This window comes from Bacillus cereus group sp. BfR-BA-01441, from assembly GCF_022663075.1.
Taxonomy (GTDB): Bacteria; Bacillota; Bacilli; order Bacillales; family Bacillaceae_G; genus Bacillus_A; species Bacillus_A cereus.
Window position 1 is genome coordinate 1 of record NZ_JAKUEU010000042.1, and the last position, 47,485, is coordinate 47,485.

A 47,485-nucleotide genomic window follows, 5' to 3' on the forward strand; every position below is an offset into this window, starting at 1 on the left:
ACTAACAAGAAATTCTTCTTCACCTTGTCTCTTTAATTTTCTTATTTTCCTCGCAAGTTGATTCGCTTGTTCATTCAATTCTTTATAAGTCATCGTTCGTCCAGCAAACTGAAGTGCTACCTTGTCTGGTATTCGCTCTACTTGTTTCTCAAATAATTCATGTAATAATGTATTATTATGATTGTCATATTGAGTTTGATTGAAATCATGAAGGAGTAACTTCTCTTCTTCACGATTTATCATCTTTATTTCCGCTAACTTTATATTAGATGATTCAGAAATTTTTTCTAAAATGGCTAAAAAATGTTCACTCAATCTCTCAATACTATCTTTCTTAAAGAGCTCTGTACTATATTCGAATTGTGCATGTAAGCCCTCTTCCACTTCGGTTATATATAAGGAAAGATCAAATTTAGAAGAATTCGTCTTTATTTCCCATGGCGAAAATTGCAATCCATCTATATTAAATTTGGAGTAACTGGAATCTTGAAATGTAAACATCGTGTCAAAAATAGGATTTCGACTAGTATCACGCTGTACTTTTAATTTTTCCACCAACAATTCAAACGGATAGTCTTGGTTTTCAAATGCATTCAATGTAGATTTTTTTACTTCATCCAAAAATTCCAAGAATGTTTTATCCTTTTTAGGGCGATTTCGAAGCGCAAGAGTGTTTACAAACATTCCAATTATATTTCCCACATCGGGGTGACATCTACCAGAAATCGGAACACCGACAATGATGTCCTCCTGATCACTATATTTTGAAAGGAGAATATTGTACGCAGCTAACAATAACATGAATAAAGTCATGCCTTTTTCCGCGGCTATTTGATGCATGCTATATGTTAATTCTTTTCCGATATGGACTGATATAGTGTCCCCTTCATAAACCTTTACAGAAGGTCTTGTATAATCCGTCGGTAACTGCAGCACAGGATATTCCTCTGAAAATTGGTTTAACCAATATTGTTCTTGTTTTTTTATTATTTCAGATTTCAGAAAGTTATTTTGCCACGCAGCGTAATCTTTATATTGAATATGAAGCTCCGGTAATTCTTTTCCTTTATATAATTGAACAAATTCATTTACCATTAAATCAACTGAATAACCATCTGAAATAATATGGTGAATATCAATTAAAAATAAATGTTTATTCTCATTAATTTCAATTAACATGACTTTAAAAAGTGGTGCACTTTCTAAATCAAATGCTCGGACAAATCTTGAAATAATAGTTGATAACTCATTTTCTGAAGCATAGATAAAATCAATTTGATAATCTACATTCTCATGTATTACCTGTTTTGCCTCAAAGTCTACATATCGGAAGGATGTTCTAAGTGATTCATGCCTTTGAACAAGTGAATAAAAAGCCTTCTCAAATCGTGCTTTATTTAATAAACCTTCTATTAAAAATGCGCCCGGGATATTATAATTCACACTACTTTCATCCAATTTTGCTATAGATAACAATCTGTTTTGTGAAGCTGAAACAGGGTAATATAACTGCTTATTCAAAGGCTTTATTGACTCATATTCTTTTTTTCGAACAGTCTGTATATAAAACGCTAGATTTTTAATAGTAGGCTCCTGGAAAAATTCCCTTATCGGAATCTCCACTTGCAACTCCCTAAATATATTAGCAATTAATACTGTAGCTTTTAAAGAGTGGCCTCCTAACTTAAAGAAATCATCCTCTATCCCAATCACTTCTTCTTTTATTCCTAATACCTCGGACCATATTTTCACAAGCAATTTTTCTGTTGCATTTTTTGGTTTCACTTGGTGTTCTTGGTTACTTCTAGCTACGGTTGGCTTTGGCAACATATTATAATCTAGCTTCCCATTAACTGTACTTGGAAACTTATCCATAGCAATAAATTCTGTTGGTATCATAAACTCTGGTAAATACTCTCTCAAATAATTCTTTAGCTCTACAGTTGATAAATCATTGTTCAAAATATAATAAGCACACAATACCTCATTGCCTATGGTATTTGTCTGAATCATAACGATAGCTTCTTGTATGGCTGGATGATTTAGTAAGTTTTTTTCTATTTCTTCTAGCTCTACTCGATACCCTCTTATATTTACTTGATTTCCAATTCTTCCGATATATTCTATTGTCCCATCATGCATCCACTTTCCAATATCACCAGTTTTATACATTTTTTCACCAGGTATAAATGGATTATCAACAAAATTTTCATTTGTAAGATGCGGCTGATTTAAATATCCCTTTGATAAACCTCTTCCAGATATATAGATTTCACCTGGAATTCCAATTGGTACTAGCTTTTCTTTCCTGTCAAAAATGTATATATGTTTATCAGGAATAGGCCTTCCTATCAGGATTTTCCCACTATCTTCCTTTTTAATTTTATAAAAGGTTGCACACACCGTTGCTTCAGTTGGCCCATAGGTATTATAAACAGTAGAATATGTTAAAAGATTTGAAATATGTTCTTTTCTTAATACATCCCCTCCGCTTATAAACGTTCTTACCTGCTTTAACTCTTCTTGTTTATTAAATTCATTTAGAATTAAAGGAGTACAACTTATAATTGAAACGCCTTGTGCCACAATTAATTTTTTTAAGCCTGCTATATCCATTAATTCTTCTTTGCGTGGAACAACCAATCTTCCACCGACCAATAATATTGGAAATAGTTGTTCAACAGATGCATCGAATGCAAAGGATGAATGCAATAGAACATTGTCGTCTTTATTCAACTGAAATTCATGTATAAAATGATTCACATATTGAACGACACTTTTATGATCAATGCATACTCCCTTCGGTGTTCCTGTTGAACCCGATGTATAGATAACATATGCAGGAGCATCTGGATTTGCTAGATTTAAGTCAGTTGATTCTCCCACATAAATATTTTGACTATCTAACAATACAACTTTATTGCTATAATCTAACTTATTCAATTGTTGTTTTAATAGTGATGAAGATAGTAATACACCTATATCACTATCATTCAGCATAAAATTGATTCTTCCGATTGGATATGAAGGGTCTATTGGCACATATGCAGCACCCGCCTTTAATATGGAAAGAATTCCAATGATCATTTCTATTGAATTGTCAATCATAATTCCTACGTAATCACGTTGCTTTACGCCTAAGTCTTGTAATTTTCGAGCAAGTTGATTAGCTTTTTTATTTATTTCTTGAAAACTTATTTTTTCATTATTAAAAACTATTGCTATCTGTTCAGAATGATTTGCTACAGATTTTTGAAAGAGTTGATGTAGTGTCTGAGCATAATCAGTGATCTCTGATTTTTTATTAAATTCGTATAATAATTGATTTTTTTCCTCTTCTGTAATTAAATCCAGATTAGATATTTTATCATTTGTGTTTTCACAAAAAGCCTCTAAAGCAATAATAAATTGCTGAAAAAATCTCTTGATAGTTTCGGTACTATACAAGTCCGAACGGTATTGAATAGTCGATAATAATTGAATATCAGTAAGTTGGAAGGAAAAAATCAAATCCTGTTCCATCATATTGTGAATAACATTATGATGTAAATTTTCAAACCTCAAAAGTAATTTATATAGGGAATTATCTATGAAGTTTGTATCAGTGATTACTTTAACTACTTCTTCATAAGGAAAATTTTGATGCTCATTTGCTTCTTTAACGGATTGTTGAATCTGTGTAAGGAGCTCCTTCCAAGTTATATCTTCATTCAGTTTACTTCGAATGACTAATCTATCATTTATATAATTGCCCACATCTTTTTGTTTAAAAACAGGAATGCCAATTACAATATCTTCGTCATTTGAGTATCGATATAAAATTGCATTCACTAATGTAGCTACAATTAAGAATACCCCAACCTCTGAACCGTTTGTTATTTGATAAATCTTTTTAAACATATGGTCCGGAATTTTAAATTGAATTTCTTCCGTTGTTGGTTTAACCTGTTTTGTATTCTTAAAATCTCTTGGCAACCTACTTGGATGAAAGCTCCCTGATAATTTTTTCTGCCAGTATGCCTTTTCTTTTTGGTATTTTCCGCTATTTAGTAACACTTGCTTAGAAAAACCCATTACCTTCCCTCCCTTATAAGGATGAAATAGAGAGAGGGAGAAAAACCTCTCTCTACTGTTTGCGAGTAAAACAAAATGAGGATTAATAAGATTTCACAAGAATTATTTTCCTAATTATTAAAAGAAAATTCTATGTCTTCCATACTCACTGGTTCTAATTCCTGAATTTCATTTTCTAATTGAACCTCAGCTAACAATATTTGTGGATTCTTAACCAAAATCTCTAAAATTTTCAAAAAGTCTTCTGCTACTTTCTGAATTGTGTCATTCTTAAATAAATACGTATTGTATTCAAACCTGAAAATAAATCTTTCATCTAATTCTTCCGTTTCTAAACTCAAATCAAATTTAGAAGTACCTCTATTAAATGGATACTTTTTGATTCTTAATCCATCCATACTAATCTCATGATTACTTACTTTCATATCAAACATAGTATTGAATAGTGGGTTTCCACTTTCAGATCTCTCAATATGAAGTTCATCTAGTAACTCTTCAAATGGATAATCTTGATTCTCATAAGCATCTAGAATGGAATCATTTAATTCTTCTAAATAATCTAAGAAAGTTTTTTCATTTTCAGGATAACTCCGAATGGCTAATGTATTCACAAACATCCCAACTAAGTTCTTCACGTCCGGGTGCCGCCTACCTGCAGTAGGAGTACCTACAACAAGATCCGTATTACCAGTATATTTTGATAAGAGAACATTATAAACACCGAATAATACTACATATAATGTTTTTTCCAATCTTGCAGCAATGGAGCGTAATGTTGAAGAGGTCTGTTTATCTAGTACTGTTGAAATTGTTTTCCCTTCAACTGTTAAACGGTTAGGCCTCGTAAAATCATATGGTAAATTTAATTGCAAAACTTTATTTTGAAAGACTTTTTTCCAATACATTTCTTGTCTATGCATTCTTTCTGTATTCAACAGATTTTCTTTCCAAAGAACATAATCTTTGTATTGCACCTCAAGCTTTGGTAATTCTGTATCATGATAAAATGCAATAAAATCACGAATCAGTATGTCTAATGAAATACCATCTGCAATGATATGATGCATATCAAATAACAATAGATACTCATTTTCTTCAAGGTTAATTAACTTAACTCGAAATAGCGGGGCTTTATTTAAATTAAAAGGCTTTATAAATTGTTCAATTAGTTTATCAATATCACAATAAGCCCCCTCTTCTTCTATAATTTCAAATTTTTTGTTTTTGTGTATCACTTGAATGAGTTCACCATTTTTATAAGAGAAACTTGTTCTTAACGATTCATGTCTATCCACAAGTCTCTGTAAACTCTCCCTGAACTTTTCTTTATTTAGCACTCCTTTAAGTAACAATACCTCTGATAGATTATAACTAGTGTCCATCTCATTTATCTGTTCTAAGATATACAAACTTTTTTGTGAAGAAGTAAGAGGATAATATTCTCTTTCTTTAGCAATTTCAATTTTGGCGTACTTCTCCCTATTACAATTTTGAAATAATATTTCTGCTTGTTCAATTATCGTTGGTGAATGGAATATATCTTTCAACGATAATTGAACACCAAATTCTTCATATATCTTAGAAATGATGGATACAGCTTTAAGAGAATGACCACCTAATTCAAAAAAGCTATCCGTAATTCCAATTTGTTGTGCATCTATATTAAGAAAATCAGCCCAGAGCTGTGTTAACCTTTGTTCAATATCATTCCTTGGTGCTACGTATTTTCTACTCTTCGTAATATCCTTCAACTGCACCAGGGCTTTGCGATCAACCTTCCCACTTGCATTAAATGGAATACTGTCTATACAAACGTACATAGAAGGCAACATATAATCTGGTAACATTTTAGATAGATAGTTTCGCAACTCCAAATTAGAGATGGGTTGATTTGCAATATAATACGCATATAATTCATGACTACCATTTTCATCCTGTACTGGAATTACAACTGCATCCACTATTTCTTCATGTGAAATTAAGTTTGTTTCAATTTCCCCTATTTCCACACGATTTCCTCGTATTTTTACCTGTTCATCAGTACGCCCTAAATATTCAATATTTCCATCAGGCAAATATCTCGCAATATCACCTGTTTGATACATTTTTGTTCCTGGAATAAATGGATTATCAATAAATTTTTCATCTGTTAATTCTTTTCGATTTAAATATCCTCTAGCAAGTCCAATTCCCGCTATATACAGCTCTCCTTCTACTCCAACAGGTTGTATTTGATAATGTTTATTCAAGATATAAAGAGACATATTTGATATAGGTTTTCCAATTGGAATAATAGATGTCGTAACATCATCACAATCATAATAAGAAACATCAATCGTTGCTTCAGTTGGTCCATATAAGTTCGTTAATCTCGTTCCAAACCGTTTGTTTAAATATTCATAAAACACAGAAACATGAGTGTTCAATAATGCTTCTCCACTAGTAAATATTCTCCTCAAGTGACTAAAGTCATAAGATCCTTTATAATTTTTTAGGTGTTCCAAAAACATAGTAAACATTGTTGGCACAAAATGCATAACAGTAATCTCATGCTTCTCAATTGCTTCACAAATCACTACTGGTTCTTTTTCACCATTTGGTGGAAGCATATATACTTTAGCGCCATATAAGGACCACCATAACAATTCCCATACAGATACATCAAAAGTAAACGGTGTTTTTTGCATAATAATATCAGCTTCTGTTAAAGGGTATTTACTCTGCATCCATTGAATCCTATTAATTAGAGATTGATGTTCAATCATTACTCCTTTAGGTTTACCAGTTGACCCCGAGGTGTAAATGACATATGCAAGACTATTAGGTTTTGTAACAAGATGAAGATTTTTGTTATCTAGTTGCTCAATTTTGCTATCATTCATATCTATAATTGATCCTGAAAATATAATATCTTGCTCCACAGAACCATTTGTTAATAAGATGTTTATTTTACTATCCTGAATGATGTAATTCATTCTTTCTAAAGGTAAATTCGGATTGATTGGTAAATAGGCTGCACCAGCTTTTAAAATCCCTAGTATTCCTACAATCATGTCGGATGATCGTTCTAGCATAATTCCAATAATACTCTCAGACGCTATACCATTTGACCGTAAATAGCGAGCAATTTGATTAGCTCTCTCATTTACTTCTTTATAAGTTAGGGAACGATGATTTTCAATTATCGCAACATTATTTGGCGTACGATTCACCTGTTCCTCAAATCGTTCATGATATCCTTTTGATATATCAATTAATTGTTGTGTGTTATTCCACTCATAAATTTGTTTATTTTGTTCCTCTTTGCTTAACAGTTGTATATCCGATAATAGTACAGTTGTTTCATTGGTAACTCGGTCAACAATTTCCATAAAATGCCTTTTCATTTTTTGTATTGTTTCACGATTAAACAGTTCTGTACTATATTCTATTTTCACTTCAAGCTCTTCCGTTTTTTCTTTCACCTCAAAACCCAAATCAAATTTTATATCTTTATTATTTACCTCAACAGGATGAATTGATAAATCTCCCACAGTTAGGGAATCAAATTTTGTATCTTGCATCGTAAACATAGTATTAAATAAAGGTGATTTACTTCTATCAAAAGGTAAATCAAGCATATTGATTAGATTTTCGAATGGATACTCCTGGTTTTCATATGCTTTTAGTAAATTATCTTTCACATGCCCTAAAAATTCTTTAAATTGCATCGTTGAATCTGGATAACTTCTTATAGCTAATGTATTTACAAACATTCCAATAACATCTTTAACTTCATTATTTTTCCTACCAATAACTGGAATGCCTATCGTGATATCCTCTTGATCACTGTACTTAGCTAACAGGATATTGTAAATTGAAAAAACAACCATAAATAATGTTGCTTCCTGCTTTCTTGCAATCTCTTTTAATTTAGAAAGATATCCACGTTCTATCACGAATGTTAGATGGTCTCCTTCATATGAAGAAATGGATGGTCTTGCTCTATCTATTGGAAGATTTAATTCGGGTATCTCTTTTGAAAAAACATTTAACCAATAATCTTCCTGTTTCTTCATGGCATCTGAAAGTAAATATGTTTCTTGCCAATTAGAGAAATCTTTATATTGTACTTTAAGTGGTGACAAACTCTTACCTTCATATAACTGAATAAAATCTTCAATCAGAATTTTTATGGATGTACCGTCTGAGATAATATGATGCATATCAACAAATAACAACCATTTATCTTTTTGTACATGAATCAAGTACACACGAAGTAATGGTGCTTTCGATAGGTCAAATGGTTGAATCAACGAATGAATCAATTCTGTAGAGTCAAGGTTTTGTAACATTATTGATGTGACATGGAAATTTACATTACGATGAATTTCTTGTACTGTGATACCATCAACAATTCTAAAAGATGTTCGAAAAGCTTCATGCCTTTCAATGATTTTTTGGAAAATCTCATTTATTTGCTCTTCATTCACTTTACCATGGATTTCAAAAACGCCCGGCATATTATAATTTGTTGTATTGTTAGTTTGATTAATAATAAATAAGCGTTTTTGAGAGCTTGAAGCAGGATAATTACTTCTATACGCAACAGGCATTATTTTTCCTCGCTCTACAAGGGCTGAGGATTCTATATATTCTGATAATCGTTTAATCGTTGTATATTGAAATATATCTTTAATGTATAAATCGACCTGAAATTCTTTTTGTACACTAGTTACCAGCTCAATCGCTTTTAATGAGTGACCACCCAAATCAAGAAAATGATCGTTAATACCAATTTCCAAGAAGTTTTTATTAAAAATCCTTGCCCAAATCTTAGTTAATCTTATTTCAATGTCACTCCTTGGGGCTGTATAAACATTCTTCAATTGATTATTTGTATATGGAAGCGGTAAGTTTTTTTTGTCAACTTTACCATTTGGTGTTAACGGCATTTGATTCAGTGGAAAGAAATATGTTGGAATCATCGCACTTGGTAAATTGAACGTTAAGTACCCCCTGATTTCTTCCAATGAAACAGGTTCTTTGGCTATATAATATGCACAAAGATGTTGCTCTTCATTATACTTTTTAACAACAACAACCGCCTCATCAATTTTTGGGTGACTCATAATCTGATTTCGAATCTCTCCTAATTCCATTCGTATGCCATGAATTTTTACTTGATCATCATTTCTACCAATAATTTCTAGTTCTCCGTTAGGTAGCCATCTTGCTAAATCTCCTGATTTATACATTTTTTGGTTTGGTTTAAATGGATTCTCCACAAATTCAGATGATGAGACACCTTGATTTGAAAGGTACCCATTTGCGATTCCCTCACCTGATATACATAATTCACCAATCACTCCTATTGGTTGTAACTGTTCATTTTTATCGAGAATATATATTTCTTTGTTTGCAATTGGCTTCCCAACCGTTATCAGCTTAGGAGAAGCATCCATTTCTTTGACGGTTAACCATACAGTTGTTTCCGTTGGACCATAAATGTTATAAAGCTTCGCATTTGTTCTTTGTTTCAGCTTTTGAACTAGACTTTTTGTCAGCACCTCTCCGCCAACTAGTACCATTTGTAAATGATGCAAAGAATTATTATTTTCATCCTCTAGCAAAAGTTGTAAGCGTGACGGTGTAAGTTGGATAACATCCACTTCATGCTGTCGAATTAAATTCTTTGTTTTCTCCGGGTTTTTCCTTTGTTCTTCATCTGCAATAACAACTGTCATTCCTAAAGACAATGGAAGAAAAGATTCCACTACAAATGGATCAAAAGACATAGAAGTAAGGGATAGAATTGTTTGATTTGACGAAAAATCTACTGTACGAGTAAATCCATGAATAAAATTATGTAAGGATTGATGGTCAATACTAATACCTTTTGGTCTCCCAGTCGATCCAGATGTATACATTATGTAAACAGCGTCATGAGCGTTCATTAAATTAGGTAAATTTTCTTCACTTTCTTGATCAATTCTCAAATCTGTAAGGTTTATTTTCCAACCATCAAATTCCACATTATGAATCTGCGAATTAATTAATAATAGTTTTATACAACTATTATTAATCATGTAATTAATTCTACCAGTTGGATAATTAGGATCAATTGGAATGTACGTCCCACCAGCTTTCATTATCCCAAAAATAGCGACCAACATTTCAATTGAGCGATCAACCATAACTCCGACACGTGTCAAAGGTTGGACACCTTTTTTTTGCAATAAACGTGCAAGCTGATTTGCCCGATTATTCAATTGTTGATAAGTTAGTTTTTGATGACCAAACACAACCGCAGTCTTGTTTGGTGTTTTGGTTACTTGTTCTTCAAATAACTGATGAATCGTTTTTGTTCTATCATATTCTGACTTCTCACCACTAAACGCCATTAACAACTGGTACTTTTCATCCGTTGAAATTACTTCTAATTCAGATATTCCTTTATCACCATAAGCAAATAAATTCATGATGATTTGAACAATCCTACTAAAATGATTTTCAATTTCCGTTTCCGTAAATAATTCTGTTAAATAATCAAAATCAAGCATCAACTCATTTTTTTCTTCACGATCACTGATATGAATACTTAACGAATTAATCTCATGTCCTGAAAAATGCCATTCTGTTTCATATTTTCCTTTTATGGCTTCGTTTTTATCGAGATGCAATTTTGAATTTTGATAGGTTAAGGATATATCAAATAATCGTTCAGTATGATTATATTTATCTCTTAATTTTCTAGTTAGTAAATCAAACGGATACTGCTGTCTTCGTAACAATGATATTTGCTTACGGCTTGTTTGTTTCATAAATTCCATAATTGTGATATCATCATTCAACTTCACCTTAAACGGCATGGTACTGACAAACATACCAAATGTTTTACGTTCCTTCGGATTAACTCTATTGAGAATAGTTGTACCTAAGACAAAATGATTTTGATCAGTTATCCTTTTTAGATAAATCGATAGAATCGATAGAAAAAATGTAAAAACAGATATCTCATGTATCTTACAAAATTGATATATTTCTGACGTAATCTCAGAAGATAAATTGAAGGTTCTTCGCTTTGCATTCGTACCTCTAAATGCTATATTTCCTTCTTTTAATCTTATTGGCTTAGGTATATCACGAAGTTCCTCCAACCAAAATTTCTCATCTTCTATAAATCGTTTGGAACATTTATAATTATTTTCACGGGTGATAAAATCCATGTAAGAATGATCTTTGTTCATACTCACTTCTAGACCATTGCATAGATCCATATAATCTTTCATAATTTTATCTCCCATTAAATGAATAGACCAAGCATCCGAAATAATATGATGAATTTTGACCATCAATCCACTTTCATTGCTACCATTTTTAAAAGTTATAAATTCAAATAAATCAGAACCCAATAAATTAAACGGTTTACTAGTTTCTTGAGCAATCCATTCATCAAACGTTTTATTATTTTGTTGCAAATCAACAATTCGAATTGTTTTCTCATGATAAGGTGAAATATACTGTTTTACTCCATCATCATTTTCTACTAACCGAATCCGGATAGCGTCATTTTTAAGTATAAATAGATTGATAGCTTGTTCAAATTTATTAAAATCCAATAAACCTTTGATTTTAATTGTTCCAATTAAGTTTGATATCGGAGAATGTTGAACAAACTTTTCAGTTTCCCAAACCCTTTTTTGTGGGTGTGTCAAAGGATATCTCTGTTTAGACACAAAATCCCCTCCCTTTATCAAAATGGTTAATTACTTTCTCTCCATTTAATAAATTTAATAATTAGCAAAATTGAAAATAAACTAAACACAATTAACACGATTAAATCCTGTATAACGGCGGTAGACCAAATACCTTGAAATAGTAGTCGAAGTGCTTCTGACAAATATGTTGTCGGTAATACATATGAAATATACTGTATAATCGAAGGTAGTGATTCAATTTCTACCATTACAGGACTCATAAAAGTAATAAACATCATTGCAACTTGTCCACAAATAGCTGCAACCTGTGGAGTTCTTGACCAAAAACCAATCAAAACTCCGACACCAACGCAACTTAGTATACCAAAAAGTATGACTGGAATTATTCCAATATGAAATTGGAGTGTAATGCCATACATTGATTGGCCAACAATTGCCAAGATGATAATAGAAGGTATAGCAGATAAAACGCCCTTTAATAAAACAGATAAAATAAACGTTATTCTAGAAATAGGTAAAGAAGCATAATAAATAAAATGTCCCTGATTTTTTTCATGGGAAATATCCTGTGCTACACTGGTTAAGCCCATAAGGACAATTGCAAACACAATGTTACCAACGATGATTCTCGTAATTGTCTCTAAAGAAGCATCCTCATTAAAAACTTTTAGAAAAAATAGTGATGTAAAAGGAAACATGGATGCCATAAACACAATCAAATACCAAGTATCCCTAATAATTCCCCATTGAATTCTTGCTAATATATAAAAATCAACAAAATGTTTCACAAACTTTTTGAATACTTTTGTCTTTTTATTTGGAGTTTCGTAAGCATGAGATTTCGTATTCATATTAGTCTCTTCCCTCATAATGTAAATAAACATCTTCAAGGCTTGGTGGTATAATTCGATACTCTTCACACCTTACTACTTCTAAATATTGAATAATTTCACCTATAACACTTTTTAATTTTTCATTTGGAATCAACACTCTAAAACGATTTTCAGTTAGGATTTGTATCTCCCCATATTTCGACATATTTGTTTTCAGTTTATCTCCTTCCTCAAACATAGAGGATATTTCTAACTTATATCGTTGATCTACACTCTGCTTTAATCGCCATACATAATCAACAGCAATCACTTTACCACGATTAATAACAGCGATACGATCAACTATTTTTTCCGCTTCTAGTAGGTTGTGTGTTACTAAAATAATAGTTGTACCTTCCTCACGATTCTTTTTTTGAAGCAAGTTCCATACCATATTTCGCTTAACCGGATCTAAATCATTAGTTGGCTCATCTAATATGAGTATTGGTAGTTTACCTGTAAGGCAAGTAGCAAAACCAACCATTCTTCTTTGACCACCTGATAAATTTTTCACATACATATTCCGTAATTTAGTTAAGTCCAATAGTTCTAGTAGTTCCTCAGTTTCATTTCTGGCTTCCTGATTTTTAACACCTCTTAGCATGGCAGTAAAATAAATTGCCTCATAAACCTTTAATTTATGTAAGGCAAATGTTTCTTGAGAATAATATGCTACATTGTTCATTACATAATAACTATCTTGTAAAACATCTTGACCATATAAATAAATCTTTCCTTTAGTTGGTTTTAATTGTCCTACCATTTGTTTAATTAGAGTTGATTTACCTGCACCATTTGGCCCTAGTAATCCAAAAATCTCCCCTTGGTGTATCGTAAAAGAAACATCAGAGTTGGCAACTTTCTTTCCTTTTTTAAATTCCTTATAAATAGAATCAACACGATAAACTTCTTTTTTTAATTGCACTTCTTATACCACGCTATTCGCTAATTCTTCATTTATAATTCTAACAATATTATTATCCTCATCCATTATTGCTATATGTGAGCGAAATTTACCTAACTCATCTTGATGAACTTGAGCATAAGATATTATTATTACTACATCCCCTTTTTGCACAAGTCTTGCTGCAGCACCATTTAAGCATATATCTTTTTCCCCAGGTGGCCCAGGAATAACATAAGTTTCAAAACGTGCTCCATTATTATTATTTACAATTTGTACTTTTTCATTAGGTAAAATTCCCAGTGCATCAATAATTTCACGATCTATGGTGATACTTCCAACGTAATTAAGATTTGATTCGGTTACACGTGCACAATGAATTTTTGATTGCATAAACGTTCTATACATATTTACTCTCCAATCTTTTTATTTGATTTTTCCTATTTGGAAATTTCTTAGTTTACTAGTTATCTAACTTCATAAAAGCAAGACTATACTTATTTTTATTGAATACAAATACATTACATTCAAATCTTTGTTTCTAGAAGTTCCAATGCTGCCCATATCTAATTCCGTATTTTTCTACAAGTGGTTTTCAGTTGATTATATATTTATTTTATATTATAAAAATAAATAGATAAAATGCACCTTCTATTTTCTCATTTGCTCTTAAATATTTCATTTGTCGGAGTAAGTTGATCCATTTACCCTCCTTTCTTTCTATAAAACTACCAACCATATATTTCCTTCGTTTAGAATTAATTATCCATTATTTCTAAACGAAGGAAAAAACTTAATTTTCACTCTAAATTAAACATACAAAATAGTGTAATCCATCTGAATTTAACCACATGAATGATTATACCAAAATTTACAATTAAATATCCAGCGAATATCCAATTTTTTAAAACTTTTTATTCCGACAATAAACGACAAAATCTACAATTGAAGAATGTATCATATTCTATCCATTTAGCATTTGGGTAAATTTAGATATCTGTTAAAAGTATTTTCACACTTAAAGTTACCAAAATAGAAGAAGCTTTTATAATATAAAGGAGAAAACATTCGATTGAAATTAACCAACAGTTAATATACAAAGCTATTAATACGAGAAGTAGACCAAATACTATGAACCTCCCCTAACCTTATAAACTGATAAAGAACGACCTAATTTAGCTTTAAAATAAAGTTTGATTAAAAATATTGGATTTAGCCTTATTTTGTGGAAAAGGAAAAACAGCCATTTCGATCAATCTTTGTTCAAAATGACTGTCTTTATTTTAATTGTTAATTTGATTTTCATAAAAAAAGATTGATTAAAACTTTTTCTCAAACATTGATCAAAAAGAATTTTTATCGTTTTCCGACAGAAGACTCCTTCCTCAAAAATGTGAAGGTGTGAAACACCAATTTTAGGTGGGAGATGAATGTCGGTTGGCATAAGCCAACATATTTGCTATCATTTACTTGTACAGATTGCTCTTCGAAAACTGAAGATATAAGGTTGGTTGCAGAAAAACGTCGCAACCGTAAAATCTTCAACGTTCTATCGCCCCATACTTGCCGAAGTTGCGAAAACCAAGCTAAAGTAGGGAGTGTGGTGCGCCAACGTACAAGATACTTATGTTCTCACCGTAGGGACTACGGGTAGAGCCTGCTAAGATAACTGGTGGATACATCGGTGTTCCCAGGAATCTCCCACTTCAAACAGTCCGTTAGGACGTTAAGTGGTGAGTAGTTCAAGAAATCGTTAGTAATTGTTGTAATTCATTATACGTCGAAAAAACGAACTTTGGTTGTTGCAAACTTCGTTTTCGTTTATATATAGCATGAATGGTTTCAATACCTTTCAAGGTACGTGAAGCATGACGAATGTTTTGGGATCCAGAAGATTTGGTAAAGCGACGTTTTATATGTCGATGACCCTGTTCAATCAGGTTATTAAGATACTTAACGGTGCAATGTTTTGTACGCTTATAAAGGTCGTTCTTTTTCAGTTTTTTGAACGCACAAAGTAAGGCTGAAGCCCTGTCTGTTGTGAGAACTGTTGTTTCTCCAAAATCTTTGATCAATCGCTTCATAAACGTATAAGTAGCTTAGTGATCGCGTGTTCTACTAAGTTGGAGATCCAAAGTATATCTATTTCCATACGTTAAAGTCAATTCAGCCCGACAACTATTTATTTACTAGTTTCACAAAATCCTTTGGTTCTCCTTTTAACTTGTAATACTTCATGTTAAGACGAATAGCTACTATGGAGATTACTAAAAACCCTATTACATATAACATCTCTCTTTCTCCATTTCTTATTGTTCAGCGAACTTATTCTGTAAATAATTCACATGTTTCTTTTCAATATCCTTATCCGTAATCTTTGCTCGCAACATAGTTTGATAAATATAATTAACCTCGTCATTTGTAAGTTGCAGGTCTGTATAGGATTCGACACATTTTTTTAGATCGTTATAATATAGGACATGTTTATGTTTAGAATGAACATTTACTCTTTTTAGACTGCATTTTGAATGAAACGCTGCAATAGAAATACATGGCAGCTGTTGATCCATCACCCATTCAATTGCTTTCATGTGTTTATAGTTTTGTCGAAATGGATTTTGAAAAGAGTGTTTCTTTCTAAAAATACCTTGTGCCCATCTTGCTGCCTTCTCACTTCCATAGATCCGGCCCTCATAGTTCTTCGTCTCTATAATAAATATACCTGTTTCCGCGATTACAATATGGTCAATTTGAGTTGTATCACCATACTCTGTATAAACCGTCACATCATGTAACACCCGATACCTTTCGTGATCTAATTTGCTTAATATACGTTTTACCATCTTTTCCCCGGCTTTCCCTTTCCATTTTGGTGCATGTTTTTTTACCATAATATTAATCGGTATCAGAAGCACAATTAGAATTAATTCAAATATTAGTACTTTCATAATATAAGCCTTCCTTTCACACTCTTGTGTTTCTACGCATTAAACGATATACATGAGTTTCTAATCCTAAAATATAATATGAGATACATAAACCTTTTATCACCATCTCTATAAATCCTAATGCTAATGAAACAATGAGTCCGCCCCGAAATTGAAACGGTCTTGTCACCCTCCGATTCACTGGCTTTTCAATTACTCCAAAATTAGCCCAAGTTGGCAAACGCTTTTCTACATTCTTTATAGTGCCCATTAATCCGTATTTTAATGACAAAATGAAACATCCAATTAGTAAATATACAATAGAAGAAAAATAGATAGATAGGCCCATAGTGATAATTGTGAGCAGCCAACCTATCAAGATAGAATTTCGTAAAGCGGCATATTCTTGATTTCTTTTCAAAACATGCAATCCTTTCAAAATAAATTAAGTCATTTTTAAACATGAGAAATACTTTTCTAAGTAAAATATTATTTTAGTTTCTATCTTCCTCGTCTGTTTTGTAGGCATACCAGCTCTACTACAAGGAGTGTTCATTCTACAAAAGGAAATCCTTTACAACAAAAAACAATTAAAAATTGAACGAATTATCCCCTATATCAGAGGAAATATTTGTAGAATACGAAAGAAAAAATCAGATGGGTTGATAAAAGATACTGAATGAACATTCAGTACCTTTTGTCTCTATATATATTTCTTTACATATTCGCAAATAACCATGGAGCCAGTACGGCTAACATACATAGTAAACAAGATCCCGTTATAACGCGATTAGACCAGCGATAATACTCAGGTTGTTTTGTACTCTCATGAATTCTTCGTAAACGAATTCCTGCAATTAACATAAAGGGTGTAAAAATAAGTGCTGTTGATTTAAACAGGTCTAAAAAATCTGTAAAAATGTTCATAAACGAAAATACATCCGAACTAAATAAGAAATATACACTTAATCTCATTGCCATCATACTAACGAACGAGAAAATCATACTCCCCGTTGCCCATTTCATCCATTGACCATTCTTTGTAATTAACGCCATAACCATGACAATAACACCTAATATGAAAGAGATAGAAAAGATATTTACCCCTACTTTAAAAGCTGGTGCATACATACCCTCAACTTTTTGTATAATTGATGACCCAAATGAATCGTCTTTCTCTTTCGTTTTTGTTCGATTGTTTAATCCTTCTTTAAAAGATGAAGAAACATCATTTCCTTTCCATTCATTAAAATCCACTTTTACAGATGCATGAGCTGTATGTAAAGGTATGAGTACTAGAATCATAAAAACAAATATACATAAAACTCCAATCATCCCTTTTTCTCGCTTCACAACACATCACCCGCTAATTTTGGCTTTATGCTCTTTAATTTGATTTCATTTCCTTCTGCAACATAACGGAGATCTGCGGAATAATAGATATTGGCTTTTGTATATGCCCCCATAATCGCATTTGCAATTTCTTCTTTTTCTACTGCTACATATGTTTCATTTTCATTATAAAACTCTATTTCAATTCGATTAATATTATTATTTAATACTGTTATATGTAACTCCTTTAAGCTATTCAAACGATTTCCTAAACCGCACACTAGCTTAAATACCTTACTCGCAAGTGTAGGTGGCTTAACATACGTCGTATTAAAATGAATCGTTTCATCATCTATAACACCATCTTCCTCAACTGCGCACGTCATAATGAAAGAATGATTTTGTTTTTCAATTTCTTGCTGATTTAACTTGCGGTCAATTACATATTTCAGACTTGTTGAAAGATTTTCTATATATTCATCCAGTTCGGTATTTGAAATTTTAACCTCTGAGAATTCTGGGAAAATCATGTAAGCGTGCATATTAGAACTACTTTTACTTACACGTAATACCTGTACCTGTTTCTTTTCATAGCGCACCGTTTGTTCCAATTTTTTTACTACATTGTTGCTTATATGATCTATTATCATATTTCATCAGCCTCCAGTAATTTTAATAAAATAATTTTTACAATCTCATGTATATAAAGCATTGCAATATTTTGCTGAGGTCTCGAAACTCATATTTTATGACTAATAATCACTTTAATCTTAAAACATCTTAATATTACAATGACGTACAGTGTTTCATTATAGACGAATATTCTTATGTGGTGAATCGTTCTGTTTCACTCATTTTTATAAAAATATAAAGATATTTTATCCTTATAAAAATGAATGAGAACATACTATATTTCATGCTATTTATCTAAGAAAATTTAACTGGGAAATGGATGTTATACACTCCCTAGTCATCTATTATTTGATTCAACTAATGTATAGAAATTAGGTGGATTCACCTCAAATTTTATATACATTCATATATTTTCTGGTATTATCCCTCCTTCTGTATAAATCCGATAGCACTTCTTATTAGATATCTTTATAAATAATGTTAGTCCTTGTTCTCTTTCTGTCACTTTTGCAGTCCACTCTAACGGTTGTGCCTCTTCTACTTCTGATTTTCACTATTAACAAAAAGCACAATTGTTCAAGTTCTAGAAATGTTATTCATGTTCTCACTTAGCATTTACTTCTCCATCCAAATTCTTTTAGAACGATGTAACAAATAAATTGTAAACACTGACAGACCCTTTTCTAATGTAATTTCCTTTGTGAGAGTAGTAATACGCTCTTACTCTTTACTAATCATTCTGCATTCCCTTGGTCAGCAAGAAACAAGACGTTTCACCAATACATTTCCCCTCTCAATTATGCAAATGAATCGTACTTAAACTAGCCCTTTATGAATTTGTTTTTTCCTTTTTCTTCTATTAATTTAAATTAAATGAAATTTTTCCGCTAAATCATTTTTATATGTATAATCATTCATTCTAAATCTCTAGTTGCAATAAAAAAGGAAGATCCAAGTATTCCTATCACTTAGTTCTTCCTTTTCCCCTGTATAAACTACCTTCACATGATTAAAATCGTAGTTCTTCAATCGTACTCTCCGCTAACTTATCTATATCAGTAAATATATCATTCGGCACTTTAGATTACTCTTTGGATCAAATAATACTATTCAAACATTATCTCTTTTCATCTTGTTATGTTATGAATCATAAATAATCCCACCTGCAACTTGAAAACAACATAAAAAGGACTTCTTCAAGTCGATTAAAAATGTGCATAACAAAATAAGCTATATATGCACTAATCAGCTCAAAGAAGCCCTTTCAAAATTGAAACAAGAACACAACTTGCTTCTGCAACTCAACCACAACACATAAGGCGTGGGAATAAACGGAATTCAACGAATAACACTATACCTATATATTATACAATTTAGATTTTTGTATCAAGAATTTTTTTATTATCTTTAGTCATTTGTCAGATGTTATACAATCAATAGCATCATCTAATAAGTTAATTCCAAGATCAGATATTTTAATATTAATAGTAATCACCAGTGAAGTTTTACTAATAATGATAAATAAAAGACGCCAACTAGCGTCTTTTATTTACTCTTCCATATTTTGATTTTTCAATAATTCAAATTCCTATCTATGAAATGTACTCCTCGTACCATTTAGCTTTTTTAGTTTACACTTTACACTCTTTTTCTTCATCTCACTCTTGTATTTCTTCGTACATACGCTGCCTTTCTTTGTTAACCGCTCTAGCTTGATCGTAATCGTAGTCAATCGATTCCCTTTCTTCTGTTCTACGTTGTATTTCTTCGTATATACGCTGCTGCTCCTTGTAAGCTGCATCCCCCTGATCGTAATCAATTAATTCCTGTTCTTCGCCCCTAATTTGTCTTTTTCGCTCTTCTCTCTTTTGTTGTAGTTGATATCTTCTATATGCCTTCTTATCAGTAATTTTTTCACAGTCGTGCGCTAGCTCCTTCGTTTCGTCATGTCCATGTCCGCAAAAATCGTTTGGAATTATAGCACTAGATTTCTTAACAGATTCAGGATTAGGGTCTTCATGTTCTTTGCTAGCCTTCTCATCTTTAACTGCAGTATTGCTAAGACCATCTTGCTCTTTGTTCGTTACATTTCTATTAGAATCAAACTTTATAGTCATCGAACCGTGTCCACCGTGACCTAAATATATGTAGATAGAGAACAATTTAGTTGTTTCGCTGGATCCAGGCTTTCCTGCTATCTCTATGACTTTGTCCGCAGACATTCCAACCTTGATTTGATTATACTGTTCTAGTGATACTGTTGATGCGTCCTCATGTACATCTTTATAATGCGGATATTTGTCATTAATTTCCTCATCTTTATTCTTAGATTCCTCCACTTGTTGTACCTTTTTTTTCTTCTTAGGTTCTTCTGTACCCTCTTCAACCTTAGAGGGATTGGACCTCTTCTCTTCGACCTTTGGCGGATTGGACTTCTCCTCCTCTTCTCCCTTTGCAACTTCTATAGAGTCTTGTTTCTTATATGGCTTGTAATCCCCATCTTCCTTTGCAGAGCAGGCACTGAAAATTGATACAGACGTTACACTTAATAACAGTAATTTCTTTAATAATTTCGTATTAAATTTCATAATATTATTCCCCCGTTACATATATTGAATTGAGCCCTCATACTTCCTCCTATAAACGTTATCCTTTCCCTTCGCACATACATTCTCATATAACTTTGCGTAAGCCTCTTCGTTATTCATTACAGATCACTTTTTGGCTTTAGTATTTATACAATCCCCTAACATTTCAAGTGGATTAGTGTCACCCAAAAGTGAGCGCCTTTTTCATTATTCGCACTCTGCTTCTATCAAAAGTCTTAACTGCGTGTCTTATGCTACGGAAAGAATCATATATTAAATGTATTTTGTTATTTACCTTACTCCACTAATCATCGGCTAAACGTTCAATAAGTGATATGTAAATTTTTTTACCTTTTCACCATATGAATTACTGTATATTACATTATAATAATGTTATTTTAACCTTTTAGCAAATATTGTTAATCTTTTCAACTTTGATTTAAGGGTGGAAAATGAATAAGTGGAATTTTTAAGGAGTAAAGATGAAATTCCATTTGCGAATTCACATAATTTTTACGCATCAAAACTCCTTATGTTGAAATTGTTATATAATAAAACCAAACCTTAAGTGAGATCGTCTCCCTGTTACGAGGAATGTGATAGTTTTTTTCACCTTTTTATATTATCTAAAAAGAACTTGTAGTGATTCCTACAAGTTCTTTTTGCTTTTTTTATCATTTTAGCCAATTCATCTCCCACCTACTCACTTCGCGTTCCTTGAGAAAGGAGTCTTCTTGGCTAAAATGATAAATTACAGTCAATAATTACCTTTCAAATACTTGGAAAATCTTAAAATCAATTTCCTCTCATCATTGTCCCCCTGTACTACCTACTATTAAAAACACTGTTTATATCCTAGAAATTTCAATAATACTAGCCATTTCCTACTCTCTTTCATACTACGTATTTCTACTTTATATAATTAAATATTTTTTCAAAAACTACCTTATGAAAGAACGTAAGTTCGTGTATAATAAGAACAAACGTTCTTTAAGTTAGGAGGAATTATGGTGTATGACTATTCAATTTTGCCGAATAGAATCATCTTATGTGTTGACCTTCGAAGTTTTTACGCTTCAGTTAGTTGTATTAAATTGGGCTTCGATCCACTTCATACAAAATTAGCTGTAGTCGGTGATGTGAATAGGAATGGCTCCATTGTCTTAGCCGCAACTCCACCATTAAAAGCAATGGGGATAAAGAAAATGGCAAGACTATATGAAATCCCTCGTCAAAAAGACATTCTTATTGTGAATCCAATAATGGGAACTTATATTAAGTGCTCCAATTACATAACAAAGTTAGCTCTACAGTATGTTCCTATTGAGGACTTTCATCAATACAGCATCGATGAATTTTTTATGGATATTACTGATAGCATCCATCTATTTGCCCGAGACCCATATGAATTTGCCTTACAGTTTAAACGTGAAGTATATGAACATACAAGAATTGAATGCACGATTGGGATTGCTCCTAACCTATTAATGAGTAAGGTAGCTTTAGATATTGAAGCAAAGAAAAATAAAGACGGAATTGCGTATTGGAAATACGAAGATGTACCTACAAAATTATGGAGCATACGGCCACTTAGTAAGTTTTGGGGGATTTCAAGTAAAACTGAAATAAAGTTAAATCGAAAAGGAATACATTCAATTGGAGATCTAGCTAATTACCCTCTTAAATATTTAAAACAAAGCTTCGGCGTGATTGGAGAAGATTTACACTTACATAGCAATGGAATTGACCTTAGTCGTATTTCAGAAAAATATATTCCGGTTACAACTTCTGTGGGAAAAAGCCAAATTTTAATGCGTGATTATACAATAGAGGAATTTCCAATTATCCTACTGGAACATACCGAAGAGGTTTGTTATCGATTGAGACAACAAAACAAACTTGCTCAAACCGTTCATTTTTCAGTTGGCTATAGTAAAAGTTATTCAGGTGGTTTCAGAAAAACGCATACTTTAAACCGTCCAACCAATTTAACCATGGACATTTATCAAGTTTGTATATATTTTCTACATCAACAATATACTGGAGAACCCATTAGGAGTATTACTATTTCCCTAACAAACCTCATTCTTGAAGGAGAAGAACAAATCTCTCTTTTTGATAACATCATACAGCGAGAAAAAGAAATAAAACTAACAAAGGCAATGGACGAAATACGTAAAAAGTTTGGAAAAAATAGCATATTAAGAGGAATTTCCTATACAAATAATGCCACAGCAAGATACAGAAACACACTGTTAGGGGGACATAAAGCATGAACAACGCTAATATGCCAAAAGGAAGAGGAATGGTAAAATGGACACCGTTCGCTGCGATGCCGGAGCAATTCGCTGGTATCCGTGAAATTATTAAAGAAAAGGCGAAGGTGGAACGACCTACATTAACCCAGGATGAACAAGAACTTATTGAGAACATGCTATTATGTTCGTTGCTTTCTGAAGAAGAAATAATGATTACATTTTACGAAGGTGGTTTTTTACTTACTAACTATATGACCGTCGTTGATATTGATCCGCTGAATAAATCTATAATTTGTACGGATGCATTTTACAATAATATGACGTTAAAATTTATTAATATTATTGATGCAAAATAAAAAAAGCCGTCAAATGACGGCTCTTATTTTTACTTAACTGCATATACCCAGCCTTTGCGGTCAAGATAATCAGTGAATCCTTTCAATTTGGAATCACTTGTTGGCTCGGTTACAGGATAAATGCACCCATCACTTTTAAGGTTTAAGTTTACAATCATCTTAAGTGAATTTAATGCTCCTACAACATTACGTTTTTGATTAGGTGGTGGGGTTGGTGGGGTTGGCTACCTCCAACGGTTTGTCCAGTCAATGCATATAAGATGGAATTAGAAATATTATCTACATCCCATTTAGCCATATCGGGATCGGGATCGATGAATCCAAGTTCGATTAGGATTGCTGGTGCTTTAGTGCTATTTAACACATAAAGGTCAGTACATTGTTTCGCGACACGATTAGACCATCCAATGAAAAAAACACATAATATTAGGATTTACAAACCATGTACGACTCGTACAAATACGTCCATCTTCTATTATCATTCCAGATTCCAAAACGGCCAATACTCCTTTTTCCATTAAAGAATTTATCATTATTAAAAACCTTGAAGATCTGTCTTAAATTCTTTTGCTAAATAACTAGGAGTAGCATTCAGAATCAAATTCATTTTCTTCATTTACTCGTTCTACAAGAATATTTGTTTTAAATTCTACATAAGGCACTAAATCCATTAGAAAAGGCTTTTTAGCATTTGTAAGATAGTTTAATTTTGCTTAGTAATTATAATTATCCGTAATCATTTACATAAACTTCACACTATCGATTTTGACACTAACGCCTCAAAATCAATAGGGGTCTGCAACGCTTTTCAGCTTTGCCGAGCCACGTTTTACGTGGCAAAAACAAAACCTTGGGCTTTGCCTAAACCCACTGGGGAACTCTTCCCCAGACCCCCTCATTCAAACTCCCCAACCCCCTCAATTCCTTGAGGGGCTCCCTCGCCGGTTGGCAGGAACAAACAATAGTTTGTTCAATGCCGAGAGGATTCTGGTATAGTCCAGTTGGTCAAGTCAAATACTCCCTTCGCTTCGCTAGGCCCGTTTTGATTGACCAACACATGTAATTATCCTGTTATTTCTAATACCATTTAAATATTCGAATTAACAATAGCGACTTTCATATTTTATTCATTGCTATCGTAAATAATCAATGAAATACAAATCATTTATTTATCTAAAAACATAGAATTTTATTTGTTATTAATAGGTGCTTTCCTAGATTAGTATTAACAAAAAACAAAAGGAATTTCTTAAATAAGAAATTCCTGCATATCTTTCTAACACAAGTACCAAAGCACTTGAGATGTTGGGAAATTTGCAACTGTACCATAAGGGTATATATAACCAGAAGTATAACCACCAGATGTTGACATCACATACATAAGGAACAATTCATTACCAGTCGGACTTCCTGTTAAAACAAAAGTCCACTTTCCACCACATCCATACGTATGCGGTCTTGGTTTTTTCATTTCTGCTTCCAATGCTGCTGGATTAGTTTTCAAATAATGATATTTTTGCACTAAAGCCGATGGTGGTGACGGAGAACCTTGTTGCAATCCTCCCCCACCACCAGGATATTGTGTTGGATAAGTCGTACTCCCTCCTGGAACAGGTATTGGAAGTGGATAAGATGTTCCACCAGGCATCGGAAGAATCGGACGATCATAATAGTTATCGTAATAATAATTTAGATTGTAATATCCATCATTATCATACATTTTTTTACCTCCTAAAATTACCTATTTGGATACAATATATTAACGTCCCATATTTGTGTATAGGTTGCTATCCAATAATGAATTTGTCTCATAACAAAAGAGGCTTATTTTTTAAAAATCACCGTTCTACCAATATCTCAAAACAGACTGATATTTTTATAAAACTTCCAAAGTAAACTTTTGAATAGAAGTTTACTTTCAATAAAAACAAAAGACGACATTAAATAAGTCGTCTTTTTTCTTTAAAACATCTATAAAAATTTTATTTTTTCTCCTGATTTTCTACTTTTTCAATTTTAGTATTGAATCCACTTTTAAATCCGTCCCAAAAATCACAGCCACCTAATGAAAACACAAATACACATAATAGACCTATCATAATACCCTTTTTGTAGTTCATTCTATAACATCCTCCATAAATACAAATCAATATCGTAATTATAATATGTAAATTAAGAATATCTACAAAAACAATCTTAAATTTACCTTAAATAATCAAACTGTTATTATCATTTTTTGAATGTAAACTTTTTATTTCATACATATACTGATTTTTTCACTTATTCATTTTGCATTGTACTTAAAAAATCGATAAATTCATCTTCATTTACAGGTTTACTGTAGTAATACCCCTGAATTAGATAACATGCATTACGCTGTAACACTGTTAATTGTTCTTTCGTTTCTACCCCTTCTGCGATCACTTTCATATTTAAAGTATGTGCTAGTGAAATAATGGTTTGTATAATTTCATTTCCATCCGTAGAAGTCCCGATCCTATTAACAAATTCTCTTGGAATTTTCAAAGTATCAATTGGATACAAAGGAAGATATGCTAATGAAGAATATCCTGTACCAAAATCATCAATTGATAAATGTACACCATATGATTTTAATGCTTTTAACTTCGATAAGGTTTCTTTTTCATCTACCATCGCTATTCTCTCTGTTAATTCCAAATCAATCGAACTAGCAGGTACCCCTACTTCTTCTATGGTAGATATGATTGTTTGAACAAAACCTTTCTGTTCAAACTCTATAGCTGATAAGTTTATCCCCATCTTTAGATTTGCATAGCCCGCTGAATGCCATTCTTTCAGTTGTCGACACGCTTCCTGTAACGTCCATTGCCCAATTGAAATAATCTGCGACGTTTCTTCTGCGATAGGTATAAACTCAAAAGGTGAAATCATCCCTAGCTCTGGATGTTGCCAACGTATTAAAGCCTCTGCACCAATAACCATCCCCGTCTTACTGTCAACTTGTGGTTGATATAATAAAAACAACTCATTATTTTCTAATGCATTCGGTAAATCCTGTTCTAATCGCAATCGTCTTGTTATTTTTTTTGATAATGTCTCGTCATACATGCAAACAGCATTATTACCTTTTTCTTTTGCACTATACATAGCGATATCAGCGTGTTGTAAAAGTGTAGTAGTATTTATTCCTCCAAACGGATACACTGCTATTCCTATACTAAGAGTTAAGTAAAAACTATGTTGATTAACTACAAATGGTTCTTCAGTTATACGAAATAGAGTTTCACATAAATCCAATAACTGTTGCTCTGTTCGGTTATGGACAATGATCGCAAACTCATCACCACCTATTCTTGCTAGAGGAATAGTCGATAACAGACATATCCTAAAACGTTTGGCCACTTCTTTTAAAACCTTGTCACCAATCGAATGGCCCAGTGTATCATTAATAGTCTTAAAGCGGTTTAAATCAATATACAGGAGCCCAAACTTATCCTGTGATTTTTGTGCATGCTTAATGGATCTATCTAATTCTTGTTGGAAGAATGTTCGATTTCCAATCTCCGTTATCGTATCATGGAATGCTAGATAATTTATCTCATCCTGTTGCTGTTTCATCCTCGTTATGTCTTTTACCATTACATAACTTCCAAAAGTTTGTCCTTCTATCATAATAGGAACAATAGTGACATACCAAAAATGTATGTCCTTCTCATTGTTATTTTTTACACGTAACTGTAACGAAGACGAACTACATCGTTTCCCCTTCTTTATAGCCGCCTCCAATTCAGATTTATCTTCATCTAAAAAAATAGAGAAACACTCTTTCCCTATTAATGCAGCACTGTCTTCTCCTAATAACGTACTTCCAGACTGGTTTATATTTAATACAATACCGTTTGGATCAATCGTTAAAATAGGATCCGGATGATACTCATATAATGACTTAAATCTCTCTTGATTTTTTACCAAATCATTAGATTTGTTTATTAAATCCCTTGTTCTTTGAGATACTGTTTGTTCTAATTGATTATTAAACACTTTTAAGGTCTCGGTTAAATCTTTGTTTTGCATTCGTACAATTGTATGACGAATCAGTACAAATACAAAAGCAATACAATTCCCCGTAATCAATGTAGCCGAAGATGTTTGCTCTTTCAAAGTAAAACCAATTAAGACTGCAACTGCAAGATAAGGGAATATGACAAGGAGTTTCTTTCCAAATATCGGGTTTATAATAAAATAATTTCTTTTAGAAGAAGCATCCTTTGGGATTGTAGCAGCAATAGCGATACATAATAGGAAAACTCTATACAAGCACCTTAATAATATAACTGAACGGTCTGACAAATCATCTTGTAAGTAGAAATACAAGTAGTCCGTAATAGCCAATCCAGTTAATACTAGGATAAAAATAAACAATTTACTTTTTGCATTGAAAATAGCGGGTCGAAAGATTAGGGTAACTCCAAGCAATAGAAGCAATAAATCTATAATCGGAAAAATAAATGAGAGAAAAACATCTCCAATTGATAAGAATAAGATATTTGCAGTAGGTTTATTAAATAAATACCACTCTAATGTAAAAATAGCAGTAACAACAATACATAAATCACAAAGTAAATATGCTTTCTCCCATTTATTACATTCCATCATGATTTTATAAAAGAACGCAAAGAGAAAGAAAAATAAGAAAAACAGTAGGAACACATCAGAAATATTAAAATTTTGTATTGGTAATTCTACATTAAGTACTTGAAAAGCGGATATGAAATTCCCTATCAAAAAGCACCCTATTGCAATAGTAATGCAAACCCAGAATACTCCTAACTTAATTTTTTTGGATAATATAGAATACAGTAATGAGATAAATACAGTAGTTTCAACGACTAAAGATGATAATCGGATATTAAAATCTGATACGAAATAATGATTCGGAAAAACAAATAAAAATATAAAGCAAAAGCTTATATAAGTTATTAAAGCCAATATCAATACATAAAATTGCACATATACATGTTTACGCAATGGACTCACCTTCTAGATTTTTTCTATACTTTTATTAAAAAATGGCTTAATGGTAGCACAAGTCCTACTAATTAAAATGTGTGCTACCTATTATCCATATTATGACCTTTTTAAAAGATTTCTTTCTACATACAACAATCTTATTAACTTTTTGTGGATGTTTACAGTTTTCAATACTGAGGATTCCAAAAAGGATCAGTTGAAAAATGTAGTTTTTTTAAGTATTTGCACATCGTAAATTTGGATGGTACAACTTATCTACTCTTTAAATATGAGATAGAATTTAATCCTCTATTGAATTATAGTTAGTTGCTAACTGTCACACTTAAAAAGGAATGAAAATATACTATCATTAACAAAGAAGTTCGAATTAGTTCACGAAACAAACTGTAACTATTATAGTTACAACTTAGATTGATGTCAATTTCAAATTACAGATTTTCCAAACAGGAAAGCCCACTACGGTGCGATAACGCCCACTTTAGGGGTGGGATAAGAGTGGGCTCAAATGCGGTGTACAAATAAAACACCGAAGGTACGTTCTGTACATCAAGAATTTGAAATGGTATCATTTTCATAATAGACAAGTAAAAGTCTCTAAAACAACCTTGTTCTCTGAAAACAGAATACATAGGAGGTTGGAGTAACAAATTCTTCTACTCCGTAAAATGTATTGAGTCGTCAAGCACAAGACGCTAAAACACATTTGAGAACTCACAATCTGACTCGTTTGGTAATAAAACGAGTCAGATTGTGGCTTTAGCAGTGGGAGTGTCAATACATTGTTTGGGACAAATTTTAATTTAAACCATATATTATCTATATTTATTAAACCTTTTCTGTTTTTGGAAAAGAGATACCAAAAACTGTTTTATTCCATGGACTACTTTCAACCCATATCCTGCCCTGGTTTTTTTCTACTAATGATTTAGCAATAGCAAGCCCTAATCCGCTACCTCCATTAATAGAATTTCTTGATTGGTCACCACGATACATTCGTTCAAATACATGATCTAAATCATGTTCCGCGATTCCCTGTCCTTTATCCCAAACAAGCAATTGGAATTCCTGATTTGATTCCATGAGTTCTATCCCAAGTACTTTTCCTTCTTTCCCATATATAATAGCATTTTTTATTAGGTTATCTATAATTCTTATAATACTTAGATAATCAGCCGTGATAAAACATTTTGTTTTTGGTAAACTAAGCTTTAACTCCAAATTATTCTTCTTGATTTCAGGCAAATACTCAATTAATACTTCTCTGGTAATTTCAGTTAACTCTAGAGATTCAGGATTTATTAAAACTTCATCTGCATCTAGCTTTGCCATATTAAATATTTCATTGATTAATTGCTTTAAGTTGCTGGATTTTTTTGAAATAATTTCAAGATACTCTTTTTTTTCTTCTCGAGAAACAGCTATATCATCTTTTAAAGCATCAATATATCCTATAATAGATGTAAGAGGAGTTCTGATATCATGAGAAATACTTGATAAGAGCCTTTTTCTCGCATTTTGAGCTTTAATGGATTCGATTTGAACTCTCTCTAACTGTTCAATTAATTCATTCACAGAAAATATCATTTTATTAAATACATTATCTTCATTTACAATTAACCTTGTTGTTAAATTCCCTTTAATTACACGTTGTAACCCCTCAATCATTATTTTCAAACGATTAACGAAGTGAAACCTTATAAGTAAGAGAAAAGTCGTAAAGAAAAATAGTACTATGTACAAAACAAGTTTATTTATTCCTAATAGCTGATTATTTAAATCTGTAAAAAAAAGTCCTATAATACATAATAATTGAAGAATATTAAGTAAGATAATTTTATCGTTATACATTTTGGTCACCTACAAACTTATATCCTATTCCCCAAACTGTTTGTATTAATTGAGGATTAGAGGGATCCACTTCTATTTTTTTTCTAAGTTTTCGAATATGGACCATGACAGTATTATCATCTTCTAAATAGTTGTCCCCCCAAACATTACGGAACAACTGAGATTTTGTAAACACTTGCTCTGGATTTGAAGCAAAAAACCTTAGTAGTTCCATCTCTTTTGCAGTTAAAGGAATCTCTTCCCCCTCTTTGAAAACAGTATATTTTTTCAGATCAATTGAGATTTCTTTAAACTCTATACGTGTTTGTTCTCTATCCCCTGCTTCACTTCCTAAAACTAAAAATCTCCTCATAAGAGCTTTAACTCTAGCTACTACCTCATTTATACTAAAAGGTTTTGTAATATAATCATCTGCGCCCATACTTAAACCTAATATCTTATCAGTTTCATGATTTTTAGCAGTGAGCATTAGAATAGGAACATTCGTTTTTTCTCTTAATTTTCTGCAGACCTCAATCCCATCAATTTTTGGCATCATAAGATCTAATATAAACAGATCATATTTATTTTTATTAAATAACGAAAGAGCGTGCTCGCCATCTATAGCAACATCAACCTTATATAATTCTCGCTCCATATATTTTTTTAATAAATCTCTAATTTCTTTTTCATCATCCGCTATAAGAATTCTAATTTCTCGCAAAATAACACCTGCTTTCATAATTTCTATTATACATGTCCAAAATTATTACGCTTATTCTCTTTAATTTACAAGTCATGAAAATAAGAAAATTGGCATTTCTTTAAAGAAATGCCAATTCTCAAAAATTAAACTGTTTCAAACGCCAATATGTCGTTTATTATATTAGCATTCTTTTTAAGAATATCTAGCTTTGAATTTGATAACATTTCCATATGGGTTCCATAACCTTGAATTATCCTGAAATTCTTCGTTGTAGCATTCTCCCATAGTAAATTATTTTCATCTTCTTTTTCTTTTACTGATTTTATATAACTTATATTTCCATCAATACTGCCATTTGTTGTTGTACTCTGTACATACATATAAGACTTCATAATTAATTCTATCAAATAATCACTAGCTAATTTTTCTAAATCTTTATATTTTTTCAGATTGAATTTTTCATGAAGTTCTCTCCTACACTCTTCCTCTGTATAAAGATTCTGTTCTACAATCGTACGGTATTTTGAATCAATAAGAATAAGATTTTCTACTTCAAAACCTTGTCTATTCAATTCTTTTGCCACATCGAATGCAAGAATTCCACCAGCTGAATATCCCACTAATGTGTACGGTCCTTCTGATTGAATATCTTTTATTATTTTAACATATTGTGCAATTCTATTTTCAGATTTAATAAAATTAAAACTGTAAACCGAATATGACTCAATATGCTTTGCTAGCCCCATATATGCTATTCCTATTGAAGCAGCAGGTGGGAAACAAAATAGTTTTTTATTGGTGCTTGTTGAGCTACTAAGTTGAATACAATCCTCTGTATAATCCTTTAACATTTCTTTTGCACCTTCTAAGAACGCTGAAAAACTTCGGACTGTAGGTTTATCAAATACATCTTTAAACGGTACTCTAAAGTTTAATTCTGCAACTATCCTTGAAACAAATGTCATAACGTTTAAAGAGTTCGCTCCGATATCAAATAAATTAGTATTCATACCTATTTTTTTGATATTTAAAATTTCTTCCCATATGCTAACAATTTTTTCTTCTAAATCATTTCTTGGCGGTTCGTATTCTAATCCATATTTGACATTTCCATCTGGTGCTGGTAATGAATTTACATCTATTTTACCATTTGTTGTCAACGGTAATTCCTTAATCTGTGTAAAAAATGCCGGTATCATATAATTTGGAAGTTCTTTTGATAAATATTTTCTCATTTCTGTAACAGTAATTGCTTTTTCTTTATTCTCTAAAACAACATATGCACAAAGATACTGACTATTCTCACCGTCTAATCTTGCAACAACTTTTGTTTCTTTTATATTATCTAATTTTAGAATTTGATTCTCTATTTCTCCTAATTCAATTCTATAACCACGAATTTTTACTTGATGGTCAGTCCTGCCTATAAATTCGATATTTCCACTAGGCAACCATCTTGCAAGATCCCCTGTTCGATACATCTTTGCTCCAGGTACATATGGATTCGATATAAATTTTTCTGCTGTCAATTCAGGTCTATTTAAATAACCTGTAGCAACACCATCTCCACTTATATAAAGTTCTCCTTCTATTCCTACTGGTAATATCTTTTGATTATCATCCAATATATAAATTTGAACATTATCAATTGGTTTCCCAATAGGTACCGATATGTGTTTATCGTCATTAAGACTATATTTATAAATCATACAGCCAATTGTTGTTTCTGTTGGACCATACTCATTATAGATTTCAACATTATGATTGAAACTTTTTGAGATCTCTCTTGCTAACTCAGTCTTTAAATCTTCTCCACCCACTATTAATCGTTTTATACTTGAATTGCTGTTATCAATATCTCTTATCAACCTTAAATGGGATGGTGTCAATTTTACTATACCTACTCTATTATCCTTAAAGATTTGTCTTATAATTGGTTCATCCCCATCATTATTGTAAATAACTATTTTATTTCCAGAAATTAATGGTGTGAATAATGATGTAATTGTAAGGTCAAATGAGAAAGATGAATACAAGGCAAAATCTAAGGCCTCTCCTTTGACATATTCCTTATTTGCCCATGTTATATAATTGACTAGGCCTCGTTGCTTAAGCATGGTTCCTTTTGGCATACCTGTAGAACCCGAAGTATAAATCATATAAGCTAGGTTGTTAGTATTACTTGTTACTTTTATATTTTCAGTAGAATAATGATTATACTCTTCATCCAAAAATACTATTTCTTTGTTTAATCTCACTGCATCTTTACCTTTTGTAAGTATTATATTTGTTCCACTATCCTCTACTATATACTTAATTCGCTCTTCAGGATATTCAGGATCTATTGGTAAATATGCTGCTCCAGATTTTAAAATCCCCATAATTCCTATAATCATCTCTAGAGAACGTTCAAGCATGATACCTACAACTGTATCTGGTTGAACTCCTTTATTCTGGAGTATCCTAGCTATTTGGTTAGATTTTTCATTAAGTTCTTTATAAGTAAGTTGCTGCTTATCAAATACCACAGCTACCTTATTTGGAGTCCGTTCTACCTGTTCTTCAAATAGGCGATGAATTGTTTTTTCTTTTGGATACTCTGCCTTTGTTTCATTAAACTCATTCAAGAAATAATGCTTTTCTTCTTTTGAAAGGATTTCTAATTGACTCACATTTTTGTTTTCATCCTGCACAACTTGGTCCATAACATTTTTTAGATGATTTGCTATGTTCTGGATGAGTTTTTCTGAATAGAGATTTCCATCATATGATATTTTGAGAACAAGCTGTTCACCTGGAACGACAACTATTGTAAATCCATAGTTGGTTTGTTCAATCCCTTTAATATCCTTAAACACGAAACTACTCTTACGTTCTTCTTCCTGAAGTAAACGTTCATCAAGTGCATAATTCTCAAAAATCATTACATGATCAATTAAATCCCTTTTCAAATCACTAAGAGACTGTATATCTGAAAGATTCATATAGTTGTATGCTTGGCTTTCTATCGCTTGTTGCTGTACCTCTTTTAAAATACTTTTAAAGCTCTTCTGTTCTTTTATATTAATTCTCGTTGGAATTGCATTAATGAATAATCCAACCATTTTTTCAATTCCAGCTACTTTGGCATCTCTACCAGAAACGACAGAACCAAATACAACATCGTCTGTATGATTATATTTGGCTAAAATAATCCCCCATAAAGTTTGTAGCACAGTGTTTAACGTAACATTATTTTGATTAGCCAATTCAGTCATTTTTTTCGTAAATTCCCTTGAAAATTCAATGAGCGTCTCTTGTCCATGGTACTCTCTTGTACTATCAATTTTGAACGATGGAACTTTCGCAGGTTTTTGATATCCTGCTAAATATTGTTTCCAATATTGAATTCCCTCTTCTTTTTCCTGTTCTCCTAACCATCTAATATAATCACTATATGGCCTTGGCTCTTCTAAATTAGGATACTGTCCTACTTGTTTGTTTCCATAGATATGGAACAATTCTCCCAAAATAATACCTCTGCCCCATCCATCGAATAAGATGTGATGATTACTCCATATAATTGTATAAGCCTTATCATCAGTTTGAATAAGTTCCAGTCTAATTAAGACATCTTTACTAAAATCAAAACCTTTTTCTCGATCTTGTTCAATGTAGGTTGTTATACTTTCTTTTTGCTGATCTATTCCTTGCTGTCTAATATCTCGGTATCTAAAGCCAATCTTTCGACCTTTTACGATTACATTTTTTGGTTTTTCTGTAATTTCATATTCAATTGCTGTCCGAAGGATTTCATGTCTTTTCATAATATCGTTCAAGCTTTCCTCGAATAAGTTGACATCAATAAACCCTTTGACATCAATGACAAGTTGTTCAAAGTATGCACCTGATTGTGGATCTTCTAATGCATGGAATAGCATACCCTGCTGCATATTAGCTAATGGATAAATCTTTTCTATTTCTCCCCACCTATTTTTCGCCTTGATTTCCTCTAGTTGTTCGAAGCTTAATTCTTTGTCTCCGTAGTCAAATGGTGTTTTTTCAGCCTGTTCCTTAGAAATGCAATGATGGATTACATCACGAAGAGCAGCCTTGAAAGCTTCCGTAAACTCCACTACGACATCCTCTGCATATACTTTTGTATTATAAGTCGTATCAATAGTGAGCTTTCCATCTAAGACAATAGCATTCATTTCTATAGGTGTTTCTCTTGTATGTTTACCTCCAATCGACTCTCCTGCCGATATCCACGAAGAAGAAAAGATTGTATTATTGAGATCTGCATCCATTTGACCTAAGTAATTAAACAAAATAGGTGGCTGTTCAATACTCCATAAATCTGAATCTCCACTCAATTGTTTTAAAACCCCATAGCCTATTCCCTTATTCGGAATTCTTCTAAGAGACTCTTTCACTGTTTTAATAGTCATTGAAAGGTCCTTTTCATCTCCTAAATTGATGTATACAGGATATTTGGTTGTAAACCATCCAACTGTTCGGCTAATATCTACATTTTTTATAATCCGTTCTCTACCATGGCCCTCTAGACTAATCCTAATTTTATTTTCACCAGTTACTCTCCTTGTAGCTATTAAAAGAGCACTAATCAGTAAATCATTGATTTCAGTATGATATGCTTGATTTGTTTCTCTTAACAATCGGCTTGTTTCCTCTATGCCGAGAGCGGTACTAAAAGTATCACTATCCTCATATCGGAATAGTCCAACTTCCTCTTTTTTCTCTAAAAAGTTAACATTATCCTTTAATGTGTTCACCCAATATTGCTTTTCTCTAAGGATTTTTGCACTCTTAGCATACTCGTTGAGCTGAGTGGCATACTCTTTATAAGAAGTCGTTTTTGGATAAAACGCTATTGGTTCTCCTTTCATTAGCTGGCTGTATCCAAGTGCAAAATCTTCAAATAGGATTCTCCAAGAGATTCCATCCACCACAAGGTGATGAATAATAAGTAACAGATGGTCTCCAACATTCGTCTTAAACTGTGCTACATTTACAAGAGGCCCTTCTTGTATATCAATTTTCTTCTGTAATATTGTCGCAAGTTCTTGAATTTTCACATCTGGATTATCTTCTCTCGAAACGTCATAAACATAAAAACCAAATTGATTCTTTTCCACTTCTCGATTAAATTGAAGTACTTCATTATTCTCCTCTTTATAAATCATTCGTAAAGCGTCATGATGTACAAAAATTGCTTCCATAACTTCTTGTATCATTTCCTCACGGAATCCATCTTTCCTATACAACATAACTGCATGATTATAATGATTTATATCTTCTTTTCCATTCATAAAATACGCTTTTTGAATTGGAGTGAGCAACACATCTCCTGTTTCAATTTCATAAGAGCCTTCTTGTATTGTCTCAATATTGACATAGTTGCTTAAAAACTTGATTTCCGGATAGGTAAATAGATCTTTCATCTCTAACGTGATACCTTCTCGTGATAAACGTGAGATAATTTGTAAAGCTTTAATAGAATCTCCACCCGAAGCAAAAAAGTTATGGCTAATCCCAATTGGATTGACTCCTAATATATCTTCCCATACCTTCACAAGTTTTTCTTCTACCTGATTTCTTGGTTTTTCATAATCTACTCCCTTACTCACATCTGGCTCTGGTAAAGCTTTTTCGTTTACTTTTCCATTTGCCGTAAGTGGAATACGCTCCATCTGAACAAAATAAGATGGAATCATGTATTCAGGGATTTCTACTTTTAAGTACGCTCTTAATTCTTCAAATGATAGGTCCCTCTGGGACGTAATATATGCACATAGATATCTTCTTCCGTCCTGACCTTCTCGGTCAATCACGAATGCTTCTTTAATTTGTTCGTGTTTAACTAAATGACGCTTAATCTCTTCTGTTTCAATTCGATAACCTCTTATTTTCACTTGACCGTCAATCCTACCTGCAAGCTCAATTCTACCATCCGATAGTCTTCGAGCAAGATCCCCTGTCCGATACATTTTTTTATTTGGTTCAAACGGATTTTGAACAAATTTTTCTTCTGTCAAATCTGCTCTGTTTAAATATCCACTTGCTACGCCATCTCCTGATAAGCATAATTCACCATAAACACCTTCCGGGACAAGTTTCATTTGTTGATCCACTACGTAAGCCTTCATATTCTGAATTGGTCTTCCAATCACAGGGCATTCTTTGAAAGCTGCCATTGTATCATATTCAATAACTTGATATACCGAACCAATTGTCGCCTCTGTAGGTCCATAGTGATTCATTACCGCATGATTTGGGTAATGTGTATAGAATGTTTCAACATCTATTGGATTGATTTTCTCTCCACCTAACACGACTAATCTCAAAGTTTTACAGCTCTGATTATTTGAGAAACTCGGATCATTCACCAAGACACTAAAGAGAGACGGTGTTAATTTCAAATAAGAAATCCCTTGTTCTTCTATATACTGTAATGCCTTCTGAGCATTAGTATATACTTCTTTTGTAACGAGATGCAGTTCACATCCATTTAAAAGTGATGAATATAGACTTGTATAGCCCAAGTCAAATGCATAGGAAGATACTAACATTGCCTTATCTGTTTCTTTTAGATTCGCTTCCTTTGTAAACCAAGTCATGTAGTTTACAACGTTGTTGTGCTGAACACATACACCTTTAGGTGTACCAGTCGAACCTGATGTATAGATGATATACGCATTATGATTCCATTTATAATTGACTAATAAATTTGATGTATCCCTCTCTTTTATAGAATCATCTTCCATGGAGACTATTTCTCCATTAAATTGGAGAGTTTCTTTCCTTTCTCCTTTTACTATCAATAGGCTAGCATTACTATCCTTTAAAATGACATTCGTTCTTTTATCCAGTTGTTCAGGATCTATTGGTAAGTAAGTCGCTCCTGCTTTTAATACGGCCATAATTCCAATAATCATTTCAAGAGATTCTTCCACTAACATACCTACTGTTATCCCTGGCTTTGCTCCTTTTTCTTGAAGCAACCTTGCCATTTGATTCGCTCTTTCATTCAGTTCCAGATACGTAAGTTTCTGATTTTTAAATACCACGGCTACATGGTGAGGTGTTCGTTTCACCTGTTCCTCAAATAATTGTGAAATTGTTTTATCTTTCGGATAATCAGCTTTTGTATCTTTATCATCCTGCAATAGCATCTGCGCTTCTTCTTCTGAAAGCAACATAATATCCTGAATGCTTTGTTCTGGCTTCTCAATAATTTCTTTAAAAACCTGGATTAAATGTTTAGCTAATCTTTCTACAGTTTCCTTCTTAAATAATTTAGTTCTGTAATTTAATACACATTTGATACTACGCTCTTCTTCAACAGCGGTAAATGTTAAATCAAATTTAGAAACATGCGCCTTCATTTGATATGGTGAGAAAGTTAAACCTTGTATTTCAAAATCATCATAGTCAAAGTTTTGTAAGACGAGCATTGTATCAAACAAAGCACTTCTGCTCATATCTCTCTTTAAATCTAATTTTTCAACTAATTCATCAAATGGATAATCCTGATTTTCATAGGCTTTTAAAGCATTCTCTTTAACTTCTTTTAAATAATCTTGGAATGAAACGTCTCGTTTTGGATAATTTCTCATCGCAAGAGTATTAACAAAAATACCCATAATCTGTTTCAAATCATCATGAGGTCTTCCTGCGATTGGAGATCCCACTACGATTTCCTCTTGCCCCGTATATTTTGAAAGCAGTGTTGTGTATCCCGCTAACAGAAGCATATACAGCGTCACACCATGTTCCTTCGCCATCTTCTTAAGGTTAACATATATGTCACTATCGATTTCAAAATGTACAAGGTCACCTTCTGTACTTTGAATTGGTGGTCTTTTATAATCTGTCGGCATATTTAGTACTGGTACTTCTTCTTTAAATACATGCATCCAATACTCTTCTTGTTTTTTCATTTCTTCTTGAGTAAACAATTCTCTTTGCCATACAGAATAATCTTTATATTGAATGCTTAATGGAGATAATTCTTTCCCGTTGTATAACTCAGCTAATTCCTGTGTAAAGATCCCCATTGATACACCATCTGATATGATATGATGCATATCTAATACAATCACGTGCTCATCATCTGTAACATGTATGATTTCAACCCGTAAAAGAGGAGCCTTCTCTAAATCAAACGGTTTAACAAATCCATTGATCATATCATCTAGCTTATTGGTACCCATTTCTCTATACGTCACTTGGAAATCTATGTCTTTTTCAATCTTTTGAACTGGTTCACCATCTACCATTACAAAAGAAGTTCTTAAAGCTTCATGTCTTTCTATTAATTTATGGAAAGCCTTCTCAAGTTGCTGAACATCCAAATCACCTTTTATCTTCATGGCGAACGGTATATTGTAAGATACTCCGCTACCCTCTATTTTGTTTAAAATATAGAGTCTTTTTTGTGCAGATGAAAGTGGATAATAATCTTGTTCTTCTACTTTTTTGATGGATGCATATACACTTTCTTTTGTAGAGTCAATAAATTCTCCAATCCCTTTTATAGTAGGTGTTTGGAAGATTTGTCGTAAAGGTATCTCCACCATAAGTTCCTTATGGATTTTAGAAACCATCGTAGTTGCTTTAAGAGAATGACCTCCTATTTCAAAAAAGTGCTGGTTGATACCGATTTTTTCTACTCCTAAAATTTCCTGCCAAATGGATACAAGTCTTTCTTCGACTTCATTCCTTGGTGCCTCATACTCTACTCCCACAACTGCACTTTCATCAGGTTCTGGTAAGGCCTTTCGGTCCACTTTTCCATTTGCTGTAAGTGGTAGTTTATCCAACTGAACGAAAAACGCAGGAATCATATACTCTGGAAGCTCTTGCGCCAAATCCTTCCGAATTTCTTGTAATTTGGATTCTTTCTTACGTGTTTCAGACGTAAAATAAGCACATAAATATGGTTGACCATTATTATCCTCTCTTGCGATGATAACGGCTTCTTTAATCTCTTTCTGTTTCAAAAGTTGATTCTCTACCTCACCAAGTTCAATCCTGAAACCTCGAATTTTCACTTGATGGTCAATTCTACCTAAAAATTCGATATTCCCATTAGGCAATAACCTTGCAAGATCTCCTGTCCGGTACATCCTTTCCCCTGGAATGAATGGATTTGGAACAAACTTCTCCGCTGTAAGCTCTGGTCTGTTTAAATAACCACGTGCCAAACCTTCCCCACTTACACAAAGTTCACCTGCAACTCCTAATGGCACTAAATTATTTTCTATATCAAGGATATAAACCCTATTATTACTTATTGGTTTACCAATAAGTACCTTCTGATCTTCCTGTTTTAATTCACATATTGTAGAACAAACACTATTTTCTGTTGGACCATATTCATTAAACAATTTTACGTGAGGCATTTTCTGAAAATGTTTTGTAATTAAATTTTCATTAAAACCTTCACCTGCAATTGTCACAAATCTCAAATCTACTAAAGGCTTATCAATAGTGTTTAATAGATTATTATAATAACTTGGAACAGCTAACAAATTAGTTACTTTATTATTTTGAATAATATTTATAAATTTACTGAAATTCATTCTTATATCTTCTATTAAAATTAATTTACCTCCAGAAAGCAAAGTAGTAAAAATATCTTCAACAGAGCTGTCAAAAGAGAAAGAAGGCATCTGTAACGTAATATCACTTTCACTATATTGATATGATTCTATTCTCCAACATAACGTATTGAGAATAGATTTATGATTCACCATAACACCCTTTGGTTTTCCAGTTGAACCTGAAGTGTATATTATATAAGCCATGTCAGAGGACTTATTTAGACTAGGCAAGTTTTCTGTAAATCTATCCTTAATCTTTTGTACATTTATATCAATACAAGTTAAATCATAATCTACATGTTTATTTTCTTGTTTTAACAATATTTCTATACCACTGTCTTCTAACATATATCTTCTTCTATCCTCTGGATACTCAGGATCAATTGGAAGGTATGCTCCCCCAGCTTTTAATATCGCCATCATACCAACTATCATTTCAATCGAACGTTCAACCATAATACCAACCACAGTATTAGATTTCACACCTTTTTCTCTTAGCAGAGCAGCGACTTGATTAGATTTTTCGTTAAGTTCCCAATAAGTCAATTGTTTATTTTCAAACACAACTGCAATATTTTCAGGTGTCCTTTCTACCTGTTCTTGGAACAATTGATGGATCGTCTTCTCTTTTGGATAATCTACTTTTGTATCATTAAATTCATACAATAAAGTTGTTCTTTCTTCTTCTGAAATTATGTCTATTTCATTTATTTTCTTATTCTCATCTGCAATCACTTGTTCAGTTACTTTTTTAATGTGCATTTCAATATTATCTATTATTTTGTCATCATAAATATTGCCATCATAAGTTAAAACTAAATTTAACTTCTCACCTGGAGTTGCAGCAATACTAAAACTATAATTGCTCTGCTCTTCTGCATGTATATCTTCTACCTCAAAACCTATATCCATTTTTTCATTTCCGGCAATACGTTTATCAACAGCATAGTTCTCAAACACAATTATATGATCAATAAGATCATTCTTTAATTTACTCATTGCTTGAACTTCAGCTAAATTCATATAGTTATAATTATTGCTAGCTATAGCTTCACTCTGTACAACCGTTAAAACCTCTTTAAACTTCTGATTCTTTCCAAGGTTTATTCTAGTTGGAATGGCATTAATAAATAAACCAATCATCTTTTCAATTCCGTCTACTGGTGCTTCCCTTCCCGATACAATAGTTCCAAATACTACTTCGTCTGTATTGTTATACTTCGCCAAAATAATACCCCAAATACTCTGGAATACTGTATTAAAGGTTACGCTATTCCTATTAGCAAGCTGTGTAATCTTATTTGTTAGTTCGTTCGAAAATTCAATTACTTTTTCTCTTCTTAAATACTCACTATTATTCTTAGTAATCTGTAATTTTGGTATTTGCGCTTTCTCTTCATAACCATCTAAATATTGCTCCCAATAACTTTTACCTTCTTCTTTATCTTGCTCTTCCAGCCATTTTATATAATCGCTATAAGGTTTCGTTTCTTCTAACTCATATTCTTCACCATTTATTAATTTTCCATATACAGTGAATAACTCACCTAATACGATTCCAAGACACCAACCATCCAATAAAATATGATGATGACTCCATACCAATTTATATAAGTTTTCATCTGTTCTAATCAAACATACTCTCATTAAAGTATCTTTACTTAAGTTAAATCCCTTTTCTGTATCTTCTTCTCTATAATTTTTTATGAATAACTCTTTTTCTATAGTTCCTCTTTCACTTATATCGCAATATTGAAAACCTATTTCTCTATCCGCTATTATTATTTGTCTAGGCTCCTCAACTATTTCATATTCAAATGATGCTCTTAGTATTTCGTATCTTTGCATGATTTTATTAAAACTTGTTTTTAATATCTCTACATCAACGTATCCTGTTATATCCATGACAGTTTGTTCAAAATATGCTTTTGAATTTTTGTTTTCCAAAGCATGGAACAGCATTCCCTTTTGCATATTTGCTAACGGGTAAATCTTTTCAATTTCGAAATCTTTATACTTCTCTTTAATATCCTTAAGTTCACTTAGAGTTAATTTAGTATCCCCATAGTCATAAGGCGTCTTTTCCACCTCTATTTGACTAACACAATGATCAATTATAGTTTCAAGACTTTCTTTAAACTTATCATTTAATTTCCTGATTGTTAGTTCATCAAACTCTAGCTCATTAAAGGTAGTATTTATAACCAATTCATTATTAATAATTATCGAATTGATTTCTATCGAATTATTTCTTGAAATCTTTCCTCCAATTGTTTCCCCATAAGAAAATTTTGATTCAGAAAATTCATTTCTGTTAACATCATTATCCATTTCACCTAAATAGTTAAATGAAATTGGTGCTTTTTGTTCATTTAATAGATACTTCTCTTTTGATAAATATTTTAGTATACCAAATCCGATTCCCTTGTTAGGAATTTTCCTTAAAATTTCTTTTACCATTTTTATATTAGTAGCAAGATCGGTCTCATTGCCTAAATCTATAAGTACTGGATACATAGTTGTAAACCAACCTACAGTCCTACTAATATCTATATTTTCTAAGATATCTTCTCTTCCATGTCCCTCCATATTTATTTTTATACAATTTTCACTTGTTATCTCTCTAGCGCCTAATAATAAGGAAGTTAACAATATATCATTTATTTCTGTATTGTATGCTCTATTGGATTTTCTTAATAAACTTATAGTCTTTTCCTTATTTAAAGAAATACTAACTGTTTTACTATTTTCGAATGTGTCACTTTTGAGCTCTTTTTTTCTAGGTATAAATGCAACCTCAGTATTTGCTATCTCTTGCCAATACTCTTTTTCCTTTAATAATTTATTGCTACTAGCATACTCCCTCAGCTTAGAGGAAAATTCTTTAAAGGATTCAGTTTTGAATCCAACATCTAACTTCTCACCTCTTAAATCCTGAGAATATAGAGTTTCAAAATCTTCTAATATTATTCTCCATGATACTCCATCTACTACAAGATGATGAATGGTAATAAGCAGATGATCACCTTGATTCGTTTTAAATAGACAAAGATTAACGAGTTTACCATTTTTGATGGAAGATTTCTTTTGGATATTTGTCGCTAATTCATATATTTTCTCTTCCTTATTCTCTACTCTCTCAACATCATGAACGTATAAATCAAAGAGGTTATCCTTATAGCCTCTATTATACTGAATGATCTCTCCATCATTTTCTCTATAAATCATTCTAAGGGCATCATGCTGCTCTAATATCTTATTAAAGACTCTCTCTATTCTCTTTTGATCAAACCCATCTTCCCTAAACAGCATAAATGATTGATTAAAATGATCTAGTTCTTCTTTATTTTTCTCAAAATACCATTTTTGAATTGGAGATAATATTACTTCTCCTGTAACTATTTCATTAGGTTTTAACCGTTTGTTTTGCTTTTTTACATACTTACTAAGATCTTTAATTTTAGGGTTTGCAAATAGATCTTTCACTTCTAATTTAAGATTTATTCTAGACAACCTGGATACAATTTGCAGAGCCTTAATAGAATCTCCACCTGATACAAAGAAATGATGATTTATCCCTATATCCTCTATGCCTAGGATATCCCTCCAAATCTCAACAAGATGTGTTTCAACTTCATTTCTTGGTGCCTCATATTCTACCCCTGATTGACTACTTCTATCTGGTTCTGGAAGTGCTTTTCGATCCACTTTATCGTTTGATGTAAGTGGTAACTGGTCAAGTTGAACAAAATAAGAGGGAATCATGTAATCAGGAAGTTCCTTTTCTAAAAATTCTCTTATCTTGGCTGAAGATATTGCTTTTTCAGACACAATATAAGCACTTATATACGTATGATTTTTCTTATCCTCTTTTGCTACTACTACGACCTCTTTTATATCTTGATGTTTTAACAACTTGCTCTCTATTTCACCAAGTTCTATTCTATACCCACGTATTTTTACTTGATGGTCAATTCTTCCTATGAATTCAACATTTCCATCAGGCATCCATCTTACAAGATCACCTGTACGATACATTTTTTCCCCACTGACGAAAGGATTTTCCACAAATTTCTCGGCAGTTAAGACTTGATTATTTAAATAACCTCTTGCCAATCCAACTCCAGATATACATAACTCTCCTGTTACTCCAATTGGACAAAGCTGATTATACTTATTTACTATATAAACTTTAGTATTATACACCGGTTTTCCAATTGGAATATTATCATCATTTTTATTCATTAAGAAACTTGTAGTTACTACTGTATTTTCGGTTGGACCGTAGGCATTTACAAGCTGATAGCGGGTATTCTTATTTAAAATTAACTTTTCGCCACCGGATACTAACATTCTTAAAGAATGATTATCTTGTAATATAAATTGTTCACTTACCTTAGATGGGAATGTTGCAACTGTTATGTCTTTACTATTCATATATTCATTTAATTTATCTAGATCAAGCCTAATATCTTTACCTAAAACGTGCAAAGTAGCTCCGGTGATTAAACAAGGGAAAATTTCTCCAATAGATGCATCAAATGAGACTTTCAAATAGTTTGTAATTCGATCTCTTTCTGTTATTTTATGAAAATCTACATACCAATTACATAAATTGACTAAGGAATGATGTTCCACTAACACCCCTTTTGGTAAACCAGTGGAACCAGACGTATAAATGACATAGGCTAAATCATTTCTATTATTACGCCTTTCCATATTAATTTGCTCTTGATTTTTTATTGTTTCATCATTAATTGAGATTTTAGTTATACATTCATTATTGATAAAATGAAGTTTATCGTATAAATGAGTCTGCGTTAATACGAACTTTGTGTTACTATCTTCTACCATATATTTAATTCGCTCTTCAGGATATTCAGGGTCTATTGGTAAATACGCTGCCCCTGATTTTAATATCCCCATGATACCGACAATCATATCTAAAGAACGTTCCACCATAATTCCTACAATCATTTCTGGATGAACACCCTTATCACAAAGTACTCTAGCTACTTGATTGGATTTTTCATTGAGCTCCTTATAAGTAACTTGTTGCCCCTCAAATTCTACGGCAACCTTGTTTGGAGTTCTCTCTACCTGCTCCTCAAATAATTGATAAATGGTTTTATTCTTTGGATAATCCATATAAGTTTCATTAAATTCATTCAAAAGAATGTACTTTTCTTCTCCCGAAAGCATATCTATTTGACCTAAACAAACTTCCTGATTATTAGTAATTTCTCTTAAAATACTAACAAAGTGCTCTGATATTTTAGCTATTGTCTCTTTCTTAAACAATTTTGTACAATATTCTAAATCAAATTTTATAATGTTATTAGTTTCTACTGCTGATAATGTCAAATCAAAATTTGCTATATTAAGTTCACTATCATATGTTTCAAAACTTAACCCTTTAATCTCTTCATTAGAGGTATCTAAGTTTTGTAGCACAAACATCGTATCAAATAATGCACTTCTACTCATATCTCTTTGTAAGTCCAGCTTTTCAACCAGTTCATCCAAAGGATAATCTTGATTTTCATAAGCCTTTAATGCATTTTCTTTTACTTCTCTTAAATAATTACGAAATGTTTTATCTTCATTTGGATAATTTCTCATCGCAAGGGTATTCACAAACATTCCGACAATATTTTCAAAATCATGATGGCTTCTTCCTGCAATTGGAGATCCTACCACAATATCATCTTGACCCGTATATCTTGAAAGTAAAGTTGTATATCCAGCTAACAGAAGCATATACATGGTAACCCCATTTTCTTTTGCAATTCTATTAAGCTTCTTTGTCAACTCACTATCTATTTCAAAACTTCTTCGGGCCCCTTCAACACTTTGTGTCGGCGGCCTTTTATAATCTGTTGGCATATTTAAAATAGGTACTTCTTCTTTAAAAACATTTATCCAATATTCTTCTTGCTTCTTCATTTCCTCTTGAGTAAACAAGTCTTTTTGCCATACTGCATAATCTTTATACTGTAGGTCCAATGGGGATAACTCTTTCCCTTCATACAGTTTACAGAGCTCTCTATTTAAAATGTTCATTGAAACTCCATCTGAAATGATATGGTGCATATCTAGGACCATCACGTGCTCATCATCTGTGACATGTATAATTTCAACCCGTAAAAGAGGAGCTTTCTCCAAATCAAACGGTTTAACAAATCCATTAATCATATCATCTAGCTTATTGGTACCCATTTCTCTATACGTCACTTGGAAATCTATCTCTTTTTCAATCTTTTGAACTGGTTCACCATCTACCATTACGAAAGAAGTTCTTAAGGCCTCATGTCTTTCGATTAGTTTATAGAATGCATTCTCAAGCTGATGAACATCCAAATCACCTTTTATTTTCATAGCGAAAGGCATATTATAAGATACTCCGCTACCCTCTATTTTGTTTAAAATGTAGAGTCTTCTTTGGGCAGATGAGAGCGGATAATAATCCTGTTCTTCTACTTTTGTGATCGATGCATATACCCTTTCTTTCGTAGAGTCAATATATTCTCCAATTCCTTTTATAGTAGGTGTTTTGAATATTTGTCGTAAAGGTAGCTCCACCATAAGTTCCTTATGGATTCTAGAAACCATCGTAGTCGCTTTCAGTGAATGGCCTCCAATTTCAAAAAAGTTGTGTTGAATTCCTATGTTTTCTATATCTAAAAT

The 47,485-nt window shown here is 32.2% G+C and carries 18 protein-coding genes and 3 pseudogenes; 2 read left to right on the plus strand and 19 right to left on the minus strand.

What is annotated here, in order from left to right; translation table 11 throughout:
• The 11 genes and pseudogenes from MR107_RS17770 to bamE form a co-directional block, all read right to left on the minus strand.
• Positions 1-4,074 (minus strand): amino acid adenylation domain-containing protein (locus tag MR107_RS17770; protein WP_242292568.1); only part of this gene is annotated, 4,074 nt, incomplete at its 3' end.
• Between the two features lie 110 nt (positions 4,075-4,184).
• On the minus strand, positions 4,185-11,792 hold the full coding sequence (locus MR107_RS17775; protein WP_242292569.1) for a non-ribosomal peptide synthetase: 7,608 nt from the start codon (positions 11,790-11,792) through the stop codon (positions 4,185-4,187).
• A 26-nt stretch (positions 11,793-11,818) separates the two neighbouring features.
• Positions 11,819-12,625: an ABC transporter permease gene (locus MR107_RS17780; protein WP_242292570.1), complete on the minus strand. Its 807-nt coding sequence runs from the start codon at positions 12,623-12,625 to the stop codon at positions 11,819-11,821.
• A 1-nt stretch (position 12,626) separates the two neighbouring features.
• Positions 12,627-13,571 (minus strand): ABC transporter ATP-binding protein, encoded by a 945-nt coding sequence (locus MR107_RS17785; protein WP_088021252.1) that lies wholly within the window; start codon positions 13,569-13,571, stop codon positions 12,627-12,629.
• A 3-nt stretch (positions 13,572-13,574) separates the two neighbouring features.
• Positions 13,575-13,958 (minus strand): aspartate 1-decarboxylase, encoded by a 384-nt coding sequence (gene panD, locus MR107_RS17790; protein ID WP_061664666.1) that lies wholly within the window; start codon positions 13,956-13,958, stop codon positions 13,575-13,577.
• A 1,334-nt stretch (positions 13,959-15,292) separates the two neighbouring features.
• Positions 15,293-15,691, minus strand: a pseudogene (locus MR107_RS17795) (DDE-type integrase/transposase/recombinase); the annotation flags it as partial.
• A 168-nt stretch (positions 15,692-15,859) separates the two neighbouring features.
• Entirely contained in the window at positions 15,860-16,498 is a 639-nt protein-coding gene (locus MR107_RS17800; protein WP_242292571.1) for a nuclease-related domain-containing protein, read from the minus strand.
• A gap of 16 nt (positions 16,499-16,514) precedes the next feature.
• Positions 16,515-16,898, minus strand: a complete 384-nt coding sequence (locus tag MR107_RS17805; protein WP_088363876.1) for a hypothetical protein — start codon at positions 16,896-16,898, stop codon at positions 16,515-16,517.
• A gap of 296 nt (positions 16,899-17,194) precedes the next feature.
• Positions 17,195-17,830 carry a hypothetical protein gene (locus MR107_RS17815; protein ID WP_242292572.1) on the minus strand — a complete coding sequence of 212 codons (636 nt, stop codon included), beginning with the start codon at positions 17,828-17,830 and terminating at the stop codon, positions 17,195-17,197.
• Positions 17,827-18,459, minus strand: coding sequence for a hypothetical protein (locus tag MR107_RS17820; protein WP_000582596.1), 633 nt, complete (start codon positions 18,457-18,459; stop codon positions 17,827-17,829). Before MR107_RS17820 ends, MR107_RS17815 begins: the two co-directional genes overlap by 4 nt.
• Before the next feature lie 1,641 nt (positions 18,460-20,100).
• Entirely contained in the window at positions 20,101-21,030 is a 930-nt protein-coding gene (gene bamE / locus MR107_RS17825; RefSeq protein WP_086389212.1) for an outer membrane protein assembly factor BamE domain-containing protein, read from the minus strand.
• A gap of 1,007 nt (positions 21,031-22,037) precedes the next feature.
• Here bamE and MR107_RS17830 point away from each other — a divergent pair.
• Positions 22,038-23,306, plus strand: coding sequence for a Y-family DNA polymerase (locus MR107_RS17830; protein ID WP_140159268.1), 1,269 nt, complete (start codon positions 22,038-22,040; stop codon positions 23,304-23,306).
• Positions 23,303-23,644 carry a YolD-like family protein gene (locus MR107_RS17835; RefSeq protein WP_001057802.1) on the plus strand — a complete coding sequence of 114 codons (342 nt, stop codon included), beginning with the start codon at positions 23,303-23,305 and terminating at the stop codon, positions 23,642-23,644. The genes MR107_RS17830 and MR107_RS17835 overlap by 4 nt, the downstream gene beginning before the upstream one ends.
• A 29-nt stretch (positions 23,645-23,673) precedes the next feature.
• Here the strand turns inward: MR107_RS17835 and MR107_RS17840 are convergent.
• The 8 genes and pseudogenes from MR107_RS17840 to MR107_RS17870 all read right to left on the minus strand — a co-directional run.
• Positions 23,674-24,053 (minus strand): annotated as a pseudogene (locus MR107_RS17840) (N-acetylmuramoyl-L-alanine amidase C-terminal domain-containing protein); the annotation flags it as partial.
• Positions 24,054-24,060: 7 nt separating this feature from the next.
• Positions 24,061-24,384, minus strand: a pseudogene (locus MR107_RS32015) (MarR family transcriptional regulator); the annotation flags it as partial.
• 536 nt (positions 24,385-24,920) lie between these two features.
• Complete coding sequence (locus MR107_RS17845) at positions 24,921-25,364, minus strand: hypothetical protein (protein WP_166695584.1); 444 nt, start codon at positions 25,362-25,364, stop codon at positions 24,921-24,923.
• A 262-nt stretch (positions 25,365-25,626) separates the two neighbouring features.
• Entirely contained in the window at positions 25,627-25,764 is a 138-nt protein-coding gene (locus MR107_RS17850) for a hypothetical protein (protein WP_166695583.1), read from the minus strand.
• Positions 25,765-25,924: 160 nt separating this feature from the next.
• Complete coding sequence (locus MR107_RS17855) at positions 25,925-28,654, minus strand: sensor domain-containing protein (RefSeq protein ID WP_242292573.1); 2,730 nt, start codon at positions 28,652-28,654, stop codon at positions 25,925-25,927.
• 828 nt (positions 28,655-29,482) lie between these two features.
• On the minus strand, positions 29,483-30,505 hold the full coding sequence (locus tag MR107_RS17860; RefSeq protein ID WP_166696144.1) for a sensor histidine kinase: 1,023 nt from the start codon (positions 30,503-30,505) through the stop codon (positions 29,483-29,485).
• The gene (locus MR107_RS17865) at positions 30,498-31,208 is read right to left on the minus strand and encodes a response regulator transcription factor (protein ID WP_088322311.1); all 711 of its coding nucleotides are present in this window, start codon (positions 31,206-31,208) and stop codon (positions 30,498-30,500) included. The genes MR107_RS17860 and MR107_RS17865 overlap by 8 nt, the downstream gene beginning before the upstream one ends.
• Before the next feature lie 125 nt (positions 31,209-31,333).
• Positions 31,334-47,485, minus strand: a 16,152-nt coding sequence (locus tag MR107_RS17870; RefSeq protein WP_242292574.1) for a non-ribosomal peptide synthetase, incomplete at its 5' end; no start/stop codon positions are given.

What these genes read in the sequence shown, in the direction of transcription:
- MR107_RS17800 (WP_242292571.1), bottom strand. Translation starts at nt 16,498, where the DNA reads ATGAAAGTACTAATATTTGAATTAATTCTAATTGTGCTTCTGATACCG.
- MR107_RS17860 (WP_166696144.1), bottom strand. Translation starts at nt 30,505, where the DNA reads ATGTATAACGATAAAATTATCTTACTTAATATTCTTCAATTATTATGT.
- MR107_RS17830 (WP_140159268.1), top strand. Translation starts at nt 22,038, where the DNA reads ATGGTGTATGACTATTCAATTTTGCCGAATAGAATCATCTTATGTGTT.
- MR107_RS17845 (WP_166695584.1), bottom strand. Translation starts at nt 25,364, where the DNA reads ATGTATGATAATGATGGATATTACAATCTAAATTATTATTACGATAAC.
- MR107_RS17820 (WP_000582596.1), bottom strand. Translation starts at nt 18,459, where the DNA reads ATGATAATAGATCATATAAGCAACAATGTAGTAAAAAAATTGGAACAA.
- MR107_RS17780 (WP_242292570.1), bottom strand. Translation starts at nt 12,625, where the DNA reads ATGAATACGAAATCTCATGCTTACGAAACTCCAAATAAAAAGACAAAA.
- bamE (WP_086389212.1), bottom strand. Translation starts at nt 21,030, where the DNA reads ATGAAATTTAATACGAAATTATTAAAGAAATTACTGTTATTAAGTGTA.
- panD (WP_061664666.1), bottom strand. Translation starts at nt 13,958, where the DNA reads ATGTATAGAACGTTTATGCAATCAAAAATTCATTGTGCACGTGTAACC.
- MR107_RS17835 (WP_001057802.1), top strand. Translation starts at nt 23,303, where the DNA reads ATGAACAACGCTAATATGCCAAAAGGAAGAGGAATGGTAAAATGGACA.
- MR107_RS17850 (WP_166695583.1), bottom strand. Translation starts at nt 25,764, where the DNA reads ATGAACTACAAAAAGGGTATTATGATAGGTCTATTATGTGTATTTGTG.